Annotated in this window: 40 protein-coding genes and 3 tRNA genes; 4 read left to right on the forward strand and 39 right to left on the reverse strand. The window is 45.8% G+C overall.

The window, feature by feature from the left end; all coding sequences use genetic code 11:
* Positions 1-271: 271 nt before the first annotated feature.
* A complete protein-coding gene (locus tag RDQ32_RS04585; RefSeq protein ID WP_308579284.1) occupies positions 272-1,681 on the reverse strand; it encodes a uracil-xanthine permease family protein in 1,410 nt (469 codons plus the stop codon).
* Positions 1,682-2,147: 466 nt separating this feature from the next.
* Here RDQ32_RS04585 and RDQ32_RS04590 point away from each other — a divergent pair, with 466 nt between their 5' ends.
* Positions 2,148-3,032: a LysR family transcriptional regulator gene (locus RDQ32_RS04590; protein ID WP_007157496.1), complete on the forward strand. Its 885-nt coding sequence runs from the start codon at positions 2,148-2,150 to the stop codon at positions 3,030-3,032.
* 316 nt (positions 3,033-3,348) lie between these two features.
* Here the strand turns inward: RDQ32_RS04590 and RDQ32_RS04595 are convergent, their stop codons facing one another.
* From RDQ32_RS04595 to ybaK, 19 genes are all read right to left on the reverse strand, one after another.
* Positions 3,349-3,972, reverse strand: a complete 624-nt coding sequence (locus tag RDQ32_RS04595) for a hypothetical protein (protein WP_308579285.1) — start codon at positions 3,970-3,972, stop codon at positions 3,349-3,351.
* Between the two features lie 24 nt (positions 3,973-3,996).
* Positions 3,997-6,033, reverse strand: coding sequence for a heavy metal translocating P-type ATPase (locus RDQ32_RS04600; protein WP_308579286.1), 2,037 nt, complete (start codon positions 6,031-6,033; stop codon positions 3,997-3,999).
* Between the two features lie 164 nt (positions 6,034-6,197).
* A complete protein-coding gene (locus RDQ32_RS04605) occupies positions 6,198-6,416 on the reverse strand; it encodes a cation transporter (protein WP_007157499.1) in 219 nt (72 codons plus the stop codon).
* Between the two features lie 125 nt (positions 6,417-6,541).
* Positions 6,542-6,874: a metalloregulator ArsR/SmtB family transcription factor gene (locus tag RDQ32_RS04610; RefSeq protein ID WP_304072585.1), complete on the reverse strand. Its 333-nt coding sequence runs from the start codon at positions 6,872-6,874 to the stop codon at positions 6,542-6,544.
* A gap of 218 nt (positions 6,875-7,092) precedes the next feature.
* Positions 7,093-7,914: a PD-(D/E)XK nuclease family transposase gene (locus tag RDQ32_RS04615; RefSeq protein WP_308579287.1), complete on the reverse strand. Its 822-nt coding sequence runs from the start codon at positions 7,912-7,914 to the stop codon at positions 7,093-7,095.
* Positions 7,915-8,026: 112 nt separating this feature from the next.
* Positions 8,027-9,274 carry a cysteine desulfurase family protein gene (locus tag RDQ32_RS04620; RefSeq protein ID WP_308579288.1) on the reverse strand — a complete coding sequence of 416 codons (1,248 nt, stop codon included), beginning with the start codon at positions 9,272-9,274 and terminating at the stop codon, positions 8,027-8,029.
* Positions 9,271-9,759 (reverse strand): cyclic pyranopterin monophosphate synthase MoaC, encoded by a 489-nt coding sequence (gene moaC / locus RDQ32_RS04625; protein ID WP_308579289.1) that lies wholly within the window; start codon positions 9,757-9,759, stop codon positions 9,271-9,273. The genes RDQ32_RS04620 and moaC overlap by 4 nt, the downstream gene beginning before the upstream one ends.
* Before the next feature lie 142 nt (positions 9,760-9,901).
* The gene (locus RDQ32_RS04630) at positions 9,902-10,981 is read right to left on the reverse strand and encodes an ATP-binding cassette domain-containing protein (RefSeq protein WP_308579290.1); all 1,080 of its coding nucleotides are present in this window, start codon (positions 10,979-10,981) and stop codon (positions 9,902-9,904) included.
* A 21-nt stretch (positions 10,982-11,002) separates the two neighbouring features.
* On the reverse strand, positions 11,003-11,689 hold the full coding sequence (modB, locus tag RDQ32_RS04635; RefSeq protein ID WP_308579312.1) for a molybdate ABC transporter permease subunit: 687 nt from the start codon (positions 11,687-11,689) through the stop codon (positions 11,003-11,005).
* A gap of 2 nt (positions 11,690-11,691) precedes the next feature.
* The gene (gene modA, locus RDQ32_RS04640; RefSeq protein ID WP_040649201.1) at positions 11,692-12,618 is read right to left on the reverse strand and encodes a molybdate ABC transporter substrate-binding protein; all 927 of its coding nucleotides are present in this window, start codon (positions 12,616-12,618) and stop codon (positions 11,692-11,694) included.
* 165 nt (positions 12,619-12,783) lie between these two features.
* Complete coding sequence (locus RDQ32_RS04645) at positions 12,784-13,707, reverse strand: molybdenum cofactor synthesis domain-containing protein (RefSeq protein WP_308579313.1); 924 nt, start codon at positions 13,705-13,707, stop codon at positions 12,784-12,786.
* Between the two features lie 13 nt (positions 13,708-13,720).
* Positions 13,721-14,707: a GTP 3',8-cyclase MoaA gene (moaA, locus tag RDQ32_RS04650; RefSeq protein WP_308579291.1), complete on the reverse strand. Its 987-nt coding sequence runs from the start codon at positions 14,705-14,707 to the stop codon at positions 13,721-13,723.
* Between the two features lie 167 nt (positions 14,708-14,874).
* Complete coding sequence (locus tag RDQ32_RS04655) at positions 14,875-15,912, reverse strand: XdhC family protein (protein ID WP_308579292.1); 1,038 nt, start codon at positions 15,910-15,912, stop codon at positions 14,875-14,877.
* 107 nt (positions 15,913-16,019) lie between these two features.
* Complete coding sequence (locus tag RDQ32_RS04660) at positions 16,020-16,994, reverse strand: molybdopterin-binding protein (RefSeq protein ID WP_308579293.1); 975 nt, start codon at positions 16,992-16,994, stop codon at positions 16,020-16,022.
* 337 nt (positions 16,995-17,331) lie between these two features.
* Positions 17,332-17,568: a hypothetical protein gene (locus RDQ32_RS04665; protein WP_308579294.1), complete on the reverse strand. Its 237-nt coding sequence runs from the start codon at positions 17,566-17,568 to the stop codon at positions 17,332-17,334.
* A gap of 288 nt (positions 17,569-17,856) precedes the next feature.
* Positions 17,857-20,268, reverse strand: coding sequence for a TIM-barrel domain-containing protein (locus tag RDQ32_RS04670; protein WP_308579295.1), 2,412 nt, complete (start codon positions 20,266-20,268; stop codon positions 17,857-17,859).
* 73 nt (positions 20,269-20,341) lie between these two features.
* On the reverse strand, positions 20,342-20,626 hold the full coding sequence (locus RDQ32_RS04675) for a glutaredoxin (RefSeq protein WP_308579296.1): 285 nt from the start codon (positions 20,624-20,626) through the stop codon (positions 20,342-20,344).
* Positions 20,627-20,778: 152 nt separating this feature from the next.
* Complete coding sequence (locus RDQ32_RS04680; RefSeq protein ID WP_308579297.1) at positions 20,779-21,816, reverse strand: LLM class flavin-dependent oxidoreductase; 1,038 nt, start codon at positions 21,814-21,816, stop codon at positions 20,779-20,781.
* A 1-nt stretch (position 21,817) separates the two neighbouring features.
* Positions 21,818-22,309, reverse strand: a complete 492-nt coding sequence (ybaK, locus tag RDQ32_RS04685; RefSeq protein ID WP_308579298.1) for a Cys-tRNA(Pro) deacylase — start codon at positions 22,307-22,309, stop codon at positions 21,818-21,820.
* Positions 22,310-22,423: 114 nt separating this feature from the next.
* Here ybaK and RDQ32_RS04690 point away from each other — a divergent pair, with 114 nt between their 5' ends.
* Complete coding sequence (locus RDQ32_RS04690) at positions 22,424-23,203, forward strand: DUF1461 domain-containing protein (RefSeq protein WP_308579299.1); 780 nt, start codon at positions 22,424-22,426, stop codon at positions 23,201-23,203.
* Positions 23,204-23,498: 295 nt separating this feature from the next.
* Positions 23,499-24,779 carry a GTPase HflX gene (gene hflX / locus RDQ32_RS04695; protein WP_308579300.1) on the forward strand — a complete coding sequence of 427 codons (1,281 nt, stop codon included), beginning with the start codon at positions 23,499-23,501 and terminating at the stop codon, positions 24,777-24,779.
* Positions 24,780-25,431: 652 nt separating this feature from the next.
* Here hflX and RDQ32_RS04700 read toward each other — a convergent pair.
* From RDQ32_RS04700 to gdhA, 5 genes are all read right to left on the reverse strand, one after another.
* Complete coding sequence (locus tag RDQ32_RS04700; RefSeq protein WP_007157521.1) at positions 25,432-26,196, reverse strand: YlmH/Sll1252 family protein; 765 nt, start codon at positions 26,194-26,196, stop codon at positions 25,432-25,434.
* A 51-nt stretch (positions 26,197-26,247) separates the two neighbouring features.
* Complete coding sequence (locus RDQ32_RS04705) at positions 26,248-27,141, reverse strand: DUF3881 family protein (RefSeq protein ID WP_304072371.1); 894 nt, start codon at positions 27,139-27,141, stop codon at positions 26,248-26,250.
* 301 nt (positions 27,142-27,442) lie between these two features.
* On the reverse strand, positions 27,443-28,345 hold the full coding sequence (gene metF, locus RDQ32_RS04710) for a methylenetetrahydrofolate reductase [NAD(P)H] (protein WP_308579301.1): 903 nt from the start codon (positions 28,343-28,345) through the stop codon (positions 27,443-27,445).
* A complete protein-coding gene (gene metE, locus RDQ32_RS04715; RefSeq protein ID WP_308579302.1) occupies positions 28,332-30,599 on the reverse strand; it encodes a 5-methyltetrahydropteroyltriglutamate--homocysteine S-methyltransferase in 2,268 nt (755 codons plus the stop codon). Before metE ends, metF begins: the two co-directional genes overlap by 14 nt.
* Positions 30,600-30,807: 208 nt before the next feature.
* Positions 30,808-32,142 carry an NADP-specific glutamate dehydrogenase gene (gene gdhA / locus RDQ32_RS04720; RefSeq protein ID WP_007157527.1) on the reverse strand — a complete coding sequence of 445 codons (1,335 nt, stop codon included), beginning with the start codon at positions 32,140-32,142 and terminating at the stop codon, positions 30,808-30,810.
* A gap of 235 nt (positions 32,143-32,377) precedes the next feature.
* On the opposite strand from gdhA, the gene RDQ32_RS04725 reads away from it, so the two are divergent.
* Positions 32,378-32,914, forward strand: coding sequence for a hypothetical protein (locus RDQ32_RS04725; protein ID WP_308579303.1), 537 nt, complete (start codon positions 32,378-32,380; stop codon positions 32,912-32,914).
* A gap of 46 nt (positions 32,915-32,960) precedes the next feature.
* On the opposite strand, the gene rpsR is transcribed toward RDQ32_RS04725, so the two are convergent.
* The 14 genes from rpsR to RDQ32_RS04795 all read right to left on the reverse strand — a co-directional run bounded on the left by rpsR (position 32,961) and on the right by RDQ32_RS04795 (position 41,540).
* The gene (rpsR, locus tag RDQ32_RS04730; RefSeq protein WP_308579304.1) at positions 32,961-33,233 is read right to left on the reverse strand and encodes a 30S ribosomal protein S18; all 273 of its coding nucleotides are present in this window, start codon (positions 33,231-33,233) and stop codon (positions 32,961-32,963) included.
* A gap of 60 nt (positions 33,234-33,293) precedes the next feature.
* Complete coding sequence (locus RDQ32_RS04735; RefSeq protein WP_007157530.1) at positions 33,294-33,749, reverse strand: single-stranded DNA-binding protein; 456 nt, start codon at positions 33,747-33,749, stop codon at positions 33,294-33,296.
* A 22-nt stretch (positions 33,750-33,771) separates the two neighbouring features.
* Positions 33,772-34,113 (reverse strand): 30S ribosomal protein S6, encoded by a 342-nt coding sequence (gene rpsF, locus RDQ32_RS04740; RefSeq protein ID WP_007157531.1) that lies wholly within the window; start codon positions 34,111-34,113, stop codon positions 33,772-33,774.
* Between the two features lie 107 nt (positions 34,114-34,220).
* Positions 34,221-34,871 (reverse strand): GNAT family N-acetyltransferase, encoded by a 651-nt coding sequence (locus tag RDQ32_RS04745; protein WP_308579305.1) that lies wholly within the window; start codon positions 34,869-34,871, stop codon positions 34,221-34,223.
* Complete coding sequence (locus RDQ32_RS04750) at positions 34,864-35,859, reverse strand: phosphatidylglycerol lysyltransferase domain-containing protein (RefSeq protein WP_308579306.1); 996 nt, start codon at positions 35,857-35,859, stop codon at positions 34,864-34,866. Before RDQ32_RS04750 ends, RDQ32_RS04745 begins: the two co-directional genes overlap by 8 nt.
* A gap of 355 nt (positions 35,860-36,214) precedes the next feature.
* A complete protein-coding gene (locus RDQ32_RS04755) occupies positions 36,215-36,952 on the reverse strand; it encodes a tRNA1(Val) (adenine(37)-N6)-methyltransferase (protein ID WP_308579307.1) in 738 nt (245 codons plus the stop codon).
* 94 nt (positions 36,953-37,046) lie between these two features.
* On the reverse strand, positions 37,047-37,886 hold the full coding sequence (locus RDQ32_RS04760) for a stage 0 sporulation family protein (protein ID WP_007157536.1): 840 nt from the start codon (positions 37,884-37,886) through the stop codon (positions 37,047-37,049).
* A gap of 52 nt (positions 37,887-37,938) precedes the next feature.
* Positions 37,939-38,871, reverse strand: a complete 933-nt coding sequence (locus RDQ32_RS04765) for a hypothetical protein (protein WP_308579308.1) — start codon at positions 38,869-38,871, stop codon at positions 37,939-37,941.
* A gap of 51 nt (positions 38,872-38,922) precedes the next feature.
* Positions 38,923-39,510 carry a guanylate kinase gene (locus RDQ32_RS04770; protein WP_308579309.1) on the reverse strand — a complete coding sequence of 196 codons (588 nt, stop codon included), beginning with the start codon at positions 39,508-39,510 and terminating at the stop codon, positions 38,923-38,925.
* A gap of 14 nt (positions 39,511-39,524) precedes the next feature.
* Positions 39,525-40,121 (reverse strand): hypothetical protein, encoded by a 597-nt coding sequence (locus RDQ32_RS04775; protein ID WP_308579310.1) that lies wholly within the window; start codon positions 40,119-40,121, stop codon positions 39,525-39,527.
* Positions 40,122-40,309: 188 nt separating this feature from the next.
* The gene (locus tag RDQ32_RS04780; protein ID WP_308579311.1) at positions 40,310-41,140 is read right to left on the reverse strand and encodes a biotin--[acetyl-CoA-carboxylase] ligase; all 831 of its coding nucleotides are present in this window, start codon (positions 41,138-41,140) and stop codon (positions 40,310-40,312) included.
* 135 nt (positions 41,141-41,275) lie between these two features.
* Positions 41,276-41,347 (reverse strand) — tRNA-Glu (locus RDQ32_RS04785).
* A gap of 21 nt (positions 41,348-41,368) precedes the next feature.
* Positions 41,369-41,439: transfer RNA gene (locus tag RDQ32_RS04790), tRNA-Cys, on the reverse strand.
* Positions 41,440-41,478: 39 nt separating this feature from the next.
* Positions 41,479-41,540 (reverse strand) — tRNA-Asn (locus RDQ32_RS04795).

Raw genomic sequence — 41,540 nt, forward strand, 5'->3', positions numbered from 1 at the left:
ACCGGGCGGATTCGGGACTTTAACCCGTTAGAAACGTGCGCCGCTAGGCGCACAAGCAAAGTGAGCAGTGGTTAACATAAACCACTGCTCAGTCAAGGCGAGGTTAGCGGGAGCGTGCCCCGATTATAGATCCATACTGCATTTGAGCGCATCTTTATAATAAATACAGTCCTTCAATACACAGGATTAAGCTAGTGAGAGTATGTCCCGTTTCAGGCCTATATTGCTTAGAAGATTTATTTTGATTTATCTTACAGTCCTTTTTTAGTCTTTATTCCTTCTTTTCCTTGTCACCGTATTTTGTTGCAATTTCGAATAACAAGCTCTTTCCCTGTGAAATCTGTAAATCCACGCCTGTGTCGTTTGGCTTATTCTCTGCGAATTCATAGTCCTTATCCGGCAGGATGGCATTTAACAAAATTCCTACTAAAGAGCCTGTGGCAATGCCGGAGAAGGCAATCTGAATCCCGAAGAGCTGAAAATGCAGGGCTCCCTCGGAGGAGTAGTTGATACCGATGGACAATACCAGAATCATGGCCGCCACAATGATATTTCTACTCTTGGAAAAATCCACCTTGGTTTCCACCACATTTCGAACCCCCACCGCAGAAATCATGCCGTATAGCACCAGGGAAATTCCGCCGATAATCGCCTGAGGCATTGCTTCAATCACCGCGGAAAACTTCGGGCAGAAGCTAAGGAGTACCGCAATGCAGGCAGCCAGACGAATGACTCTGGGGTCATAAACCTTGGTAAGACTCAGCACACCGGTATTTTCTCCGTAGGTTGTATTGGCAGGAGCACCGAAAAGGGAAGCAAGCGTTGTGGCTAAGCCATCTCCCAAAAGGGTTCTATGTAAGCCCGGATCCTCCAGATAGTTAATGCCTACCGTAGAGGAAATGGCGGAGATATCGCCGATATGCTCCATCATCGTTGCAAAGGAAATGGGGATAATGGTCAAGCTGCTGCTCAGAAGTAAAGCCGGGTCCAGCTTACCCTCGGTAAATAGGGAGAAAACCGTTCTGTGATAGTCTATCGGAAAGCCGAAAATCGGCGCTTCATTAATACTGTCAAAAGGCACAAAGCCTAAAACCGCCGCAAAGCTGTAGGATATCAACACGCCCAAGAGGATGGGAATGATTTTCACCATTCCTTTTCCGAAAATGTTGCAAAAGATGACTACGCAGATAGCCAGAAGAGCCAGTCCCCAGTTGGTGGAACAGTTTTCCACTGCAGACTTGGAAAGGTTTAACCCGATGGCAATGATAATCGGTCCTGTAACCACCGGCGGAAAATATCGCATAACCCGGCTGGCTCCAAAGGCCTGAAAGAGAAAGGCCAGCACCAGATACATCAGTCCTGCGCAGGCTACCCCGAAGCAGGCGTAGAGCAGAAGCTCCGGCTCCTTATTGGGTGCTATACTCATATACCCTGCCAAAAAGGCGAAGGAAGAGCCTAGAAACGCGGGCACCTTATTCTTTGAAAGAAAGTGAAACAAAAGTGTGCCCAGTCCCGCAAAAAGCAGGGTGGTGGAAATGGATAAGCCGGTCAGCAAGGGTACCAACACCGTTGCTCCGAACATGGCAAAAAGATGTTGTAATCCTAAGACCACAAACCTTCCTTTTCCCAAGACTCTGGCATCGTAAATAGCTTCTTCTCCGATATTTTTGATTTTCTCCACTTTAGCCTCCTTTGTAGCTATTCTCAGGGAATCTCAGTTTATTCAATTTTCTTCGTACATTTACGCCGTTCCCTATCATACTCTCCGACTCTGACTATGTCAAAATTATTTTCCCGTACATTCTGTAGGAAGACTATTCTATCCCTACTTATTTTCCTACTTATTTTCCTACTTATTTTCCTACTTATTTTCCTTCTTGTTCCCGGCAGGTTTTCGGCTTTGTTTCCTCTCTTCTTGAAATACAGTGATAGAATAAACCTTGAAAATGCGTAGAATTTTCAGAATCTTCAGAAAAGCGTTCCTTTCCCCCTTCTTCCTTTTGTGATAAAATAAACATAAGTCAATAGGAAAATTTTTTATTATAAGATATTTTGCAAGAAACGGAAATAAATTTTATAGGTCGTTTTCAACAAAAAATTGAATATTGGTTATATACTGAGAAGATAATGCTTGGAGGATAGACATCATGGAAATAAGACAGCTGCATTCTTTTATAAAAATCGTTGAATTACAAAGCTTTTCCAAGGCGGCAGAAGCTCTGGGCTACACCCAGGCGGCGGTAACCATTCAGATTCGCCAACTGGAGCTGGAATTCAACACCCGCTTTTTTGACCGGGTAGGAAGGCACGTGGAATTAACCCCTCCCGGAAGGAAGTTTCTGATGTATGCCAATGAAATTCTTCGAAAAGTGGATGATGTCCATGCGATGTTGGGAAATGCCGTAGTAAAGGATCACAGGTTGCGTGTAGGCACTTTGGAATCCTTGCTCAGCTTTAAACTGCCGAAGGTAGTCAGTTATTTCTATAAACACTACCCTACCGTGGCTTTGGAAATCCGCTCCGGAACACCGAAGGAGCTGAACGAGATGCTGGATCATAACCAGATTGATTTGGCCTATTACATCGACCAGAAGGTTTACGGACAGAACTGGGAGAAGACTTTAGAGGAGCCGGAGTCTGTCGTTTTTGTGGCTTCCACAGATGCTAAGCTACCGAAAAAGGAAGAATATCTTTTGGCTGAGCTTTTAAACCAGCCCTTCTTCCTAACGGAGAAGGATTCCAATTACCGATACGCTTTAGAGCAGGAATTGGCTTCCCGGCATTTGGGTATACGCCCCTTCTTTGAAACCAGAAATCCGGATGTAATTATCGAATTAATCAAAGAAAATCAAGCACTTTCCTTCCTCCCCAGATATGCCGTGGAGGAAAGTCTGAACAACGGAAGCCTACGGCTTCTGAAGGTGCAGGACTTTGAGATGCAGATGTATCGTCAGCTCTTCTACCATAAGGACAAGTGGATTACGGAGGAAATGAAGAACTTCATCGCTTTGGGTGAATTATCGATGCTATAAAAGAAGAAAAAGAAGCGAATATAAAACAGTAAGCTCTTCCTGACAGGATAGGCTTAAAACTCGGGCACGCTACAGGAAGATTCGCTTTACTATATTTTCCATTCACTTCTAAAAAAGAATGAACCGCCCTACAGCCTTGTAAATCAAGGAAGTAGGGCGATTTATATTGATGCACATAATCCAGTATCAAAGCCAATTTTTGAAAAATATCAGCCCCGGTTAGCTCATATACGTAGGCGAGGTTAGCGGGAGCGTGCCCGAGTTTTAACCCTATACGGAAAGGAAGGCTTTATCTATTTTTCCATCCCCGTTTGTTTTATAGTAAATGGTACTTTATCAAACCGCCCTTGGTCTTATAGCCTGTATCCCAAAGCGCCTCCAGGGGAACCCAAGCCGCTTCCGAGTAGGTAACGGTCTGCACCTGAAAATCATTTCCCTCCGCCAAGGGGTCATCTCCCTGATAACGGTAGCCTATCAGCAAAAACCAGTGCCAGATATAGTCATCCATTTCCGGGTTCTGATGATTCAGAATCAGAATGGGAACAGGAAGATTTTTATCAATCTGTTCCACAATACATTCTTTCGCTTTGGCAACATTTTCCGCTCCGGGAACAATGGTCATCATCAGGTTTTCCTCCTGATGCTCCTTCAGGAAATTCTGATAGCCTTCCACGTATAATTCCGGTTTATCGATGCCGGACCAACGGGGATGCAGGTATTTCTTCATTTCTTCGGTAAAATAAAGGTACTCGTCCTGATCTAATTTTTCCAAATTCCCGGAATATAAAGATTTTTTTCCATGGTGCAGGGCAAGATAAATCGAACTGTCGCAGGCGGTAATAGCGCCACAGCCCCCCAGCTGCATCATATGGTCAAAACACCAATCCTGGTTTCCCCCATAGGACTCACCGATATAAAAAAAATCCAGTTTCTTCTCCATTTTCTCAGGACTTCTCCTTCTCTTTTAGATAGATTTCGGGTTTTGAATCAAGCGCATAGCATTGATGATGCAAATGACAGTAACCCCCACATCTCCAAATACTGCTGCCCACATATTGGCAAGTCCTACGGCACTTAAGATGAGCACCAGGAACTTTACCGCAAGGGCAAAAACGATATTCTGCATCGCAATCCTCATGGTCTTCTTTCCAATGGCAATGAGAGTGGGAATTCGGCGTAGGTCATCATCCATAATCACCACATCCGCCGCTTCAATGGCAGCGTCCGACCCCATAGCCCCCATGGCAATGCCCACATCCGCCCGGGAAAGCACCGGTGCATCATTGATACCGTCTCCGAGAAAGGCAAGATAACCTCTACGCTTCTCTCCCTCTCCGCTTAAAGAGCTAAGGATTTCCTCCACCTTCTCCACCTTCTGGGCGGGAAGCAGCTCTCCGTAAACGCTGTCCAAACAAAGCTCCCGGCCTACCGCCTCCGCTACAGGAGTACTGTCTCCGGTAAGCATAACCACATTTTCAATGCCCTGCTGCTTCATTTTCGAAACTGCTTCCTTACTGCTTTCCTTCACCTCATCCGCAATCAAGATTCTTCCAAGATACTGACCGTCCTTTGCTACCAGGCAAATGGTGGCAGCTGCCTTCTCCTGCTGTGGTACGGAAATGCCTTCTTCCTCTAAAAGCTTGGCCTTTCCCACTAAGATTTTGCACCCTTCCACAATGGAAATCAAGCCTGCACCGCTGCGATTTTCCGTATTTTCCGGGAAAGGAAGACTGTTGCTTTCCTTTCCGGAAGAATGTTTCATCGGATCACTTTCTACTACGACATCTTCCGGAGAAGCATTAGCCTTCGAAGAATCTTCCATCCATTTTTTATAGGCGCTGAGAATGGAAAGCCCGATGGGGTGGGTAGAACCATTTTCCGCCATAGCGGCAGTACGAAGAAGCTCTTCCTTGGAAATTCCCTCCCAAGGCTCAATCTCCTGCACGGCGAAATTCCCCTTGGTTAGGGTTCCTGTTTTATCGGACACCACAACCTTTAATTTGGATACCAGCTCTAAATAGTTGGAGCCCTTTACCAACACACCTTCTCGAGATGCCGCACCGATTCCTCCGAAGAAGGACAGGGGCACGGAAATCACCAAGGCACAGGGGCAAGACACTACTAAGAAGGTACAGGCACGATATAACCAGGTAAGGGGAGGATGGGCTGCGAAAAACGCCGGAGACACCAAGCCTATTTTTGTTCCCAAGAACAGGCCAAGACTTGGCAATACAGCCAATGCCAATGCCGCATATACTACAATCGGAGTATAAATCCGGGCAAACTTTGTGATAAAGTTCTCCGCCTTGGATTTCTTCTCGGAGGCCTCCTCCACCAGCTCCAAAATCTTGGAAACGGTGGAATCCTCAAAGGCCTTCAAAGCCTCTATACGAAGCATGCCCTCTCCATTGATACAGCCGGAAATAATCTTTTCTCCGGGGAATACCTCTCTGGGGACGGACTCTCCGGTAAGGGCTGCCGTATTTACCATGCTTTCTCCTTGACGGACAATGCCGTCCACCGGCACTCTTTCTCCCGGCTTTACCAAAAGCATATCCCCTACTTCTACCTCATCCGGATCCACGGTATCTACGGTGCCGTCTTCTCTTTCAATGTGGGCCAGCTCCGGTACAATATCCATCAGCTCTTTAATGGACTTTCTGCTTTTTCCCACCGCATAACTTTGGAAAAGCTCTCCCATCTGATAGAAGACCATGACCGCCACCGCCTCCGCAAATTCTCCGGAAAGGAAGGCGCCTAAGGTGGCCACCGTCATTAGCAAGGCCTCGTCAAAGGGACGTCGGTTTTTGATTCCCAGAAAACATTCCTTTACCACGGAAAGGCCGCTGAGAAAATAAGGAATCAGATACAAAGGAAGATACCAAAGAGAATGCTCCGGAAGGAAGGGAAGAATCCCCGTCTTTTCCACAATCAATAAGATTAAGAATAAGATGACGGAAAGAAGGAGCTTGTTTCTTTCCCGAATAAGTTTCTCTGACATGGTATTTCCCCTTTACTATATTTTTTCTACTCTATGCTTTGCTCTTCTTTACTATATTGTTTCTACTCTATACTTTACTCTAAACTATTGCTTTTCCGGTACTTACTCTGATAATCCGCTTCAATACTCTACTCATAGTACTGTAAGCTTTGGACTTTATACTCTTATACGCCCTTTACTGCAAAGTCCGGCTCAATAGTCTTTCCTATACGGATGGCTTCCTGTAAAATTTCCTCAAAGCGATCATCCTCCGCCTCCAAGGTAAACTTCTGCATCATGAAGTTTAGCTTTACAGACTGTACTCCCGGAATCTTTCCGATAGCTTCCTGTATCTTAGCCGCACAATTTGCACAATCAATTTCACATTCAAACTTCTTCTTCATTTTTTCTCCTCTTTTCTATCTTGATTTTTATTGTTTCCTATAGTAAATAGTTTCTGTTCTTATGATTTCTCATTGATTTCTCATTGATTTCTCATTGATTTCTCATTGATTTCTCATCACTTCTTTTATTCTTCGATATGCTCAATGCCCATGGCAATGATGGTCTTGACATGCTCATCCGCCAAGGAGTAGAGAATGCTTTTCCCCACTCTTTTTCCGCTAACCAAGCGGGCGGTACGAAGAATCTTTAACTGATGAGAAATGGCGGACTGATTCATTTCCAAGTCCTGACAAATCTCCGTAACATTTTTCTCTCCTTCAAACAAATCGTAGAGAATCTTGATTCTGGTGGAATCTCCAAAGACCTTAAACACTTCCGCTAAATCACATAAGCTATCCTCGGAAATCGTTGCATGACTATCTGCTCTTTGATGTTCCAAGGCAATCACTTGACTCATTCCTCTCCTTTCTGAGATTACGGACTTTACGAACCTTATGGTAAAAATTTTTGTAAAGTCCCTCTTCTCTTGCATAATGAATGGCAGGCTATAAAAACCACTCAAAAAAGCAACAACAGATTTACATATGAATATATTATCACATGTAAATCTGTTGTCAATAATTTTTTTTCTTTTTTCAAATATATTTAGAATCCGAAAGCCTCTTACTTTAGCCCTTAGAGTTTCAGCTCCCTGAGTAGTTGTTTCCGAAACTCCTGATCCAAAGAAGCTTTTTTAATATCTTCCAGCCTGCCCTGTTCCGCAAGAAGCCCCATTAATTGAGCTGCTCTGCTTTCTCCTTCCTCTCTTCCTTCTTCCCGTCCTACTGCTAATAGTTTTTCCAGTGCCATATTCATCTCCGGCCCTCCTTTTCTCTCCATGGAAGATTCCTTTAACTCCTTCACTCTTCTTGCCAAAACCGACGAATGCATTTCTTGCGGATTTTTCCTTTGAAAGTCCCTTACCAAATCCCCAAAAGCATTTTCTTCCGTAATCTCAGTATTTAAGTAAATGATGTGTGAACCATCTGAAAAGTATTCTTCCGAATCCCTAATCCTTCTGTCCACATAATAAATCTGTTTCTGTAAATTCAGTATATCTTTCTTCACGATAAATATAACATAGCTTTCCGGTATTTGTGTGAACTTTTCTCCGGCATCTAAACTATGCATATCTAAAAGACTGGCATGATACCTTGCTCTTTTGGGACTGGCCCCTTCCAGATCGTTCTGCATTTCAATATTATAGAGTTTTCCATCTTCATCTTCGCATAGACAGTCTAAAAGAAGAGACCGACCCTGCAAATTCTTTAAGTCCATTTGTAAATGCTGTTCTTTTACTTTGATTTTTTTCTCCATAAGAACTTTCAGGATATATTCCGTGCATTTTACATCCTGCAAAACCACCCTCATAAAGATATCATCCATTAAAGTAAACTCTGCAAGAATTGCTCTTTTTTCTTCTCTACTGATTTTATGTCTTTTCACCTTCCCAAGCATAAGGAACCTCCTAAGTAAAAAAAGAAGAAGCCTATCTCTGCCTATTTTACAATGGCTTAGCTTCTTCTCCTATACTCCACATTCGGATAATATCCGTATACGGATATGAAAGTTATTCCTTCCTTAAGCGCTCTACCCCTTCTCGAATCGCCTTCACGGTAAACTCCAGCTCCTCTTCCTTTAAGTCCTCTTCAAAGCTTAAACGCAGTCCGGAATAGGCCTCCACATGGCTTTTTCCCAAGGCCAGCAACACATGGCTTGGCTCCACGGAACCGCTGGCACAGGCGGAACCGGCGCTGGCGCAAATCCCCTTTTGATCCAAAAGCAGCAAGAGACTCTCCGCCTCTATTCCCTCTATGCAAATGTGCACATTGCCGGAAAGTCTTTTTTCCCCGGAAGCTTCCAACGGATTCACCCCTGTAATCTTGATTCCGGGCACCTCTTCCAAAAGTCTTCTGAAGAACAGCTTCTGAAGCTCCCGTTTTCTTTTCTCTCTTTCCGACATGCCGGCAAAGGCCTCCTCTGCCGCCTTGGCAAAGCCTACGATACCGGGAACATTTTCCGTACCGGCACGAAAGCCCCGCTCCTGGGCTCCCCCATGAAGGAAGGCCGGAAGACGAACGCCCTTTCGAATCACCAAAAGTCCAACGCCCTTGGGTCCATGAAGCTTGTGGGCACTGGCGGAAAGCAGGTCTATCCCCATTTCCTCTAAAAACAGTGGAATCTGCCCGAAAGCCTGCACCGCATCCGTATGAAAAAGCACCCCATGCTTTTTCGCAATTTCTCCGATAGCCCGCAAATCCTGAATCGTTCCCATTTCATTGTTGGCCGCCATCACGGAAATCAAAACCGTATCCTCTGTAATCGCCTGCTCCAAAGCCTCCAAGTCCAAAAATCCCTCACTGTCCACCGGAATCCGGCTGACTCTTGCCCCCAGACTTTCCGCAAATTTGCAGCTTTCCAAAATAGCATGATGCTCTATGGCGGAACAGATAATATGGGGCTGTCTTTGCTTTTGACCTGCTACTTCGGAACCTGCTACTTCGGAGCCGGATAGACTGCTCATTTGCTCTGCATCGGATCCGGATAAGCTGCTCTTTTTCCCCATGGCGGAGTAAAACGCTGAAAGAATCGCCCAATTATCCGCCTCTGTCCCGCCGGAGGTAAAGTAAACTTCCCTTGGATTTACCCCCAAAAGACCGGCAATGCTTCTCCTGCTGTCCTCCACCGCCTTTTTCGCCTTCTGGGCAAAAAGATAGAGAGAGGACGGATTCCCGTAATCCTCAGAAAAATAGGGAAGCATAGCTTCCCTGACACTCTTCGATACCGCTGTTGTGGCTGCATGATCCAGATAAATCATTTCTTCTCCTCTTCGTAATAGAAGGCACCGCTCTTTCCCCCCTGCTTTTCCACAAGGTGAATCCCCTCCATGTGCATCCTTTTGTCAATGGCCTTGCACATATCGTAAATGGTCAGAAGAGTTACGGAAACACCGGTGAGAGCCTCCATTTCCACCCCTGTTTTTCCGGCGGTTTTACAAAGGCACTCCACCGTAATCCTTCCCTCTTCCTCCGAAACCTGAAAGGAAATCTTGGCAGACTGCAAAGGCAAAATATGGCAAAGGGGAATCAATTCCGAGCATTTTTTAGCCCCCATAATCCCGGCTACCTGAGCCACGGTGAACACATCTCCCTTTTTGACCTTTCTTCCCAGCACCGCCTCCATGGCTTCTTTACTGAGGAAAATGCTTCCTCTTGCCACAGCGGTTCTTTCTGTATCCGCCTTTCCGGAAACATCCAACATTCTGGCATTTCCCTGATCATCAAAATGACTAAACTCTCCCATAGCTCTCCCAATCTCCAAGATTTATGCTTCTAATTTCACTCCGGCAAATGCTAAATATCCTATATTTTAACTCTCCTCCGGTAAAATGCTAAACATCCTGTATTTTAATTTTCTTCCGATAAAATGCTAAACATCCTGTATTTTAATTCTCCTCCGTCAAAAGGAGCAGCTTCTCTTCCCGAAGCTGTAAAGCCTTGGGAATCTCCTGCATTTTACCATAGGGACCGTCTCTTTGCACCAAAAAGCAAATTTCGCCCTCACCCTTTTCCGGCTGAAAATAAAAGTTTTGCTCAAAGGGAAGCTCCGCCTTGGAAAGCAGCTTCACCGGCACAGCATTCTCCTCTTCTCCGGAACAAAGCGGAACAAAATCATGGGCACGATAGCCGATGGCGGAAAGCTTATCCGGAATTTCCCGCTCCATCGTAAGCTCCAGCCCCCAGTCCTCTATGAAAATGCTATGCTCTCCCAGCTTTTTCGCCTTTGCGATATTTTTACAGCCGGTCAAAATCGCCGCCTGTCGGTTCTTCGGCTGTCGAAAAACTTCCTTGGTCTCACCCTGTCCAATCACCTTCCCCTCTTGCAGCATAATCACTTCCTCTGCAAAGCGGTAAATCTCATCCCGGGAGTGAGAAACCATGATGGCCTGCCCCGGAAACTCCTCCAAGTGCAGCATCAGCTCTTCCTGCATCTTATCCCGTAAATACAAGTCCAAGGCGGAAAAAGGCTCATCCAGAAGAATCATTTTCGGCTCATTGGCAAAGATGCGGGCTAAGGCAACCCTTTGCTGCTGCCCTCCGGAAAGCTCCCCGGGAAAACGCTTTTCCAGTCCCGAAAGCTCCATTTTCCGAAGCAAAGCGAAAATCCGCTCCGACCAGCTCTCTTTATTCGCCTTACCCTGCATAGCAATGGCAATATTTTCCCACACCGTCAAATGGGGAAAAAGGGCATAGGACTGGAAAAGATAACCGATTCTTCTCTTTTGAGGTGGCAGATTGATTTTTTTCGAAGAAGAAAAAAGGCAAGAATCCCCCAGCAGAATCTCTCCCTGCTTGGGCGTCACAATCCCAGCAATGCTCTTTAAGCACATACTCTTACCCGAACCCGAAGCCCCCAAAATTCCAATCCGCTTTTTATTAGAAGAAAAATGAATATCCAAAAGAAAGCTATCCAAAGGAAGCTGCAAGGACAGCTTACAAAAAGACGATTGTTCTGCGTTCTCCATTACAACTCCTTTCAAAACTTTCTATTTTCGGCTTTTGCTTAGAAGCTGTAACGCCGTCATGCAAAACAACGAAATCAGCATCACCACCCCTACCCATACTCCCGCAGTCACATAGTCCTGGTCCTGCATCACAAGGGCAATTCTTTGGGAAATGGTGGCGGTTTTTCCGGGGATGTTTCCCGCCAGCATGGATGTGGCGCCATACTCTCCCAGAGCTCTGGCAAAGCTTAACACCGCGCCCGATAGGATTCCCGGACCGGAAAGGGGCAGAATAATCTTCCAGAAAATCTTCGTTTCCGACAGTCCCAAGGTTCTTCCCACCTGCACCAAATCCTTCGGAACCAAGGCAAAGCTCGCTTTGGCATTCCTATACATTAAAGGCAAAGAAATTACCGTTGCCGCAAGAACACAGCCCAAAAAGGACTGAACCACTTTAATGCCGAAATGAGAAAACAAAAAAATGCCCACAGGTCTTCTTTTGCTGAAAAGCAAAAGCAAAAAATAGCCTGCCACCGTAGGGGGCAAGACCATGGGAAGGGTCAGAGCGCTGTCAACGATGGATTGCCAGGGCTCCTTCCATTTTCCTACCTTTTGGGCTAAAAAAATCCCCAGAAAGAAGCAAATCACCGTGGTGATACAGGCTGTCTTTAGGGATATCCATAAGGGACTCCAGTCTAACGACCGGAGTCCTGCTAATAATTCATTCATCATTATTTTACGTCAGTATCGAAATAATACTTCTGGAAGGTGGTCTTTGCATTGTCGGAAGTTACATAAGCAATGAAATCCTTTGCCGCATCCTGCTCTTCCTGACTTGCTTCTTCGTTCTTAATCTGCGCAATAGGATAGATGACATTTCCGGTCAAATCGTAAGGCACCTTCTCCAGAATCTGAAGCTTGTCCTCATAACCGTAGGTATCGGAATAATAGGTGGTTCCTACTTCGGAGGATCCCTCTACCACTGCCGCCAAAACCTTGGAAACGTTGGACTGCTCAGAAATTTCTACACCGCCTAAAGCTTCAGATACTTCCTGAGTACTAATCTTGGAGACATCCTCCGTCTCGGGAAGAATTTTTAAAGCAACAAGAGCCTGTCTTGTGTACTTTCCTACAGGAACGGTACCGTCTGCCAAGGCGATGGACTTCGCATCCTTCAAATTCTCTAAACCGGTAACCTTGGTTCCGCTGTCCTTTAAAGTAACTACGCAAAGCTGGTTGTTGACTACATTTTTTCTGCTTCCCTCTACAAGGTTTCCTTCTCCCTCCAAAGTATCCATCTGCTTCTGTGCAGCGGAGAAGAAAATGTCGCAGGCATAGCCTTCCTGAATCTGGCTTAAAAGCTTTCCGGAGGAATCCGCGTTAAATACCAGCTTCACCTCGGGATGCTCCTTCTCGTACTGCTGCCCCAGGTCTTCCATCACATTCTTTAAAGAAGCTGCTACGAAAACCTGTACTTCGGTCTTCTCTCCATCCTCTTTTGCAGCCTCGGTAGCATTTTCGGAAGCGCTTTCACTAGCCTTCTCAGAGGCCTTCTCTGTTGTTGCCGCAGCGGTAGTTTCAGTCTTCTTTGCTCCTCCACAGGCTGTCATAGCCAATGTTGCTGCAAGGGCTAAAGCAAATAATACTTTTTTCTTCATACTTTTCTCCTTTTTTATGTTTTCTCTCCCCAACCTCTTCGTTCTTCCTCCGGAGGCTTTAGGAAAAGTAGTGAGCTTCATCTATATCCATTCTCAGAGAACTTCAAGAAAGCAACAGGCCTAATCTATACCCACTCTCAGAAAATTTCAGGAAAAGTAGCGTACTTAATCCGTATCCGTTCCCCGAAGGATTCCCAAACCGTGGAATAAATCCGGGAAAAGGTAGTCCAGATTCTCCTTGCAGGCCTTGGGACTGCCGGGAAGATTAATCACCAGAGATTTCTTCCGAATGCCTGCAGTCTGACGACTGAACATAGCCTTCTTGGTGATGGACAGGCTATAAGCGCGTAAAGCTTCCGGAATCCCCGGTACTTCTCTTTCACATACCGCCTTGGTAGCTTCCGGAGTACAGTCCCTTTCGGAAAATCCGGTGCCCCCGGTGGTCAGAATCAAAGAAATCTGCCGCTGATCCGCCAGTCTCTTGATTTCCTTCTCCAGCTCCGGTCTTCCGTCGGGAAGGAGAAGCTGCTCCTCCACAATCATTCCCTGATTTTTCAAAAACTCCGCAATCACCGGACCGGACTGATCCTCATATACTCCCTGAGAAGCTCTGTCCGACAGGGTAATCACTGCCGCAGTAAAGGGTCTGTCCTTTTTCCCGGGGAGAATTTCCACCGGATCCCCCACCCGGATTTTTCCTCCCTTTTTCACCACGGAGAAAATGCCTTCTCTTGGCATAATGCAGTCTCCCATACGATGGAAGATGGCGCAGTGGCTGTGGCAGGCCTTTCCGATCTGGCTAAGCTCTAAAACACAGTCCCCCACATGAATTTCACTGCCCACCGGATACTTGGACAGATCAAATCCCTCAATCACCAGATTTTCTCCGAAGGCCCCAAAGTCCACCTGGGCTCCCTTTTTTCGAAAATCATCTATTTTCTCAAAGGCTAAAAGGCTCACTTGTCTATGCCATTTTCCGGCATGGGCATCCCCCTGAAGGCCGAAGTCCTCTACCAGGAGAGCTTCCTCTACCTCTGATTTTTCTGTTCCCTTTTGCTCGCTCAAGCAAATGGCTAATACTTTTCCCATAATATCCTCTATTCTATCCACCGATTCTTCCCATTTCCCGCTTTTCCGTTACCTCGGAAAGCTTTTCAAAGCAATGGCTTTCCGGTTTTGCCCAAATACTTTCCTGAATTTTTTCCAATAAAATTTCATCCCTTTGTTCTTCCGAAAATGCCGGATTTCGCAGACATTCCCGGACATCTATACTGTTTCCGAAGCACAGACAGGGCTTAATCTTTCCTGTAGAGGTCAGACGAATGCGGTTGCAATGGGAGCAAAACTTTCCATGTATGGCGGAAATAAATCCCACTGAACCCTGAAAGCCGGGAATCTTATAATACTTTGCCGGACCATTTCCATGGGTAGAAATGTCCTTTATGATCCCCGAATAAATCTTCTTCAGCTTCTCCAGCAAAAAGTCATTGCCGATGCCGTTTTGCTCATTTCCATAGCCAATGGGCATCATTTCAATAAAACGAAGATCCAAAGGATATTTCTTGCAAAGAGCCAAAAGAGCAAAGATTTCATCCTCATTTACTCCCTTTTGTAAAACGGTATTCAGCTTCACAGGAATTCCGCAGGCTACTGCCTCCTTGATAGCATTCAGCACCTTGTCCAAGGCATCAAAACCGGTAATCTCATAAAAGCGCTCCGGAATCAGTGTATCCAAGCTAATGTTGATCCCGTCCAATCCCATTTCCTGAAATCTTGGCAATGCATCGGAAAGCAACAATCCGTTGGTGGTAATCGTTACCTGCTCCACTCCGGGAAGAGACTTTAAAGAAGCCATAAAATCCACAGCTCCTCTTCGCACCAGAGGTTCTCCTCCGGTAACCTTAAAGCGGGTAATGCCGCAGGCTACTGCGGCCTTTGCCACCTGCAAAAGCTCCTCATAAGTCAGCAAACGCTCCATGGGAAGAGGATTCTCCAGCCCATTGGGCATACAATATTGGCAATGCAAATTACAGCGGTCCGTAATGGACATTCGCATATAATTGATTTTTCTTTGGAACTTATCCTGCATCTTCTACTCTCCTGACCCTCTAAGTCTATTTCAATTTCCTCTTAATGAATTATTTCTATATAAATAGACCTGGAGAATCTATCGACTCAGTGGATATCCCTCCTATGGATATCCACACGCCTAATATTCTCTATGAATATCGACTTTTACAATCGATTCCGATACTTCTAATATCTCTCCAAAAGTATCTCTAAGATTCCACCGCAAACCATTCCCTCTTCCGCGGCGGCGTCATCCGTCAAATCCACGTGATACAGTAGACCCTCCGGTGCATTTTCCAGAAAAAGCTCCCGGCTTTTCTGAATCACCTCCGCCTCTGCACAGCCCCCTCCTATGGTGCCGGTAATCTCTCCCAGGGGATTAATGGACATCTTCGTTCCTACCGAACGGGGAGCGGAGCCCTTTCTTTCGATAATGGTGGCCAGTACCAGCTTCTCTTCCTTTTCCACCGCATCCAGTATTTCCTCACTGTAGCCGATGGTATTTTTGCCGGCGCTCTTCACCCCTACAATCTCCGCCATAATGGAAAGGGCAATTTCCTCCGGACTTTCCGCTCCGATTTTCAAACCGATGGGACTATGGAGAGAATCCAGAAGCTCCTGAGAAAATCCCTCTTCCAAAAGATTCTTCTTAATCATAGCCACTCTTCTTCTGGAGCCCATCATGCCCATATAGGCCTTGGGCTGTTCCAGAATTCTTCGAAGGCAGATCTGATCATGCACATGACCTCTGGTCAGAATCACAAAGTAACTGTCCCAGTCTCCTTCCAGACTATCCAAGGCCTTGGCAAAGTCCTCACAAATCACCCTGTCTGCCCCTGCCTTTTCCGCTTCCTTGGCAAAAAGAGGTCTATCCTCAATACAAGTCACGGAAAATCCCAGCATTTTTCCAAGACGAATGGTGGCAATGGCCACATGTCCCGCCCCGCAAATGATAAGCTTTTTCTCTGAAGCCAGGGTTTCCGCAAAGAATTTTCCCTCTCCCAGAGAAAAAATCCCCTCTTTACGATTGACCCAAAAACATTCCTCTCTATCCTTCTCCGAGGCAAAAAAGGGGAATTTCGGGCTGTGGCTTAGGCATTTTCCGGAAGAAAACAAGGCCAATTCCCCTAGGCTGTCTTCCGCCAAGGAGTGAAACAATACATTTTCCTCCTGAGAATTCAGCCCGGCAATCTCCCTGATGATTTCTTTTCTTGCTTTCTCCATCTGCCTAACCTTCTTTCCTGGCAAAACGTCTTATTGCTAAACGTCCTATCGCGAAATGTCCTATCGCGAAACCTCTTATAGATAATTCGTTTTATAGCCAAACTGTCTTATAGCAAACCGCCCTCTCCCAGGGCGTCAATTTCTTCCTTCTTCACAATGTCCCCTGCCATGATTCTCGGTAATACCAGGTCAAAAACCGTGGTGGGGCAAAACATAATACTGCCGGGAAGCCCTAATACCGGTACCTTCCCCTTGGCATAGGCCAGCATAAACATGGAACCGGGCAGTACCGGCGCTCCGTAGCTTACCACCTCTTCCGTGGATAGGCGAATTGCCAATGGGGTACGGTCATCCGGGTCTACGGACATTCCGCCCATGCAGATGACCAAATCCGCCCCCTGTCTCAGGAAATCCTGAATCGCCTCTTTCTCCTGCTCCACATCATCCGGGCAGGTCACATGACCAATAATTTCCACCGGATAGGGGGAAAGCTTCTCCCGTACCACCGGGGTAAAGGTATCTTGGATTCTTTTGTAAAAAACTTCATTTCCGGTGCTGATAAGTCCCACCTTCTTCTTTTCAAAGGGAAAAAGCTGTAAAATGCCCCCCTCCGGCGCAATCTTCTTCACTTCCTCCATCTTCTTCCGTTCTATGGAAAGGGGGATAATTCTGGTGCCGGCAAAGACCTCTCCCTTTTTGATAAAGCTGTGATTCTTCTTGGTGGCCATCATCATTTGCCCGAAGGAATTCAGAGCAAAAAGCTTCTCCGATTGAATCTTCAGCATCCCGTCGCAGTCGGCGATAAACTCGATTTTCCCTTCCTTCACCTCAGAGGGATGCATATTTTCACTCCGTCCCATTTCATAGAGCATGGCTGCCGCATCATTCTCATGAAGAGTGTCCTCCCCCTCTTCCCAGATGTAAATGTGGTCCTTTCCCACAGAAAGAAGCACGGGAATATCCTCCTCCCGAATTATATGACCCTTTCGAAAAACAGGTCCCTTCTTCTCTCCCTTAATAATCTGGGTAATATCCTGGCAGAGGGTTTTTCCCACTGCTTCTGTTGTTTTGAGTTCTCTCATGGGAAACTCCTTTCCGGCTTTTCATCTCTATCGCATAATACCGCAGGCTATGCAGGCAATACTGGTGAAAAATCAAAACAATCAATAAGGCTCTTGTTTTTGGAATCTAAATATTTTTTAGATTGACAAAAAATTGTTATTCTCCATATTATACGGTCTCTCTTATAGAAAAGCAAGATTTGTCCAAGGGATTTCCTCGGAATTATCCGGCTTCTTCCCCCCTGTATTTTCCTTAATTCTCTACGAAAACATCGATTTCTCACCATTTTTTCCTGCTTACCCTTGGCTTCCCATGGAAAGTCCGGTTTTTCTTCCACTTTCTATTTATAGTATTACCCTATAAGTTTGGAGCTTTTTTACAAGCTCCCTCATTTTGTGCTTCTGCACAAAATACTTCGTTATTTTTGTATATTTCAAACAAGTCCGCTTCTTTATCTTCGACATTCTTTTCCTCTGGAATGGCAGCATTTTTATATAAAAAAAGAGGGGCTGTAAAATCAAAATAGTAAGGATTTTCGGCAATATAGGTCTGAATATGGGGTAGTCTGAGCCCGATACTTGCGAAATCCTGCAAATTGAAGACCTGAAAAATCAATAAGTGAAGCGAATAATGCAGTATAGGTCTATAAGAGGGGTAATCTGAGCCCGCCGGTACTTACTGAAAGCGAGCAAAGCGAAGCTTGAAGTTAGTACCGCTGCGAAGGCGAGGTTAGCGGGAGCGTGCCCCGATTATAGACCTATACTGCATTAGAGCGCATCTTTATAATAAATACAGTCCTTCAATACACAGGATTAAGCTAGCGAGAGCGTACCCCGTTTCAGACCTATATTGCTTGGAAAACTATTTTACAGCCCCTAAATCTTATACTCCGCTTGCGGAAAGCAATTCCACAAGGGCTCCTCGTAGGGATTCCGAGGTACAGCGGGAGTGTACTGCTCCCAAAATCTCCGCCCTGCTCTTCTTTCCCAATTCCTCCAGGCAAGCATAAATCCTTGTCTTTTCGTCATAGGAAATCTGGGCATTCTGTAGAAGCGTAAAGGCTCTGTCCTGTAAGAGCTTATTCTCCTGCGCCTCTCTCTTTTCCCGATCATAGCTATAGCGAAGACAAATGCCTTCCTTTCCGTCCCAGGCAGGAAGGGAAAGGAGCAAAGCATCCTCCTCTTCCAGATAATCTCCTACTTCTACCGGAAGCTCCGAATCCCCGTAGGTCAGGCTTAAGCCTTCTAAAAAGGAAACCCCTCTTAGGTGCAGAAGGAAGAGTCTCTCTTTGGGAAGGGCATTTTCATTTCCCTCCACCGGGGAAATGTGCAGTACCTCCTCCACGGAACCGCCCTTACTTTCATGTCGAAGGGAAAATCTGGTAAATGCCCAATCTTCTTTACGGAAGTCGGCAAACTCATGCTCGTCCTCCGCCAGACAGAAGCTTCCGTCTGCCCCGGAGAAGATATGAAGCTCCATAAGCTCCGGCGCATCCACTGCATTGCCCTCTTCTCTACCGTCCAGAGGAAGAATAGTACCCTCTTTAGCAAGAACCGGAATGCTTTCCAGGCTGCGGTACAGCTCCAGTTCTCTTCCTCCCGTAAGCTTTTCTCCGGTAAAGAAATCTACCCAGCGTCCCTCCGGAAGCCATGCCTTCACTTTTCCTAAGCCACTGACAGGATCCTCCTTTTCCGTAATGGGGGCACAAAGCAGCTCCGTTCCGAAGTAATACTCATTTTTATAATCGTACAGTCCGTCCCAGGGTTTCTCCTCGTAGTACAGCGGCAAAATCAAAGGACGTCTTTCCACATGAGCAAGATAGTTCATGGTGTAAAGATAAGGCACAAGTGCCTTTCTCAAACGAAGGAAATTCTTGGAAACCGCCTCCGCATCTCTGCTGTATTTCCAGGGCTCCTTTCCGTTAAAGGCATTGTTGGTACTGTGCAAGCGCATAATGGGAGAAAAGACTCCAAGCTGTACCCAACGGGTAAAGAGGGAATCATCCCGCACTCCCCACATATGTCCCCCGATGTCATGACTCCACCAGCCGTAGCCGATATTGCTGGCTGTGGCGGTAAAATAGGGCTGGAAATCCAAGCTTTCCCAGGAAATCACCGTATCTCCGGAGAAGCCGATGGGATAACGATGGGAGCCGGGACCGGCATAGCGGGAAAGAATCAAGCCGCGCTTCTCTCCATTTTCCCCCTTATTATCCTCATAATGATAATGATTCAGCATCCAAAGAGGATCCAGGCCCTTCATGCCGGAATTCTCTCCCTGCTGCCAGTCAATCCACCAAAAATCCACTCCGTCCTTTTCCATCGGGTGATGCACAAAGCGAAAATATCCTTCTCTAAACTTCTCATCCAAAAGGTCGAAAAGCACCGGCTCTTCTTCCTTTTGATTCACGCCCATAAATTCCGCAAAGGCAGGGTAGCAATCCTCAAAAGCCCGGACGCCGTCCGCAGGATGAACATTTAAGGTACAGGCCATGCCTCTGTCCTTCAAAGCCTTTAGGAAACGGGGAGGGTCAGGGAAAAGCTCCCTGTTCCAGCTATAGCCGGTCCAGCCGGTACCGTATTTCTCCGGCACCTTGGTGATATGCCAGTCCATATCAATTACCGCCACCTGGAAGGGAATATTTTCCTCCTGAAAACGGTCCATCAGCTCCAGATAGCTTTCCTCGGAATAGACAAAGTAACGGCTCCACCAGTTCCCCAAGGTATAACGGGGAAGCAGAGGAACATCTCCGGTCAAATGGAAGAAATCCTTTAACGCCGTCTTATAGTCCGTGCCGTAGGCGAAGAAATACAGGTCGATTGCCTCAGGATCCTCTCGAACAAAGAACTTATCCTCATGATAAAGCATGCTTTTACTGTCATCCAAAACGGAGAAAAGCTGCCGGGAAACGATTCCTTCTCCAAGTGGCAGGGCACCGTCTATGCCGTCCAATGTTCTGGCCGTACCCTTTAAGCTCTCAATCTTATCCCCGTAATGCCAAAGGGCCGAGGTGTTTCCCGCATCTCCGCTGACGAAAATCCGAAGATTTTCACTGCTGAAGGCTCCACCCTTATAAATCAATCGCAGATATTTGGTGCGGAGGATGCCTTCTCCCTGCTTGCCCTCTTCCCAATGGAATTCTGCCGGAGAAAAGCTGCGGTTCACCACCATCTGGCTCTCCCCATCCACAAAGCAATCCTTTTCACTGTATTCCAGGCGCAGCAGTCTTTCTGTCAGCACCGTAAAACGAAAGTGCTTCCCCCTGATTTGATTCCCTTCTCTGATTCCTTCCATAGCCTTTCCTTCCCTCTAAGAAAAATAGCTTCCAAAATTCCTTCTTCCGGGATTTTGAAAGCTAATTTTTGTATTAAGCTGTTGCTAAAGCCTTCTCCAATACCTTCTTTACATTTTCCTTGGCTTCTTCAAACTTCTCTCCGATATGGGACTCATAAATCTTCTCCTCTGCCACAAACATAGCGGGAGTTGCCCAGTAATCATATTGTTCTGCAATTTCAGGGTGTAAGCCCTCGTCAATCTCCTCGAACTCCACCTTTCCGTAAGCAGGATTCTCCGAAATCAATTCCTCTCTGGCCTTTCTTGCCTGTGCGCAGTAAGGACAACCATTTACATAAAAAAACTTTACCTTTGCCATTGTATTTTCCTCCTATTATTCTTTCGTGATGAAGTCTTTTCGCAAAAAGCATTAAGTACTATGCTTCTTTATGCAAGACTTCTTTCTCATCAGACTACTGTATTTCCTTTTCGAAAACAATGCCGGAAAAGAAAATCTTTCTAAAATATCTCTTAAAGCTCCTCCAGGGCCTCCTTTAAGAGCTGGTAGGAATAGTGCTGAGCCTTCTCTTCGTAAATGTAGGAGTTAACAATCAGCTCGTCAAAATGCACTCTCTCCTGCACTTCCCACATTTTCGCCTGAACCTCTTCCTTGGTGCCGATAAAGGAAAAGGCGCCCATCCGCTCCACGATTCTCTTTTCCTGATGAATCAGCTCCTCGGTAAATGCCACCGGGCCGAAGTGGGGCACTCTTACCGCCTCCACATAGTCCTTCCAGACCTCTTCCATGGACTGCACCGGAGGGAGTAAGCCCTGAGACTGGTTGGTGATGATATTTAAGAATGCCTGCCACTGGGTAGTAGCCAAAGACTCCGCCTCCTCCTTCGTATCCGCAAGAATCGCATTTGCCCCTAAAATCACATAGGGCTTTTCCAGCACATCGGAAGGTTTGAAATTCTCCTGATAAATCCGAATGGCAGTCTCCATCATGGTTGGGGCGAAGTGGGCTGCAAAGGAATAGGGAAGTCCCAGCCTTGCCGCAAGATAGGCACTGTCGGTACTGGAACCCAAAATATACAGGGGAATGTTAAGCCCTGCTGCCGGGTAGGCATGCACCACCTCCGTGTCCCGGAAATACTCCGAAAGCTCCATCAGCTCTCGCTCAAAATCCGACTCTCTTCCCACACCTCTTCGGATGGCTCTGGCTGTTTCCAAATCCGTTCCCGGAGCACGACCAAGCCCCAAGTCCACCCTGCCCGGATAGAGGGTTTCCAAGGTGCCGTACTGCTCCGCCACCAGATAGGGGCTATGGTTCGGCAGCATCACCCCTCCGGAACCGATTCTGATTTTTTCCGTATTGCTTAAGGCATACTGGATCAAAAGCTGGGTGGCACTGCTGGCTACGGAATGGGTGTTATGGTGCTCTGCAATCCAGTAACGGGTATATCCCAGCTCCTCCGCCTTCTTCGCCAGATTCACCATCCGATCCATGGCCTCTTTATAGCTTTCTCCCTGCCTCAGGGGAACCAAATTCAAAATCGATACCTTCATCTTACTCTTCTCCTCCACGAATCAAATCCTCAAAGCTTCCGGATACAAAGGCACATAAGTCCTTTGGAGACAGGCCGATTTGCAGCCCTCTCTTACCGGCGGAAACATAGATTCTTTCCAGCTCCTCCCCCTGCTTCTGAAAGTAGGTGGGAAAATGCTTTTTCATGCCGATGGGGCTACAGCCTCCCCGAATATATCCGGTCAAAGGCTGAAGATCCTTCATGGGAATCATTTCCGCCTTCTTGTTTTGGGAGACCTTCGCCGCTTTCTTTAAGTCCACTTCCTCCAGCACCGGAATCACTGCCACGAAGTAGCCTGTTTTATCCCCCTTTAAGACCAGGGTTTTATAAATAATTTCCGGGGGAAAGCCTAATACGGAAGCCACATGAGCCCCGGACAAGTCCTCCTCATCCACCGGATACTCCTGCTCTACATAAGGAATTTTTGCCTTATCCAAAAGACGGCATACATTGGTTTTATTGTCCTTAGCCATTTTTCCCTCCTTTACTTACTCGCTTCGTGTTATACTAAAAAAATATGGAAAATATTTGAAAATCAAATTTTTAGCCTTACACATTTTACACCAAAGAACAAAAGAAAGGAAATCATGAAATCCCATTTAAAACATATATTCTATCCTGTCGCCTGCCTGCTTTTTTCCCTCTTTCTGGTCTTTATCCTCTTCGTCTCAGGCTTTGAACTGGCCTGCTACGGAAATCCTTCTTATTATAGACAGGAATTTCAAAAATACCAAGTTCAAGAAGCTTTGCTGGAAAATCGGGGAGAGTCCATCCCCCTATCGGATCTGGAAAAGGTTATGGGAGAGACCCTTCGCTACCTTCGGGGAGATCGGGAGAATCTCATTATCCCCGTTTCAGTAAATGGTGTGGAGCAAAACTTTTATCAGGAGGACGAAGCCTCTCACATGGCGGATGTACGGGTTTTGTTTACCCTAAGCCTCACCCTGCGCATGATGTTCTTCCTCTCACTCTTGGCCATCGTCTTTCTTCTTGTGATTTTAGAGCACGGAAGGGCTCTTGCCATTCTGGGAAAAGGCTTTCTCTACTGCATGGCGGGTTTCTTGGCAATCTTACTGCTCTTCTTCCTCTATGCCAGTCAGAACTTTGACCAAGCCTTTACGCAGTTTCATCTGCTCTTCTTCTCTCAGGGGAACTGGAGCTTTGATCCGGCTCTAAGCCGTATGATTAACATTATGCCGGAAGAATTTTTTCAGGACACCGCCTTTCGGATTCTACGATTCTTCCTGCTCCTGCTGCTGCCCTTCCTGCCTCTGGCATGGTTTTTCAAGAAGAGGGGAAGGAATTGGGGGTATCCTTCGAAGCGAGGAACTGTAACCATTGAAGATATTCGCTCCAATGCAGTATAGGCATGAAATCGGGCACGCTCTCGCTAACTTCGCCTTCGCAGCGGATACTAAGCGAAAAACTTCGGTACCCTTGTTTTTCGCAAGTACCGGCGGGCTCAGATTGCCCCTCTTTCATGCCTATACTGCATCTGTCGCTTCAATTCATTGATTGATACAGTTCTTCTCTCCGCAGGTTTTCGCAAGTATCGGGCTCAGACGCCCCACCTTCCAGACCTATAGCACGGGGCAAATACATAACATTGATTTATATCCCTTTATATTTGAATGATATATGGGATAAGGATAAAGGAGTTTTATGCAAAGTAATCAAATTCAAAACAAAAAAGCGGTTCTGGTGGGTGTGGAATTTCCGGAGAACAGAGACTTTGCTCTGGACATGGAGGAACTTTTCGGCCTTTGTCAGGCCTTGTCCATTGAATGCTGCACCAGCATCAGCCAAAGCTTAGCCAGAGAGGACAGTGCTACCTTTATCGGCTCCGGAAAAGTGGAGGAAGTAAGATCCGCCGTACTCTTTCATGAGGCGGATCTGGTCATTTTCCAAAATGCCCTCTCCCCCTCCCAGCTCCATAACCTGTCCAAGGCTCTTTCTGTGGAGGTTTTGGACAGAACTCAGGTGATTTTACAAATCTTTGCGGAACGGGCCAGAAGCAAGGAAGCGAAGATGCAGGTGCAGTATGCCACCCTTCAATATATGCTGCCCAGGCTTGTTGGACTTCGGGAAAATCTCTCTCGCCAGGGCGGAAGCGGCGGTGCCGGTCTTTCCAACCGTGGTGCAGGAGAAAAGAAGATTGAGCTGGACAAGCGAAAGATTCAGGAGGAAATGGCTTTTCTCAGAAGAGAATGCAAGAAGCAGGAAGAGGTGCGCCGGGTAAAACGGCAGAAAAGAGAGAAATCCAATATTCCAAGAATTGCTCTGGTGGGCTACACCAATGCGGGAAAGTCCAGTCTTATGAATGCCATTTTAGATTGGAGTAAGGAAGGTCAGAAGGAAAAGGTGGAAGAAAAGGATATGCTTTTTGCCACTCTGGATACCACCATTCGTCATGTGAAGGGGGAACGGGGAGAGGAATTCCTTTTTGCCGATACGGTAGGTTTTATTCGAGACCTGCCTCCCAAGCTTTTGGATGCCTTCCACAGCACTCTGGAAGAGGCCATTGAAGCGGATTTGATTTTACAGGTGGTAGACTATTCCGACCCCAATTATCAAAAACACATGGACAGCACCCTAGCAACCTTAAAAAAACTGGAAGCAAGTCATATCCCCATGCTCTATGTAATGAACAAATGCGACAAGGTTCTTCCCCTGTCGGAGCTTCCCAAGAAGAGGGGAGAAAAGCTCTACATTTCCGTTAAAGAGGGAATTGGAATTTCTGAACTTATGGAAGCGGTAAGCGAGAAAGCCTCCGCCAATCTTCGCCCCCTGTCCATCCTACTCCCCTACAGCGAAGCAGCTTGGGAAAACAGCATCCGAAAAGAAGGGAAAATTCTCTCCCTATCCTACGAGGAGGAGGGAATACAAATGGAACTCCGCCTACCGGAGGCCTTGTACGCAAAACTCCAAAGGTTCTCTGTTTAAGTATCTTTCGATATGGATAGACGAGGAGAAAACAAGTCAAACAAACACACGAATGTCGTACAGTTTTCGGTAATGAAAAGTATTTTTTAGTGTAAACAAATAATAGGGAGCAATATTTACCCTATAGGCCTTAGAGAGGGGACAACCTGAACCCGATACTTGCAAACTTGCGAAGCGAAGAACTGTAGAAACCAATAAGATGAAGCGATGATGTATAATAGGTCTGTAAGAGAGCAATCCGAGCCCGATACTTGCGAAAACCTGCGAAGAGAAGGACTGTAACAATCAATGAATTGTAGCGACTGATGCAGTATAGGCATGGAAGAGGGCAATCTGAGCCCGCCGGTACTTACTGAAAGCAAGCTAAAGCGAAGCTTGAAGTTAGTACCGCTGCGAAGGCGAAGTTAGCGGGAGCGTGCCCGATTCCATGTCTATACTGCATTGGAGCGAACGCCTTCGATGTATACAGTCCTTCCCTTCGCAGGGGCGAGGTTAGCGGGAGCGTGCCCCAAATACAGACATATTATACATCGGAGCTTGTCTCTTCAATGGTTACAGTTCCTCGCTTCGAAGAGAGCGAGCTTAGCAGGAGCGTGCCCGATTCCATGCTTATACTGCATTGGAGCGAACGCCTTCGATGGTTACAGTTCCTCTATCCATATCGCAGGATCCGTAAAACCATTCTCCCCTTTTTGGTGTTTTTCTCAAGGCCAAGGTAATGGAACTTCCCCAGCCCTCTTACGGAAATCTTTTCTCCCCCCTTTAGACTGCTGCTGCCCTTCGCCGCCAAACCGTCCTTATACACCAGTTCTTTGGCAAAGTATTCCTGTGCCTTTCCTCTGGAAAGGTGGAATACCGCGGAAACGATACCGTCCAGTCGTTCGGAGGCGGCAAAGATCTGCTCCTCTATTCTTTCCTGCTTAGGGACAAAGGCTTCCTCACACTCTTTGATTTCTACACTGGTATGCCGAATCTGCTGCAAATTCTCCAAGAGATAGTCCTTCATTTTCCGAAGCAGATACACATAGCTTTTCTCATCCCGAAAGAAGATGTCTCCCAGCATTTCCCGTTCTATCCCAAGACTCATAATGGCTCCCAGTACATCTCTATGGGACAATTCTTCGGAAAATTTTTTCTGCTTTCCCTGAATTTCCAAAAGCACTACAGGATTGTCTTCCAAGAGAAGCTCCCTGCACTCTTCCTCCTCCATAAAACTTGGGTAAAAGAAAAAGGCCTGCCGTTCCGCCTCTTCTCCTCCCAAAAGCAGAAACTTAGCCCCTCTTTCCCTTTTGATTTTCTCTAAAAAAAGTCCCCTTTCTCTTTCCGATAAAAAGGGACTGTTTCGCACTATACCGCGCTCTTCTGCTTTTCGCCAAATATCTTCCACGTGGGCAAGAATATCTTCTCTGTCTTTCATGGTCTTTTATTGTCTCGCTTACTATTTCCTATATCTATCTTTCAAACAATCTTAGGAATTAGAGCTTTGCTCCAAAAACTCCACTTCTCCCTGCATCCACACATTGCCCTTAAAACGGCGGCCAATGGCGGGGACTCCCAAAAGATCTTTTTCATTGATGCAAACGCGAAATACCGCGTCCATACATCTTACTTTTAAATCCAGGATATTTTCATGGGTATAGACGTTACTCTTCACCCGAATATTCACAATCTCTCCCAAAATGGAATACTGGTCGCACTCCACCCCGGTAGGCATAAAGGTGGACTCCACCAAGCTGTACAGGTCTTCCTTTTCAATTCTCTGATTCACCTCGGACATCAGATTCATATCGGTCTCTGTCAGGGTTTCCAAAGCATCCTGGTCTCCTGCCTTAGCCGCCTCGAAAAGCTTCATCTGCTCCACAAAGTGCTGTCGCTTTACCCACTCATCCTCCGCCTTCTTCTCTATAGGAAGAAGAATCTTTCCTTCCACGGAAAGTCCGGTCAGATAGACCTGCTTGGGCACCGCCTTAATCTGCATCCGTTTCAGCTGATGGGCTTCCAGAGAATTGCAAAGATAATAAATCAGGGTAATCCCTGAGGTAAAATCCTCCATCACGCCGGCATAGGTTTCCTTTTCCGCGTGGCGCTCAATGCTTCCCTCCACCGTTTCCACTCCTTCGTAGGAACGCATGTAAGGGAAATAATAGTCCCTGTGAAAAATCCCCTCTGCATCTCTGTGACCAACCACAGTAATGCCCATAGAGGGAGCTACCGGAAGCTGATACTGCTCCACCACCTGTCCATTTCCATAGGAGACAAAGCTGCTGCGATATTTTTCATGTACTGCCCTTTGTAAATAAAACTCTGCATCCTTGTCTTCCTGCAATGCAGAAAACCCAATGGATCGTAGAAACTTATGCATTAGCCTTCCTCTTTCCTGACCTCTCTGAAACCATCTCCATATCTTACAACAAAGGCTACTGTCTTGCAATAGCTACCGGGGAAGGTCTAAAACCATACCCCATGTCCGAATCAAAGCCGAATGCCCGCATCCTCCCTAAATGGTCTTGAAAACAGGCGAGAATAAAAAAAGCCATGCGGTACAGGTCGGAAAGCGGGGTATGATACCTTCCCCTTTTCCATCCTATGCCACATGAAAGCTCATTTTACTGCTATTTTAATGCTTTTTGAAAAACGCCATTTTCAAAGCTTCCCTACCCTCTCTATGCGGAAGCGCTGGAACCGCCCGGGTTGCCCTTCTGAGTAGACTCAAAAAGGCTATGGGTTGCCTTATAAATCTTTCTGGCAATGTAAGGATTGTTCATGGTGTAAAGATGCACACCGTCCACGCCGTGAGTCACCAGATCCACGATCTGATCCACCGCATAGGCAATGCCCGCATCTCTCATGGCAATGGGGTTATCCTCATACTTGTCCAAAATATTCTGAAACTTCTTTGGAACCTTTACCCCGCAAAGACTGGCCATCTTTAAGACCTGACGCTTGTTGATGACCGGCATAATTCCCGCTTCAATGGGAACATCAATTCCGGCCAAAGCGCAACGCTCCTGAAAAATGTAGAACTGCTTATTTTCAAAGAAAAGCTGGGAAATCAGGTGCTCCGCTCCCGCATCCACCTTGTTCTTTAAGTAACGAATGTCCTCTACTCTATCCGCGCTCTCGATATGTCCCTCCGGATAGCAGGCTGCGGAAATATGGAAGTTTCCGTGCTCCTTCAAAAAGGCAATCAGGTCGGAAGCGTAACGGAAATCTCCTCTATTCTCCTCTCCCTCCGGAATATCTCCTCTGAGAGCCAGGATATTCTTGATTCCGGCAGTCTTCAACTCTTCAATCTTTTCTAATACATCCTGCTTTGTTAAATTTATACAAGGAAAATGAACCACACTGGGCACTTCGCAGACCTTCTTAATGTGCTCTGCAATAGGGATGGTGCTTTGGTTATTCTTTCCGCCCCCTGCCCCGTATGTCACCGAAATGAAATCCGGTTTTAAATCCCGAAGCTCATCCAAAGTGTCATATATGGTTTCAACCGGTGAGTTCCTCCGAGGTGGAAACACCTCGAAGGAAAACACTGTTTTTTCTTGAAATAAATCAACAATACTCATTTCTCAATTCCTTTGCCGCCTGGACAAGATTTGCTAAACTTGCCAAGGTCTCCTCGCTTGCTCTAGTCTTCAATCCGCAGTCCGGATTTACCCACAGTTTCTCTTTTTCAATCTTCTTCAGCATCTTTGCCAATGCTTCTCTAATTTCCTGAACGGAGGGCACTCTGGGGGAGTGGATGTCATAAACTCCGGGTCCTACCTCTGTACGGAAATGGTTCTCTCTTAAGGAGTCCAAAATCTGTAAATCGGAACGGGAAGCCTCGAAGGAAATAACGTCCGCATCCATGTTGTCAATCGCTTTAATAATATCGGTAAACTCACTGTAGCACATATGGGTGTGAATCTGAGTGCCTGCCTGACATCCGCTGTGTACCAAACGGAAGGCGGGAATAGCCCAATCCAGATACTCACTGTACCAGTCAGACTTACGAAGAGGTAACTTCTCTCTTAAAGCCGCTTCGTCTACCTGAATGATCTTGATACCATTCTTCTCTAAATCCAATACCTCATCACGGATGGCCAAGGCGATCTGCTTTGTGCTCTCCGCAATGCTGATATCCTCTCTTGGGAAGGACCAGTTTAAGATGGTTACAGGTCCTGTCAGCATTCCCTTCATGGGACGCTTGGTTAAGCTCTGTGCATAGGTGGACCATTCCACTGTCATAGCGGAAAGTCTACGTACATCACCCCAGATAATTGGCGGCTTTACGCAACGAGTTCCATAGGACTGTACCCAAGCCTTCTCGGTGAATAAGAATCCGCTTAAGAGCTCTCCGAAGTACTCCACCATGTCGTTTCTTTCAAACTCACCGTGCACCAGTACATCCAGATCCAAATCTTCCTGAATCTTTACCCACTCTGCAATCTTCTTCTGGTTAAATGCAATGTACTCTTCCTTGGTCTTCTCCCCCTTCTTAAAGGCAGTTCTGTTGGCACGAACATCCGCACTCTGTGGGAAGGAACCAATGGTTGTGGTGGGGAAGAGGGGAAGCTTAAACTCTTCCTTCTGAAGCTTTTCTCTCTCTTCAAATACAGGAAGTCTGGTGTAGTCCGCATCGGTAATAGCTGCACAACGATCCTTTACCGACTTGTCTTCACTGTTCGGTCTTGCTGTTGCAAAGAGCGCCTTATTGGCCTCTAAAACCTCCGGCTTAGCCTTACCGCTAAGAAGCTCCTTTAAATCCAAAAGCTCTTCCAGCTTCTCGATAGCAAAGCTGAAATGACTCTTTACTTCCTCGGAAAGCTTATTCTCTCCTACTAAGGTGTAAGGAACATGCAGTAAGGAGCAAGAAGTACTTAGTACTACGGAAATGCCCTTAGCCTCTAAATCCTTTACCTCCTGCACGGTCTTCTCGTAATGGTTTCTCCAGATATTCTTTCCGTTTACCAAACCGGCGAAAAGAAGCTTGTCCTTGGGGAATCCCTTAGCTACAAGTGCCCTGGTCTCCTTACCCTCTAAGAAGTCAAGACCTACGCCGTCAAAGGGGAGTGCCAAAATGCTTTCATAGGCATCTCTTACATCGCCAAAATATGTCTGTAATATAACCCTTGTGCTGCCCTTTACAGAAAGAATTCCCTGATATAAAGCAGTAAAAAGCTCCAAGTCTTCCTTCTCTAAATCTCTTACCAGGTACGCCTCATCAAAGGCAATCCACTTGGCACCAAGAGAAACGAATCTCTCCACATAAGCCTTATAAGCGGAAACTGCCTGCTCCAGGAAATCCTTCTCGGTCTTCTTCTCTGTATAACGAAGCAACTTTAATAAGGTAAATGGTCCGATAACTACAGGCTTAGTCTCAACCCCTAAAGCCTTTGCCTCCTCATACTCCTGGAAGGGCTTGTCACCCACAAGGGAAATCACATCCTTATCGGAGATTTCCGCCACCATGTAATGGTAGTTGGTATTGAACCACTTCTTCATTGCCAAAGCCTTCACGTCTCCGGCCTCTCCCTTATAGCCTCTTGCCATAGCAAAGTACTGCTCCAAGGGACTTAAGGACAATTCTCTGTAACGATCCGGAATGATGTTAAAAAGCACTGCTGTATCTAAAAAGTTATCGTAAAAAGAGAAATCATTGGAAGGGATGAAATCCACTTCCTCCTGCTGCATCTTTAACCACTGCTTCTTTCGAATATCCTTTGCAAGCTCCTGTAGCTCCTGCTCGGAAACCAATCCCTTAAAAAACTTCTCTGTTGTAAACTTTAGTTCTCTTAATGCTCCCACTCTTGGGAAACCGATTACTGATGTTTGCATGCTTTTTTCTCCTTACTTTTTATTTTCCTTTACAAAAATGCTTTTCTTGTCATTCCTTAGACTCCCCCTAATGAGAGTCTTTGAAGTGGATATAGTATAGCGTAAAAACGTTTCCTTAGGCAAATATAAAAAAACAGGACTTAGCTATAGTTTTTGCCTATAGCCAAGCCCTTCACCCTAAATCGGTTCTCTCGCCCTTACTTCTCTCTTATACCAAGCCCTGTGCCAGCATAGCCTCAGCTACCTTCTCAAAGCCGGCTACATTGGCTCCAACCTCGAAGTTTCCTTCATGGCCGTAGCGCTTTGCCGCCTCGGATACGCTCTTGAAAATGTTTTGCATAATTCCCTTAAGCTTCTCATCCACTTCTTCAAAGCTCCAGGAAAGTCTCTGAGAGTTCTGGCTCATCTCCAATGCGGAAACGGCAACACCGCCGGCATTGGCTGCCTTACCGGGCATGTAAAGGAAGTGATTCTCCAGGAATACATCCACAGCCTGCTCATCGGAAGGCATATTTGCTCCCTCTGCAACGCAGAAGCAACCGTTCTTGATTAAGGTCTTCGCCTCTTCTCCATTTAACTCGTTCTGGGTTGCGCAGGGTAAAGCCACATCGCACTTTACACCCCAGGGACGCTCTCCTGCATGGTAGGTCGCTCCCGCAACACGGTCGGCATACTCGGAAATTCTGCCTCTCTTCACCTGCTTAATGTCGAAAAGCACATCCAGCTTGATGCCTTCCGGATCATACACATATCCGCCGGAATCGGAGCAGGTTACTACCTTACCCCCAAGGCTCTGTGCCTTCTGGATGGCATACTGAGCAACATTACCGGAACCGGAAACCACAATGGTCTTTCCCTTGATTTCCTTTCCTACGGACTTTAACATCTCATCCACAATGTAGACCAAACCGTATCCTGTAGCCTCCGGACGAGCCAGAGAGCCTCCGAAGGTTCTTCCCTTTCCGGTAAGTACACCCTCGTACAAATTGGTGATTCTCTTGTACTGTCCGTACATATAAGCCACTTCTCTTCCGCCTACACCGATATCACCGGCAGGAACGTCTTCGTTAGCTCCGATGTACTTATACAGCTCTGTGATAAAGCTTTGGCAGAAGCGCATAACCTCCGCATCGGACTTGCCCTTAGGATCAAAGTCCGCACCACCCTTACCGCCACCGATGGGAAGGCCGGTCAGGGAGTTCTTTAAAATCTGTTCAAAGCCCAGGAACTTCAGAATAGACTGATTTACGCTTGGGTGAAAACGGAGTCCTCCCTTGTAAGGTCCGATAGCAGAGTTAAACTGCACACGATAACCGATATTGATATGGTGCTTTCCCTGGTCATCTGTCCAAGGCACTCTAAAACTAATAATTCTTTCCGGCTCTACAAAACGCTCCAGTAAAGCATTTTTCCGGTAAAGCTCCTCATTGGCTGCCACAATAGGCTCCAAAGACTCTAAAATTCTCTTCGCTGCCTCTAAAAATTCTGCCTCATTGGAATGCTTCTTCTCCAGTGCCTGATAAACCTCACTTACATAGGACATAAACTTGCCTCCATTCTTTCCTCATTTACCGCTAAACTATAGCACTAAATCATTTTCAACTACAATAGGAAATATCTTGTATTCCGAAAAAGAATACTAATTGTTCCTTCCATAAAATCACGATAAAATATCTCGTAAAATAGAAGAGCAAGCGGGATGCAAAAGAAAGATTCGCGGCAACATTTTGCCTAAATATACTGATTCAGAATTTATGCTAAGGGTAGGAGGAAAAGCAATGTTAACTGCAGCTGAAAGAGAGAAAGTTTACTTTACCAGAGGCTTTCGAAACTTTTGTTTTCGTGCCGGAAAAGCCAACCCTCATTTTCTATTCTACCAATTCTTGAATATAATTTACTTTTGCTTTTTATTTCTTATCTGGTTTGCTATAAGCGAATTTAAGATAACTTGGTATACTAAATTATTGTTTTTTATTTGCTTCTCTAATATTATAATAGGTTATTTCTGGGGTGCTTGGTTAAAAATAATCATATTATTACATCTATTTAAGAGGACTCAAAAACAACAGAAGGAAACACAGAATTCTTCATCTGAGTGGTTAGAGATATTCCTTAAAAAAATCATTAATGGAGAGGTACTGGTCATTGACTTAGGTGATGGATTTGCTTTGTATCAAAAACAAAAATTAATTGTATTCTTTTATAAGGGATTTTTTTACGATATGGACTATTATGAAAAATTTAAAAAAGTATTTTTTGAGCCCGAGAGTGCAATTCAGCAGCTTAACAATAATAACAATATCCCTAAAGAGTAATTGGGATAAACAAAAAAACAGCCCCACTTTCGTGGAGCTGTTCTCATTAATCTACCTGGTATGGTAACAGAGCAATGTGTCTTGCACGCTTGATAGCGGTAGTGATTGCTCTCTGATGTAATGCACAAGAACCTGTAATTCTTCTGGGAAGGATCTTTCCTCTCTCAGAGATATACTTTCTTAATGTTCCTACATCCTTATAATCTACCGGCTTTACCTTATCTCCGCAGAATCCACAAACTTTCTTTCTGCTGCGGAAGCCTGCGCCGGCTCTTCTTGGTCTTGCTGAACTACTCTTATCTGACTTCTGAAATGCCATGGCTTTCCTCCTTCTATATTGCAGCTTAGCTGCTCTTCATCCTGAGGAAACCTTCCCTACCTAAGTGAAGGGGAGTCCCTCGTCCTCTACCCCATCAGGTATATTCATAAATCCTTCTCCAAGATCCTCTTCTCCACCGCCTACATAGGGGCCGGAAGAACGGGAATAGGAAGTATTGCCTCCCTGTCCTTTGCTGTCTGCAAACTCCTGGTCATCCACAATAATGTCTGTGGTATATACGGTTTGTCCGTCTTTGTTCTGATAACTGCCTGTCTGAATACTGCCGGATACCAACATACGCATACCTTGATGCATATACTTCTCTGCAAATTCTGCTCTCTGTCCGAAGGACACACAACGGATAAAATCTGCTGTAGGCTGTCCATCGTTTTGGTTTCTGCGGCCTCTTCTGTCCACGGCAAGAGTATATCTTGCAATGGCCATGCTGTTCTCACCCTGGGAATACCGAATTTCCGGATCTCTTACCAATCTACCCATCAGGATAACTCTGTTCATGTTTTACTCGCTTTCCGCTTGCTTATTCAGCTACTGCTTCTGCTGCAGGCTCATGCTTCTTTGTCTTAGCTGTTTCTTCTTCTGGCTTAACCACAAGATAGCGGATTACCGGTTCCATAATACGAACCTGGTCCTCGAGCTCGTTAGGAGTGTTTGCATCTCCTGTGAACGGGATGAAATAGTAGTAGGCTTCTTTCATGTGCTGAATTTCATAAGCCAGTCTCTTCTTACCCCACTCTTCGATAGGCTCTACAACAGTACCATTGTAACGGGTGATAAATCCCTTAATCTTTTCAATGGCTGCTGCTCTCTCCTCATCATCGAGCTTCGCACTGAGAACAACGCATAACTCATACTTGTTCATTCGCTTTTACCTCCTTTTGGTCTCTGGCCTTTCCTTTTGGAAAAGCAAGGAATAGTGATACAGCTAACAATGATAGCAAAGTTCTCTACTGATTGCAAGCATTAAAATTAGTCCACGTCAATAATATAAATCCTCTCCTTTGCCAGTCTCTGCAAAAGAGCATCTTCCGTATCGTCTGTATAGCCGCTGAACTTTCGAAAGGCCTCCGGGTTCAATATTTTCAGCATCACCACCGGATCCTCCGGCAGTTCATCCTCCTCATCGGAGAGGGCCGCTTCCTCTGCCCGTCTTTCTAAAAGTTCCTTGGTGGGAAGGGCATAAAGTGCAGACTTCTCGATTTCTTCCAAAGGCTTTTCTTCCAGGCTAAGCTTTCCTATAGTCCGAAAGCCGTAGGGGCTGTAAATGCTTTCCGCCACGGGAATCAGGAAGCAAAAGGGCTCTCCCTCCTCCTCTAAAAGAGAAAAGGCACGGCGAAGCAGCTCTCCCATAATCCCCTGCTTTCTCTTTTCTTTCTTGGTACCGATGGCATAGAGGTAGCTTGCCGTAAGCTCCTTTTTAAAGAAGGACATCCTGAAAGGGTTGATATGAAGCATGCCCACAATCTCTCCCTCTTCCTCCATGGCAAGGATTCTCTTCGGTCTTTTACGATAATAGTAGTCCACAAAGGCTTCCGAATCCTCCGGGAAAATCTCCCGATACAAGGCCTTCGTTCTTTCCTGTTCCGCCTCCGTTCGGAGAAGAAGAATTCTTCTACTCATACTCTTCTACGTCCTTCTCGTATTTATCCGTAAGATACTTCTCATAGCCCTGGAAATCCTTCTGCAATACCATGTATTTTCTGGCAAAGCCGATGGGATTATAGCTTTCCTTTGCCTTCCGAAGACCTTGCAGCCCCATATCATCCTCCCGGTTTACCAGCTTTGCCTGGGGGAATTCATGAAGCAGAAATTCCTGATTAATCACCTGATAAATTCCGGGGACATTGGGATTACCCTTTTCAATAGAGATGCTGGCCATTTCCTCTCTGGGATTATAGGCTCCGATGGAGAAAGCCTCCAGCTTTCCGTCTATAAAAATACCTCCGATGTAATGGTCTATAGCAAAGCAATTCTGTAAAACCTCGTGAATTCCCTTGATTTCGTATTCCAGGGTTTCCTCTCCGTTTCCCTCTTCCTTGACCCGATGGGTGTACCAACGATCTAAGAAATCCCAAACTGCCTGCTTTTCCAAACAGCGAATACTTCTATATTCCCAACGGCCCTCATATTCTCTCTTGAACTTGTTGACCAGATTCTTCTTCTTATGAAAACGCTTTCCCGGCAGGGTTCGTAGCTCCTCCGCATCATAGAGGTAGTCCTTGTAATCCTCCTCTTCCCGTACGATAAAGCGGGGATCCTCTTCCAAATGCAGGTACTTTACTGCCTCTTCATCCGCCAAATAAATCTTTAAAGGCTTCTTTAAAACCTGGTTAAAGTAGTCCTTAATCAAATCAAAATACTGAGGCAAATCCTCTTCGTCACAGTAGGGCGTGGCGGTATACTGCTCTCCGTCCTTCTCCATCAGAATAAAAAGAGCCTTGTCCTCCCACTCTGCAATACGGGTGTCACAATATTCCGCCCAGAGGTAGCTGTCCAAAGCGCAACTATCACAGGTTTTGTTCGGTCTTCGATAAAAATAAGGAGCAATACGGACGGAGTCCTCCACCCGTATTGGCTCAAATACCAATTTTTTCGCATCCAATGCCATATTTGTCCTTCCTTTCAGGAACTGCTTACTACTTGGGACATTTTACCACAGAATGCAAAAAAGCTTGTGAAAAAACGATAAAATTCCTCCTTTCTTTTGAAATTTTTCATTCTTGAGAAAGACTTCTCTGTAGACTCTCTCCAAAGCAACAACGTTGACCGGTCTTAGCCTTACCATAACAAAAGAAAGGGCCTCTGCCTAGACTCCATATTCGGATAATATCCGTATACGGATAAGGTTTTAGCCCTTTCTCTATTTATTTTTCTCCTACTGCCCTGATTAATTAATGGGAGAAATACGGCGGAAAGATGGAGCTTTCTGAGCCGGCTTTTTCCGAAGCATTCCCTCCATGATCTTATGATGCCCCCACTCCGTAAATCTCCAGTAGCTCCTTCGTATAGACTCCCTTTTCCCGATACAGTATCAATGGCGGTAAAATCCGAAGCTCTACAGAGGCTCCCCGTACCGCTTCCAAAAGGAAAAGCTTTGCCTCTCCCTCCACAAAGGAGTGCACCATCTGCAATCTTTTCGGCTCCAGACCCTTTTCCCGTAAAATGCTGATAATCTCCGCCATTCGTTTCGGCCGATGCACAAGATAAAACTTCCCCTTAGGGGCCAGTAAATATCTTGCCGCCTCTGAAACATCCGTAAAGCTACAGCTCACCTCATGTCTTGCAATATTTTTCTTTTCCAGCGGATTTTGCAGGTCTCCCTGCATATAGGGAGGATTTGCGGTCACCACCATAAAGGAAGAAGCCAGGCTTTTCCCCTCTGCCGTCCTTTGCTCTTGGATTTTGCAAAGGTCTCCCTCCAGGATATGGATTCGCTCCTCTTCATTTAAGGCTACGGATCTTCTGGCAAGCTCCACCGCCTCCCTTTGAATTTCGATTCCGTAAATGCTTTTCGCCTCTGTTTTTGCCGCCAAAAGCAAGGGCACAATTCCGTTTCCGGTACAGAGATCGAAGACTCTTCCTCTCTTTACTCCCTGCTTTGCAAAATTCGCCAAAAGCACCGCATCCGTTCCATAACAAAAGGCTTCCGAATCCTGAATAATCCGGTAGCCCTTGCATTGTAAATCATCTATTCTTTCCATGAACAAATCTCTGCTCTTTTCCTTATAAGTCCTGTATTCGTTTCAAAGCCGGGCTTTCTGTCCTCTTTATCCTATTTCCCTATGAAAACCATACTTAGGCTTCGTCTTTTCTCCGTCTTGGCTTAAACTTCAGTTCCGAAACCTCATACTCCCGAAGCTCCTTCTCATCTTCCTTTTCCAAGTTTACAATCAGCTTTACCTTCTGGTTTAAGACGGAAACGGAAACCACCTCTCCCTTTAAGCCCTCCTTGGTGGTGGCATAGTCTCCCACCGCCGGCAGCTTGGAGTTTAAGAACTCATAAACCTCTTCTTCATTTTTCAAACAACACATCAAACGACCGCAGACCCCGGAGATACTGCTGGGGTTTAAGGATAGGCCCTGCTCCTTTGCCATCTTGATGGACACCGGAACAAACTCCGGAAGATAGCTGTGACAGCACAGAGGCCGACCGCAGGAGCCGTAGCCTCCCAGAAGCTTGGTCTCGTCTCTTACCCCCACCTGTCGAAGTTCGATTCTGGTACGAAAAATCGCTGCCAAATCCTTCACCAACGCACGGAAATCCACCCTGCCGTCCGCGGTAAAATAGAACAATGCCTTTCCCCGGTCAAAGGTATATTCCACGTCAATCAGCTTCATTTCCAGCCCATGCTCTTGAATCTTCTTCCGGCAAATCTGAAAAGCTTCCCTTTCCTTCTCATGATTTACTTCGTACTGCTTCCGGTCCTCCTCTGTGGCCTTTCTGAGAATTTCCTTAAGAGGCATCACAATCTTTTCCTCCGGAAGCTCCTTATTGGCCATCAAAACTTCTCCGTATTCCACGCCTCTGGAGGTTTCCACCACGGCAAACTCTCCCCTCGTAAAGCTTATGCCCTTGGGAGCGAAATAATATACCTTTCCCGCGGTTCGAAACTTTATTCCAATTACCTCTGTCATCTATAACCCTTTCTTTATGGCTTTTTTGGCTTTCTTTATGGCTTTTCTATAATTATGTATTGGATAAAAACAAAAAGAAATCTAAAATCTGATAGTTTTGGGCAACATTTACCGCCCGTCCTTCTTTATAGCGTTCTATATATTCTCCCCACTGCCCCAGTGTCCAATAGGAATATTTTTCCGCCATGGCCGTAATGCTCTCTCTGGCACTCTGCCCATAAAGCAAATGATGGTCTTTCGTGCTTTTATAGCATAACACATCCCGTAAAATAATATCAAGAAAACAGTAGAGCTCTTGCCCGTCCAGCTGTCCCAGCTCCTCCGCGTATTTCTGCATTTCCTCCTGCTTCTTATGGGCAATCTCCTTTAAAAAGGCGGGTAAGGCACGAAGAGCCGGAATTTCCTGTAGCAATTTCCACTGCTTTTCTATGGGCATATCCCCCACATAGACTCGAACCACACGGCTCAAAACGGTGTCTAAAAGCTTGTTTTCATTTTCGCAAAGGAGAATCATGATAACATGCTCCGGAGCTTCCTCCAGGGTTTTTAAAAGGGCATTTTGGGCCTCCACCGTCATCTTATCGCTGTGGCAAAGCACGTAGACCTTGTACTGCCCTTCCTTCGGGGAAATGTCCACCGTCCCCTTCACTTCCTGACGAATCTGATCAATGGAAATGCTGGATTTCTTCTCTCCGTTTTCCTTCTCCTGATAATCCACAAAAATCAGATCCGGATGCTCTTCCTTTTCAATGCGAAGACTCAGACTGTCCTCCGACTCTTCCTTTTCACTATAAAAATCCGGCCGGTCCTCTGTGCTTTCTTCTTCCAGGGGAAGGCTGAACTGCTTTTCCGGTTCTTCCTTCTTACTTTTATGAAAAAGCCGTACCACAAAGTCCTTCGCCATCTGACGAAGCAAGTCCTCTTCCTGCCCAATCACAAGATAAGCATGATGGATTCGATGATCCGGTATGGAAATCCCCTTCATTCCTTGCCTTTTCCTCTTCCTGTTCTCTTCTTATCACAATCGGATGACCCGCTACAGCCCTCTTTCCGTCCCCGATTTTATATCCGCCAGAATTTCTTCCACACATTTGTCAAAATCAAGATTGTGATAGCGTTTCTTAATGCCGGCTTCCCGAAGCTTTTCCTCCGAAAAATCCTTATTATCCGCCTGAAAACGTCTTTCCAGCTCCTCCAGAGCCTTGGGATCATTCCCCTGCTCCCGAGCCTTGGCTCGACTTAGGCGAAGCTCATCCTCCAGCTCAATATAAACAGGCTGAATAAATTCCTGTCCCAGATAATCTTTAATACTGTTGTAGCTTTCCAAGGTTCCGATGCAGAGAAAACCCTTGCCTTTCTCCCGAAAATCTTCCTCATAAGCCGTACCGTAATACCAAAGTCCAAAGGCAGTATCATAGCTGCGGCTTTCCATCATTTTCCCCTCTGAAAGAAGCTTTAAAAACTCCTCTTCCAAAAGAAAATGATATTCCTCCCCCTCCTTTTCCATGGGGCGCATAGGCCTGGTGGTATAAGGAATAATCCTTTTTAAGTCGCTTCTTTTCACCAGCTCTTGGAAAATGCTATCCTTTCCTACAGCGGATTTTCCGCAGATATAGTATATCATTGCTCCTCATTCTCCTAAGGCTGGCCCGGGCCCTGATTGTCTCCGCTATCATCCGCAGACTTGGGTCCTTCTCCCACTACCGCATCATCAGAGCTATGACTCTTACTGCTTTTCTGACCGACCGTAGATTCCTTCGTTGCTGCCGTACTGCTCTTTTTACCGCTTTGACTCTCCAAGGTGGGAGATTCCCCGATGCTTTCCTTGTTGCCCTTACCGGAGGAACTGCTTTCCTCTTTGGAGGCGGAATCTTTTCCGGATTCCTTCGTAGATTCCTTGGTACTCTCCTTATTGCTTTCCTCGGATTTGGTCGATGTTTCTTCCTCCGAGCTTTCTTCCGTAGTCTTTTCCGTCCTGGCTTCCGTTTCTTTCTTCTTGCTCTCTTTGGCGGCTTCCGTAATCAAAACCGCTTCCTTACTGCTCTCTGAGGCAGCTTCCGTCGCCTTTAAATTCGGTAAAGAAAAGCCTGCAATATTCTTGAAAAACAAAAAGCAAACCACGATAGCCACAATGGCCAGGGATAAGGCGAAAAGCAGCTTCAGAATATCCCCGATAAAATTGGCTTCCTCCTCCACATGCTGCTCACTTCTTCTTTTCTTTCTATGATCCTTCATACCTAATCTATAACCCCTTTGCAAAAAACATTTTTCCTTAGAATCTTGCATATTTTAACATGAAAATGCAGAACAATCTATGAGGAACTAAGCCCAAGATTTAACTTACCTTTATTACTTCTATATTTTATGTAAAAAAGGAATTTCCTCTTCAAAATACTTTAAAAGATTTTCCTCTTTAAAATACTTTAAAGGAATTTCTCCTTTACTTCTCCGGAAGAAACAATCTTCATGCTGTCCTCTTGGCAACGCACGGAAAGAGAACCGTCCTCTAAAATCGCCTCTACCCTTCCTCGATATTCCTGATGGTTTTCCGTGAAGAGGATATCCTTAGTTAATAAGATATTTTCCTTCCTATACTCTTCTTCCACCTTGTCCTGATCTAATAGAGAAAAATAGTGAAACAGGATAGAAGCAAGAAACTGATTTCGGTTTATAGTTTCCTTCTTTTTCTCATGATAATCAAACAATGTTCCGGCAATGCCGGAAAGCTCCTGGGGAAATCCGGATTCCGGAAGAAAAAGATTAATCCCGATACCCATAATACAATAGGCTAAAGAAAAAGAATCGCTAAGCTGTCCTTCAGCTAAGATTCCCACAAGCTTTTTTCCTTTATAAAACAGGTCATTCACCCACTTAATGGAAAGCTCTATATCAAAAACCTCCTTCACGGCACGTTTTACCGCAACAGCTGCATGACAGGTTAGAACCAATGGGTTCTTGTTTTCTCCCCTTGGCTTGGTCAAGATACTGAAATACAGGCCAGAGCCCTTGGGAGAAAGAAAGGATTTACCCATCCTACCCCGTCCGGCAGTTTGATAATCGCTAAGAAAAACGGTACCTTCCAAAATATGGGAAAAAATATCTTCTTCATAGGGAAGCTTTTGAATTCTTCTTTTACATTCCGTATTGGTGGAGTCAATTTCATCAAATAAAAGTACATGAGGTTCCAAAGATAAGCATCCCTGATTTCTTGCCTGATAAAAACGCAATATTTCTGTAGAAGATAAGGGCTCCATAATTCCTCCAAATTTCTATATAACATCTGATTATTATGAATACAAATATATGAATATAAATATATGAACATAAACTATTTGAAATCCACAATAAATTTATATACAAAAAAATCCCAAGAACATCTTGGGATACCGTGACGCCAACGAGAATCGAACTCGTGATACCACCGTGAAAGGGTGGTGTCTTAACCGCTTGACCATGGCGCCATAACTCTATAGTAGAGCGAAAGGCGAAGACCGGATTTGAACCGGTGATCAGGGTGTTGCAGACCCACGCCTTACCACTTGGCTACTTCGCCACACATTCTCTTGTCTTAGCGAAGAGAAATGGGAAACGCCTCCAGATGGACTCGAACCAACGACACCGCGGTTAACAGCCGCGTGCTCTACCGACTGAGCT

Source organism: uncultured Oribacterium sp. (genome assembly GCF_902481605.1).
Lineage (GTDB): Bacteria > Bacillota > Clostridia > Lachnospirales > Lachnospiraceae > Oribacterium > Oribacterium sinus.

Excerpts from the sequence above, each read along its gene's own strand:
- RDQ32_RS04590 (WP_007157496.1), top strand. The coding sequence starts at position 2,148 with ATGGAAATAAGACAGCTGCATTCTTTTATAAAAATCGTTGAATTACAA.
- RDQ32_RS04595 (WP_308579285.1), bottom strand. The coding sequence starts at position 3,972 with ATGGAGAAGAAACTGGATTTTTTTTATATCGGTGAGTCCTATGGGGGA.
- RDQ32_RS04600 (WP_308579286.1), bottom strand. The coding sequence starts at position 6,033 with ATGTCAGAGAAACTTATTCGGGAAAGAAACAAGCTCCTTCTTTCCGTC.
- RDQ32_RS04605 (WP_007157499.1), bottom strand. The coding sequence starts at position 6,416 with ATGAAGAAGAAGTTTGAATGTGAAATTGATTGTGCAAATTGTGCGGCT.
- RDQ32_RS04610 (WP_304072585.1), bottom strand. The coding sequence starts at position 6,874 with ATGAGTCAAGTGATTGCCTTGGAACATCAAAGAGCAGATAGTCATGCA.
- RDQ32_RS04615 (WP_308579287.1), bottom strand. The coding sequence starts at position 7,914 with ATGCTTGGGAAGGTGAAAAGACATAAAATCAGTAGAGAAGAAAAAAGA.
- RDQ32_RS04620 (WP_308579288.1), bottom strand. The coding sequence starts at position 9,274 with ATGATTTATCTGGATCATGCAGCCACAACAGCGGTATCGAAGAGTGTC.
- moaC (WP_308579289.1), bottom strand. The coding sequence starts at position 9,759 with ATGGGAGAGTTTAGTCATTTTGATGATCAGGGAAATGCCAGAATGTTG.
- RDQ32_RS04630 (WP_308579290.1), bottom strand. The coding sequence starts at position 10,981 with ATGGAGAACGCAGAACAATCGTCTTTTTGTAAGCTGTCCTTGCAGCTT.
- modB (WP_308579312.1), bottom strand. The coding sequence starts at position 11,689 with ATGAATGAATTATTAGCAGGACTCCGGTCGTTAGACTGGAGTCCCTTA.
- modA (WP_040649201.1), bottom strand. The coding sequence starts at position 12,618 with ATGAAGAAAAAAGTATTATTTGCTTTAGCCCTTGCAGCAACATTGGCT.
- RDQ32_RS04645 (WP_308579313.1), bottom strand. The coding sequence starts at position 13,707 with ATGGGAAAAGTATTAGCCATTTGCTTGAGCGAGCAAAAGGGAACAGAA.
- moaA (WP_308579291.1), bottom strand. The coding sequence starts at position 14,707 with ATGCAGGATAAGTTCCAAAGAAAAATCAATTATATGCGAATGTCCATT.
- RDQ32_RS04655 (WP_308579292.1), bottom strand. The coding sequence starts at position 15,912 with ATGGAGAAAGCAAGAAAAGAAATCATCAGGGAGATTGCCGGGCTGAAT.
- RDQ32_RS04660 (WP_308579293.1), bottom strand. The coding sequence starts at position 16,994 with ATGAGAGAACTCAAAACAACAGAAGCAGTGGGAAAAACCCTCTGCCAG.
- RDQ32_RS04670 (WP_308579295.1), bottom strand. The coding sequence starts at position 20,268 with ATGGAAGGAATCAGAGAAGGGAATCAAATCAGGGGGAAGCACTTTCGT.
- RDQ32_RS04675 (WP_308579296.1), bottom strand. The coding sequence starts at position 20,626 with ATGGCAAAGGTAAAGTTTTTTTATGTAAATGGTTGTCCTTACTGCGCA.
- RDQ32_RS04680 (WP_308579297.1), bottom strand. The coding sequence starts at position 21,816 with ATGAAGGTATCGATTTTGAATTTGGTTCCCCTGAGGCAGGGAGAAAGC.
- ybaK (WP_308579298.1), bottom strand. The coding sequence starts at position 22,309 with ATGGCTAAGGACAATAAAACCAATGTATGCCGTCTTTTGGATAAGGCA.
- RDQ32_RS04690 (WP_308579299.1), top strand. The coding sequence starts at position 22,424 with ATGAAATCCCATTTAAAACATATATTCTATCCTGTCGCCTGCCTGCTT.
- hflX (WP_308579300.1), top strand. The coding sequence starts at position 23,499 with ATGCAAAGTAATCAAATTCAAAACAAAAAAGCGGTTCTGGTGGGTGTG.
- RDQ32_RS04700 (WP_007157521.1), bottom strand. The coding sequence starts at position 26,196 with ATGAAAGACAGAGAAGATATTCTTGCCCACGTGGAAGATATTTGGCGA.
- RDQ32_RS04705 (WP_304072371.1), bottom strand. The coding sequence starts at position 27,141 with ATGCATAAGTTTCTACGATCCATTGGGTTTTCTGCATTGCAGGAAGAC.
- metF (WP_308579301.1), bottom strand. The coding sequence starts at position 28,345 with ATGAGTATTGTTGATTTATTTCAAGAAAAAACAGTGTTTTCCTTCGAG.
- metE (WP_308579302.1), bottom strand. The coding sequence starts at position 30,599 with ATGCAAACATCAGTAATCGGTTTCCCAAGAGTGGGAGCATTAAGAGAA.
- gdhA (WP_007157527.1), bottom strand. The coding sequence starts at position 32,142 with ATGTCCTATGTAAGTGAGGTTTATCAGGCACTGGAGAAGAAGCATTCC.
- RDQ32_RS04725 (WP_308579303.1), top strand. The coding sequence starts at position 32,378 with ATGTTAACTGCAGCTGAAAGAGAGAAAGTTTACTTTACCAGAGGCTTT.
- rpsR (WP_308579304.1), bottom strand. The coding sequence starts at position 33,233 with ATGGCATTTCAGAAGTCAGATAAGAGTAGTTCAGCAAGACCAAGAAGA.
- RDQ32_RS04735 (WP_007157530.1), bottom strand. The coding sequence starts at position 33,749 with ATGAACAGAGTTATCCTGATGGGTAGATTGGTAAGAGATCCGGAAATT.
- rpsF (WP_007157531.1), bottom strand. The coding sequence starts at position 34,113 with ATGAACAAGTATGAGTTATGCGTTGTTCTCAGTGCGAAGCTCGATGAT.
- RDQ32_RS04745 (WP_308579305.1), bottom strand. The coding sequence starts at position 34,871 with ATGAGTAGAAGAATTCTTCTTCTCCGAACGGAGGCGGAACAGGAAAGA.
- RDQ32_RS04750 (WP_308579306.1), bottom strand. The coding sequence starts at position 35,859 with ATGGCATTGGATGCGAAAAAATTGGTATTTGAGCCAATACGGGTGGAG.
- RDQ32_RS04755 (WP_308579307.1), bottom strand. The coding sequence starts at position 36,952 with ATGGAAAGAATAGATGATTTACAATGCAAGGGCTACCGGATTATTCAG.
- RDQ32_RS04760 (WP_007157536.1), bottom strand. The coding sequence starts at position 37,886 with ATGACAGAGGTAATTGGAATAAAGTTTCGAACCGCGGGAAAGGTATAT.
- RDQ32_RS04765 (WP_308579308.1), bottom strand. The coding sequence starts at position 38,871 with ATGAAGGGGATTTCCATACCGGATCATCGAATCCATCATGCTTATCTT.
- RDQ32_RS04770 (WP_308579309.1), bottom strand. The coding sequence starts at position 39,510 with ATGATATACTATATCTGCGGAAAATCCGCTGTAGGAAAGGATAGCATT.
- RDQ32_RS04775 (WP_308579310.1), bottom strand. The coding sequence starts at position 40,121 with ATGAAGGATCATAGAAAGAAAAGAAGAAGTGAGCAGCATGTGGAGGAG.
- RDQ32_RS04780 (WP_308579311.1), bottom strand. The coding sequence starts at position 41,140 with ATGGAGCCCTTATCTTCTACAGAAATATTGCGTTTTTATCAGGCAAGA.